At 66.8% G+C, this 54,523-nt stretch carries 61 protein-coding genes, 4 pseudogenes and 1 riboswitch (1 of these 66 cut by a window edge); of the genes and pseudogenes, 19 read left to right on the forward strand and 46 right to left on the reverse strand.

The window, feature by feature from the left end; genetic code table 11:
• Nucleotides 1-187 (reverse strand): annotated as a pseudogene (locus ACFU5F_RS04070) (hypothetical protein); the annotation flags it as partial.
• Nucleotides 188-356: 169 nt separating this feature from the next.
• On the opposite strand from ACFU5F_RS04070, the gene ACFU5F_RS04075 reads away from it, so the two are divergent.
• Both ACFU5F_RS04075 and ACFU5F_RS04080 read left to right on the forward strand, forming a co-directional pair.
• Nucleotides 357-872, forward strand: coding sequence for a MarR family winged helix-turn-helix transcriptional regulator (locus ACFU5F_RS04075; RefSeq protein WP_383881606.1), 516 nt, complete (start codon nt 357-359; stop codon nt 870-872).
• Nucleotides 873-1,283: 411 nt separating this feature from the next.
• Complete coding sequence (locus ACFU5F_RS04080) at nt 1,284-1,448, forward strand: hypothetical protein (RefSeq protein WP_383881609.1); 165 nt, start codon at nt 1,284-1,286, stop codon at nt 1,446-1,448.
• A gap of 255 nt (nt 1,449-1,703) precedes the next feature.
• Here ACFU5F_RS04080 and ACFU5F_RS04085 read toward each other — a convergent pair.
• From ACFU5F_RS04085 to ACFU5F_RS04095, 3 genes and pseudogenes are all read right to left on the reverse strand, one after another.
• Nucleotides 1,704-1,862, reverse strand: a pseudogene (locus ACFU5F_RS04085) (MFS transporter); the annotation flags it as partial.
• Nucleotides 1,859-3,229, reverse strand: a complete 1,371-nt coding sequence (locus ACFU5F_RS04090) for an FAD-dependent oxidoreductase (protein WP_383881611.1) — start codon at nt 3,227-3,229, stop codon at nt 1,859-1,861. The gene ACFU5F_RS04090 and the pseudogene ACFU5F_RS04085, both read right to left, overlap by 4 nt.
• Nucleotides 3,230-3,285: 56 nt before the next feature.
• On the reverse strand, nt 3,286-3,528 hold the full coding sequence (locus tag ACFU5F_RS04095; RefSeq protein ID WP_383881614.1) for a hypothetical protein: 243 nt from the start codon (nt 3,526-3,528) through the stop codon (nt 3,286-3,288).
• Between the two features lie 413 nt (nt 3,529-3,941).
• Between ACFU5F_RS04095 and ACFU5F_RS04100 the strand changes: the two genes are divergently transcribed.
• Both ACFU5F_RS04100 and ACFU5F_RS04105 read left to right on the forward strand, forming a co-directional pair.
• Nucleotides 3,942-4,103: a hypothetical protein gene (locus tag ACFU5F_RS04100; RefSeq protein ID WP_383882060.1), complete on the forward strand. Its 162-nt coding sequence runs from the start codon at nt 3,942-3,944 to the stop codon at nt 4,101-4,103.
• Nucleotides 4,104-4,621: 518 nt separating this feature from the next.
• Entirely contained in the window at nt 4,622-4,993 is a 372-nt protein-coding gene (locus ACFU5F_RS04105; protein ID WP_383881617.1) for an ArsR/SmtB family transcription factor, read from the forward strand.
• 262 nt (nt 4,994-5,255) lie between these two features.
• Here the strand turns inward: ACFU5F_RS04105 and ACFU5F_RS04110 are convergent, their stop codons facing one another.
• The 3 genes from ACFU5F_RS04110 to ACFU5F_RS04120 are packed head-to-tail and all read right to left on the reverse strand — an operon-like array spanning nt 5,256 to nt 7,455.
• Nucleotides 5,256-6,311, reverse strand: coding sequence for an ArsO family NAD(P)H-dependent flavin-containing monooxygenase (locus tag ACFU5F_RS04110; protein WP_383881620.1), 1,056 nt, complete (start codon nt 6,309-6,311; stop codon nt 5,256-5,258).
• On the reverse strand, nt 6,308-7,099 hold the full coding sequence (locus ACFU5F_RS04115; RefSeq protein ID WP_383881623.1) for an aquaporin: 792 nt from the start codon (nt 7,097-7,099) through the stop codon (nt 6,308-6,310). Before ACFU5F_RS04115 ends, ACFU5F_RS04110 begins: the two co-directional genes overlap by 4 nt.
• Before the next feature lie 41 nt (nt 7,100-7,140).
• Entirely contained in the window at nt 7,141-7,455 is a 315-nt protein-coding gene (locus ACFU5F_RS04120; protein ID WP_383881626.1) for an ArsR/SmtB family transcription factor, read from the reverse strand.
• A gap of 101 nt (nt 7,456-7,556) precedes the next feature.
• Here ACFU5F_RS04120 and ACFU5F_RS04125 point away from each other — a divergent pair, with 101 nt between their 5' ends.
• Together ACFU5F_RS04125 and ACFU5F_RS04130 are read left to right on the forward strand one after the other, a co-directional pair.
• Nucleotides 7,557-7,973 (forward strand): arsenate reductase ArsC, encoded by a 417-nt coding sequence (locus ACFU5F_RS04125; RefSeq protein ID WP_383881629.1) that lies wholly within the window; start codon nt 7,557-7,559, stop codon nt 7,971-7,973.
• Between the two features lie 165 nt (nt 7,974-8,138).
• Nucleotides 8,139-8,531, forward strand: a pseudogene (locus tag ACFU5F_RS04130) (CoA-transferase); the annotation flags it as partial.
• A gap of 67 nt (nt 8,532-8,598) precedes the next feature.
• Here the strand turns inward: ACFU5F_RS04130 and ACFU5F_RS04135 are convergent.
• A complete protein-coding gene (locus ACFU5F_RS04135) occupies nt 8,599-9,285 on the reverse strand; it encodes a hypothetical protein (protein ID WP_383881632.1) in 687 nt (228 codons plus the stop codon).
• A 324-nt stretch (nt 9,286-9,609) separates the two neighbouring features.
• On the opposite strand from ACFU5F_RS04135, the gene ACFU5F_RS04140 reads away from it, so the two are divergent.
• From ACFU5F_RS04140 to ACFU5F_RS04160, 5 genes are all read left to right on the forward strand, one after another.
• Entirely contained in the window at nt 9,610-10,923 is a 1,314-nt protein-coding gene (locus ACFU5F_RS04140) for an ABC transporter substrate-binding protein (protein ID WP_383881634.1), read from the forward strand.
• A gap of 100 nt (nt 10,924-11,023) precedes the next feature.
• Nucleotides 11,024-13,051: a branched-chain amino acid ABC transporter permease gene (locus tag ACFU5F_RS04145; RefSeq protein WP_383881636.1), complete on the forward strand. Its 2,028-nt coding sequence runs from the start codon at nt 11,024-11,026 to the stop codon at nt 13,049-13,051.
• Nucleotides 13,048-13,863 (forward strand): ABC transporter ATP-binding protein, encoded by an 816-nt coding sequence (locus ACFU5F_RS04150; RefSeq protein WP_383881639.1) that lies wholly within the window; start codon nt 13,048-13,050, stop codon nt 13,861-13,863. Before ACFU5F_RS04145 ends, ACFU5F_RS04150 begins: the two co-directional genes overlap by 4 nt.
• On the forward strand, nt 13,860-14,573 hold the full coding sequence (locus ACFU5F_RS04155) for an ABC transporter ATP-binding protein (protein ID WP_383881642.1): 714 nt from the start codon (nt 13,860-13,862) through the stop codon (nt 14,571-14,573). Before ACFU5F_RS04150 ends, ACFU5F_RS04155 begins: the two co-directional genes overlap by 4 nt.
• A 136-nt stretch (nt 14,574-14,709) precedes the next feature.
• Nucleotides 14,710-15,588: an alpha/beta hydrolase gene (locus ACFU5F_RS04160; protein ID WP_383881645.1), complete on the forward strand. Its 879-nt coding sequence runs from the start codon at nt 14,710-14,712 to the stop codon at nt 15,586-15,588.
• Between the two features lie 16 nt (nt 15,589-15,604).
• Here the strand turns inward: ACFU5F_RS04160 and ACFU5F_RS04165 are convergent, their stop codons facing one another.
• Nucleotides 15,605-15,829 carry a hypothetical protein gene (locus ACFU5F_RS04165; RefSeq protein ID WP_383881647.1) on the reverse strand — a complete coding sequence of 75 codons (225 nt, stop codon included), beginning with the start codon at nt 15,827-15,829 and terminating at the stop codon, nt 15,605-15,607.
• 125 nt (nt 15,830-15,954) lie between these two features.
• Here ACFU5F_RS04165 and ACFU5F_RS04170 point away from each other — a divergent pair.
• The 4 genes and pseudogenes from ACFU5F_RS04170 to ACFU5F_RS04185 all read left to right on the forward strand — a co-directional run.
• A pseudogene (locus tag ACFU5F_RS04170) lies at nt 15,955-16,310 on the forward strand (DUF418 domain-containing protein); the annotation flags it as partial.
• Between the two features lie 226 nt (nt 16,311-16,536).
• Nucleotides 16,537-16,791, forward strand: coding sequence for a type II toxin-antitoxin system VapB family antitoxin (locus ACFU5F_RS04175; RefSeq protein WP_383881650.1), 255 nt, complete (start codon nt 16,537-16,539; stop codon nt 16,789-16,791).
• The gene (locus tag ACFU5F_RS04180) at nt 16,792-17,205 is read left to right on the forward strand and encodes a PIN domain nuclease (protein WP_328482038.1); all 414 of its coding nucleotides are present in this window, start codon (nt 16,792-16,794) and stop codon (nt 17,203-17,205) included. It begins immediately after the preceding gene.
• Between the two features lie 1,187 nt (nt 17,206-18,392).
• Entirely contained in the window at nt 18,393-19,445 is a 1,053-nt protein-coding gene (locus tag ACFU5F_RS04185) for a hypothetical protein (protein ID WP_383881653.1), read from the forward strand.
• 287 nt (nt 19,446-19,732) lie between these two features.
• Here the strand turns inward: ACFU5F_RS04185 and ACFU5F_RS04190 are convergent, their stop codons facing one another.
• Together ACFU5F_RS04190 and ACFU5F_RS04195 are read right to left on the reverse strand one after the other, a co-directional pair.
• Nucleotides 19,733-20,689 (reverse strand): HNH endonuclease, encoded by a 957-nt coding sequence (locus ACFU5F_RS04190; RefSeq protein WP_383882063.1) that lies wholly within the window; start codon nt 20,687-20,689, stop codon nt 19,733-19,735.
• A complete protein-coding gene (locus ACFU5F_RS04195; RefSeq protein WP_383869660.1) occupies nt 20,689-22,401 on the reverse strand; it encodes a hypothetical protein in 1,713 nt (570 codons plus the stop codon). The genes ACFU5F_RS04190 and ACFU5F_RS04195 overlap by 1 nt, the downstream gene beginning before the upstream one ends.
• A 339-nt stretch (nt 22,402-22,740) precedes the next feature.
• Here ACFU5F_RS04195 and ACFU5F_RS04200 point away from each other — a divergent pair, with 339 nt between their 5' ends.
• A complete protein-coding gene (locus ACFU5F_RS04200) occupies nt 22,741-23,274 on the forward strand; it encodes a hypothetical protein (protein ID WP_383881656.1) in 534 nt (177 codons plus the stop codon).
• Between the two features lie 457 nt (nt 23,275-23,731).
• Nucleotides 23,732-25,471, forward strand: a complete 1,740-nt coding sequence (locus ACFU5F_RS04205) for an ATP-binding protein (protein WP_383869653.1) — start codon at nt 23,732-23,734, stop codon at nt 25,469-25,471.
• Nucleotides 25,472-25,549: 78 nt separating this feature from the next.
• On the opposite strand, the gene dndE is transcribed toward ACFU5F_RS04205, so the two are convergent.
• The 4 genes from dndE to dndB are packed head-to-tail and all read right to left on the reverse strand — an operon-like array spanning nt 25,550 to nt 30,536.
• Entirely contained in the window at nt 25,550-25,927 is a 378-nt protein-coding gene (gene dndE / locus ACFU5F_RS04210) for a DNA sulfur modification protein DndE (protein WP_383869650.1), read from the reverse strand.
• Nucleotides 25,917-27,911, reverse strand: a complete 1,995-nt coding sequence (dndD, locus tag ACFU5F_RS04215; RefSeq protein ID WP_383869648.1) for a DNA sulfur modification protein DndD — start codon at nt 27,909-27,911, stop codon at nt 25,917-25,919. Before dndD ends, dndE begins: the two co-directional genes overlap by 11 nt.
• Nucleotides 27,898-29,409, reverse strand: coding sequence for a DNA phosphorothioation system sulfurtransferase DndC (dndC, locus tag ACFU5F_RS04220; RefSeq protein ID WP_383869646.1), 1,512 nt, complete (start codon nt 29,407-29,409; stop codon nt 27,898-27,900). The genes dndD and dndC overlap by 14 nt, the downstream gene beginning before the upstream one ends.
• Nucleotides 29,406-30,536 (reverse strand): DNA sulfur modification protein DndB, encoded by a 1,131-nt coding sequence (gene dndB / locus ACFU5F_RS04225; RefSeq protein ID WP_383869643.1) that lies wholly within the window; start codon nt 30,534-30,536, stop codon nt 29,406-29,408. Before dndB ends, dndC begins: the two co-directional genes overlap by 4 nt.
• A 77-nt stretch (nt 30,537-30,613) precedes the next feature.
• Between dndB and dndA the strand changes: the two genes are divergently transcribed.
• Complete coding sequence (dndA, locus tag ACFU5F_RS04230; protein ID WP_383881662.1) at nt 30,614-31,756, forward strand: cysteine desulfurase DndA; 1,143 nt, start codon at nt 30,614-30,616, stop codon at nt 31,754-31,756.
• A gap of 4 nt (nt 31,757-31,760) precedes the next feature.
• On the opposite strand, the gene ACFU5F_RS04235 is transcribed toward dndA, so the two are convergent.
• The 30 genes from ACFU5F_RS04235 to ACFU5F_RS04380 all read right to left on the reverse strand — a co-directional run bounded on the left by ACFU5F_RS04235 (nt 31,761) and on the right by ACFU5F_RS04380 (nt 51,812).
• Entirely contained in the window at nt 31,761-33,200 is a 1,440-nt protein-coding gene (locus tag ACFU5F_RS04235; RefSeq protein WP_383869671.1) for a DNA phosphorothioation-associated putative methyltransferase, read from the reverse strand.
• Between the two features lie 219 nt (nt 33,201-33,419).
• A complete protein-coding gene (locus ACFU5F_RS04240; protein WP_383869639.1) occupies nt 33,420-33,791 on the reverse strand; it encodes a hypothetical protein in 372 nt (123 codons plus the stop codon).
• A gap of 198 nt (nt 33,792-33,989) precedes the next feature.
• Complete coding sequence (locus ACFU5F_RS04245) at nt 33,990-34,808, reverse strand: hypothetical protein (RefSeq protein ID WP_383869636.1); 819 nt, start codon at nt 34,806-34,808, stop codon at nt 33,990-33,992.
• 66 nt (nt 34,809-34,874) lie between these two features.
• Nucleotides 34,875-35,063, reverse strand: coding sequence for a DUF4314 domain-containing protein (locus tag ACFU5F_RS04250; RefSeq protein WP_383869634.1), 189 nt, complete (start codon nt 35,061-35,063; stop codon nt 34,875-34,877).
• Nucleotides 35,064-35,367: 304 nt separating this feature from the next.
• Nucleotides 35,368-36,429, reverse strand: a complete 1,062-nt coding sequence (locus tag ACFU5F_RS04255) for an N-6 DNA methylase (protein WP_383881667.1) — start codon at nt 36,427-36,429, stop codon at nt 35,368-35,370.
• Nucleotides 36,430-36,507: 78 nt separating this feature from the next.
• Nucleotides 36,508-37,104: a hypothetical protein gene (locus tag ACFU5F_RS04260; RefSeq protein ID WP_383881670.1), complete on the reverse strand. Its 597-nt coding sequence runs from the start codon at nt 37,102-37,104 to the stop codon at nt 36,508-36,510.
• Between the two features lie 15 nt (nt 37,105-37,119).
• Nucleotides 37,120-37,407 carry a hypothetical protein gene (locus ACFU5F_RS04265; protein ID WP_383881673.1) on the reverse strand — a complete coding sequence of 96 codons (288 nt, stop codon included), beginning with the start codon at nt 37,405-37,407 and terminating at the stop codon, nt 37,120-37,122.
• 15 nt (nt 37,408-37,422) lie between these two features.
• Nucleotides 37,423-37,785 (reverse strand): hypothetical protein, encoded by a 363-nt coding sequence (locus ACFU5F_RS04270; protein WP_383881676.1) that lies wholly within the window; start codon nt 37,783-37,785, stop codon nt 37,423-37,425.
• A 160-nt stretch (nt 37,786-37,945) separates the two neighbouring features.
• Nucleotides 37,946-38,344 carry a hypothetical protein gene (locus tag ACFU5F_RS04275; RefSeq protein WP_383881679.1) on the reverse strand — a complete coding sequence of 133 codons (399 nt, stop codon included), beginning with the start codon at nt 38,342-38,344 and terminating at the stop codon, nt 37,946-37,948.
• A gap of 82 nt (nt 38,345-38,426) precedes the next feature.
• A complete protein-coding gene (locus ACFU5F_RS04280; RefSeq protein WP_383881682.1) occupies nt 38,427-38,729 on the reverse strand; it encodes a hypothetical protein in 303 nt (100 codons plus the stop codon).
• 116 nt (nt 38,730-38,845) lie between these two features.
• Nucleotides 38,846-39,529, reverse strand: coding sequence for a hypothetical protein (locus tag ACFU5F_RS04285; protein WP_383881685.1), 684 nt, complete (start codon nt 39,527-39,529; stop codon nt 38,846-38,848).
• Complete coding sequence (locus ACFU5F_RS04290; protein ID WP_383869615.1) at nt 39,526-39,750, reverse strand: hypothetical protein; 225 nt, start codon at nt 39,748-39,750, stop codon at nt 39,526-39,528. The genes ACFU5F_RS04285 and ACFU5F_RS04290 overlap by 4 nt, the downstream gene beginning before the upstream one ends.
• Nucleotides 39,747-40,094, reverse strand: a complete 348-nt coding sequence (locus tag ACFU5F_RS04295; RefSeq protein ID WP_383881690.1) for a hypothetical protein — start codon at nt 40,092-40,094, stop codon at nt 39,747-39,749. Before ACFU5F_RS04295 ends, ACFU5F_RS04290 begins: the two co-directional genes overlap by 4 nt.
• Nucleotides 40,091-40,792, reverse strand: a complete 702-nt coding sequence (locus ACFU5F_RS04300; protein ID WP_383881692.1) for a hypothetical protein — start codon at nt 40,790-40,792, stop codon at nt 40,091-40,093. The genes ACFU5F_RS04295 and ACFU5F_RS04300 overlap by 4 nt, the downstream gene beginning before the upstream one ends.
• A gap of 19 nt (nt 40,793-40,811) precedes the next feature.
• Nucleotides 40,812-41,264 carry a hypothetical protein gene (locus ACFU5F_RS04305; RefSeq protein WP_383881694.1) on the reverse strand — a complete coding sequence of 151 codons (453 nt, stop codon included), beginning with the start codon at nt 41,262-41,264 and terminating at the stop codon, nt 40,812-40,814.
• The gene (locus ACFU5F_RS04310; protein WP_383881697.1) at nt 41,261-42,766 is read right to left on the reverse strand and encodes a DNA cytosine methyltransferase; all 1,506 of its coding nucleotides are present in this window, start codon (nt 42,764-42,766) and stop codon (nt 41,261-41,263) included. The genes ACFU5F_RS04305 and ACFU5F_RS04310 overlap by 4 nt, the downstream gene beginning before the upstream one ends.
• A gap of 69 nt (nt 42,767-42,835) precedes the next feature.
• Nucleotides 42,836-43,318, reverse strand: a complete 483-nt coding sequence (locus ACFU5F_RS04315; protein ID WP_383869601.1) for a hypothetical protein — start codon at nt 43,316-43,318, stop codon at nt 42,836-42,838.
• A 58-nt stretch (nt 43,319-43,376) separates the two neighbouring features.
• Nucleotides 43,377-43,532: a hypothetical protein gene (locus ACFU5F_RS04320; RefSeq protein ID WP_383869598.1), complete on the reverse strand. Its 156-nt coding sequence runs from the start codon at nt 43,530-43,532 to the stop codon at nt 43,377-43,379.
• A complete protein-coding gene (locus ACFU5F_RS04325; protein WP_383869596.1) occupies nt 43,529-43,747 on the reverse strand; it encodes a hypothetical protein in 219 nt (72 codons plus the stop codon). Before ACFU5F_RS04325 ends, ACFU5F_RS04320 begins: the two co-directional genes overlap by 4 nt.
• Nucleotides 43,747-44,397: a hypothetical protein gene (locus tag ACFU5F_RS04330; RefSeq protein WP_383869594.1), complete on the reverse strand. Its 651-nt coding sequence runs from the start codon at nt 44,395-44,397 to the stop codon at nt 43,747-43,749. Before ACFU5F_RS04330 ends, ACFU5F_RS04325 begins: the two co-directional genes overlap by 1 nt.
• Before the next feature lie 82 nt (nt 44,398-44,479).
• Nucleotides 44,480-44,929 (reverse strand): hypothetical protein, encoded by a 450-nt coding sequence (locus ACFU5F_RS04335; protein ID WP_383881702.1) that lies wholly within the window; start codon nt 44,927-44,929, stop codon nt 44,480-44,482.
• 103 nt (nt 44,930-45,032) lie between these two features.
• The gene (locus ACFU5F_RS04340) at nt 45,033-46,013 is read right to left on the reverse strand and encodes a helix-turn-helix domain-containing protein (RefSeq protein WP_383881705.1); all 981 of its coding nucleotides are present in this window, start codon (nt 46,011-46,013) and stop codon (nt 45,033-45,035) included.
• An 89-nt stretch (nt 46,014-46,102) separates the two neighbouring features.
• On the reverse strand, nt 46,103-47,230 hold the full coding sequence (locus ACFU5F_RS04345; protein ID WP_383881708.1) for a PD-(D/E)XK nuclease family protein: 1,128 nt from the start codon (nt 47,228-47,230) through the stop codon (nt 46,103-46,105).
• Nucleotides 47,231-47,262: 32 nt separating this feature from the next.
• Nucleotides 47,263-48,354, reverse strand: coding sequence for an AAA family ATPase (locus ACFU5F_RS04350; protein WP_383881711.1), 1,092 nt, complete (start codon nt 48,352-48,354; stop codon nt 47,263-47,265).
• A gap of 23 nt (nt 48,355-48,377) precedes the next feature.
• Nucleotides 48,378-48,722, reverse strand: coding sequence for a hypothetical protein (locus ACFU5F_RS04355; RefSeq protein WP_220649003.1), 345 nt, complete (start codon nt 48,720-48,722; stop codon nt 48,378-48,380).
• 218 nt (nt 48,723-48,940) lie between these two features.
• Nucleotides 48,941-49,528 (reverse strand): hypothetical protein, encoded by a 588-nt coding sequence (locus tag ACFU5F_RS04360; protein ID WP_383881714.1) that lies wholly within the window; start codon nt 49,526-49,528, stop codon nt 48,941-48,943.
• A gap of 179 nt (nt 49,529-49,707) precedes the next feature.
• Complete coding sequence (locus ACFU5F_RS04365) at nt 49,708-49,962, reverse strand: hypothetical protein (RefSeq protein WP_383881717.1); 255 nt, start codon at nt 49,960-49,962, stop codon at nt 49,708-49,710.
• A 31-nt stretch (nt 49,963-49,993) separates the two neighbouring features.
• Complete coding sequence (locus ACFU5F_RS04370) at nt 49,994-50,842, reverse strand: peptidoglycan-binding protein (protein WP_383881720.1); 849 nt, start codon at nt 50,840-50,842, stop codon at nt 49,994-49,996.
• A gap of 40 nt (nt 50,843-50,882) precedes the next feature.
• On the reverse strand, nt 50,883-51,206 hold the full coding sequence (locus tag ACFU5F_RS04375; protein ID WP_383881723.1) for a hypothetical protein: 324 nt from the start codon (nt 51,204-51,206) through the stop codon (nt 50,883-50,885).
• 72 nt (nt 51,207-51,278) lie between these two features.
• Nucleotides 51,279-51,812 (reverse strand): hypothetical protein, encoded by a 534-nt coding sequence (locus ACFU5F_RS04380; RefSeq protein WP_383881726.1) that lies wholly within the window; start codon nt 51,810-51,812, stop codon nt 51,279-51,281.
• 413 nt (nt 51,813-52,225) lie between these two features.
• Nucleotides 52,226-52,437: riboswitch (cyclic di-AMP (ydaO/yuaA leader) on the forward strand.
• A 7-nt stretch (nt 52,438-52,444) separates the two neighbouring features.
• Between ACFU5F_RS04380 and ACFU5F_RS04385 the strand changes: the two genes are divergently transcribed.
• A complete protein-coding gene (locus tag ACFU5F_RS04385; RefSeq protein ID WP_383881729.1) occupies nt 52,445-52,702 on the forward strand; it encodes a hypothetical protein in 258 nt (85 codons plus the stop codon).
• Nucleotides 52,703-52,868: 166 nt separating this feature from the next.
• Here ACFU5F_RS04385 and ACFU5F_RS04390 read toward each other — a convergent pair whose 3' ends face one another.
• Nucleotides 52,869-54,523, reverse strand: the 3' portion of a protein-coding gene (locus ACFU5F_RS04390; RefSeq protein ID WP_383881732.1) for a hypothetical protein. 1,495 nt of this gene lie beyond the right edge of the window; the window shows 1,655 of its 3,150 coding nt (coding positions 1,496-3,150); the start codon falls outside the window, past its right edge; its stop codon occupies nt 52,869-52,871.

A 54,523-nucleotide genomic window follows, 5' to 3' on the forward strand; every position in this document is an offset into this window, starting at 1 on the left:
CCCCCGAAGTCAGCCGCCGGTGGCAGCCCGGGCAACCGCCTCGGCGAGTGAAGGCGCGCATGCCCTGCCAGTTGAGACGCCCGACCGCCTCGGCGGTCAGGACGGGGTCGACTCCGCTGAAGAGGGACCGCTCCGCGTCCCCCGCCTTGACCGCGAGTTCGTCGGGGAATGCGGGGTCGTCGCACAAGCAGAGGAGGCGGACGGGACGACGGGTGCTGCCCCTGGACGACTGCCCGTCGGTACCGAACCCGCAACCAGGTCGGGCCGCACGAGGTACTCACTCCAGCCCACTGGACGGGGACGGCGGTAGCCTACGATCAGCAGTCCATGGAAGATAATTCTTCGGAAGGCGACTGATGGCCGACGCCGACCTGAAGCTGCTGTACCGGGAACTGGTCTCGCTGGAGATCGAGCTGTGGGATGGCATCGAGGGGCGATTGAGGGCGGAGTACGATCTGCCGCTGACCTCGTTCGAGGTGCTGCACCTGCTGCACCAGCAGCCCGGGCGGCGGGTCCAGGACATTGCCGAGAAGTTCTCGATCACGGTGGGCGGCACGAGCAAGGTGGTCGATCGCCTTGAGGCGGCGGGCCTGTGCGGGCGGCGGGCCAATCCGAACGACCGCCGTTCCTCGATCGTCGAACTGACTCCCGAAGGGCGGAAGCTGGTCGGCGGTGCGCTGAAGGTCTTCGAGGAGGAGCTGGAACTGCGTATCGGGTCGGTGATTCCCGAGCAGTCCGTACGCGAGGTGACCGCGGTCCTCAGTACGCTGCGGGCGGCCGGACGTGCCCTGGACGCGGAGCGGAAGGCCGCCGCGCAGACGCCGGTGCCGGCCGTGCGGGCGCCGAGGCAGCCGGGCCGACCGGCTTCGTGAGCCGCGCCGGCTCGGCGGTGCCCATGGGCTGATGACCCGGGCCCGCTGAACACGGCCCGGCCCATCAGTCCACGATTCAGTCGGCGATACCGGCGGAGGCGATGACTTTGTCGATGCGTTGCCGGCCGTGTCCCGCAGCCGGGCGAAGCTGAAGCCCGCAGAGTCGGAGACCGGCTCCTTGAACACCGCGGCCCCGGTTCGCCGGCGCGCCCGACGGTCGCGGTGACGTCCTGAAGGCGGGAACGGTCATGACACTCACTCCTTGACAGTCCCGTATCGGGACGAACACAACCCTCCAGGGCGCACTCGCCCCGGACTGCGATCGCCGCGCTCCGCCGACCCGGCTCGCGGAGCCCACCTGCCGGAGACAGGGCGGGCAGGGCCCCGGGGCAGCCGCCCATCCAGCAAACGGTGCGCGAGGCATACGTACAGGCTGGCACCAAGGAACACCGCGAACAGCTCGACGTGATCGTGGCCGGCCTACTGGCCAAGCACGGGCTGCGGCTGCGCTTCGACGAGGTCGTCCATCACGATGACAACGACGCCCTGCGACAGAGGCTGGCCGGACCAGCGTGAGTGCGGCGCACCGGCGCCGGCGTCAGGTGGCGGCGTCGGGCTCGGGCTCGGGGTCGGGGACCGCCTGAGCCCGCGCGCCCATGGCGTCGAGGACGTCGCGCACCCCCTCAGTGAGGGGGTGCGTCCGTATTCGACGCGTGGGGATCTCCGCGTAGGCGGTGCGGATGACGATGGCGTGGGTCTCGAACTGACGCAGCCTGCTGGTCAGAGTGTTGAGGACTGATGCCGGACGGGGCGTCGCGCAGCCGTGATACCGCTATCGGTGATGGCGAGGTTGAGGACGGGGAAGGCGTAGGAGAGGACGCCCCAGCTGGTGATCCGCGTGGCGCAGAGGGTGGGCAGCACGGCGCGTGGCCGCGGCCGGACCCCCGTCCCGGTCGCGGCCACGCCGGCCTTGGGGTTCGGTACCGTCAGCAGCCGCCGGAGGAGACTGCGGCAGCGGGAGCGCCGACGGTGAGGGTGGCCGGTGCCGCGCAGCATCCGCCGCCGCTCTGCTCGGCGGTCTCCGGCTGGTCGAAGAGGCCGGCGCCGCCGCAGACGCCGGTTTCGGGGAGGGTGAGTTCGACGCGCTCGGCGGCCTCACGGTCACCGGCGAGGTGGGCGGCGATCGAGCGGACCTGCTCATAGCCGGTCATGGCCAGGAAGGTCGGGGCGCGGCCGTAGGACTTCATGCCGACGAGGTAGACGTCCTTCTCCGGGTGGGAGAGCTCGGCCTGGCCGTGGGGGTAGACGGTGCCGCAGGAGTGCTGGTTGGGGTCGATCAGCGGCGCGAGGTCGAGCGGGGCCTGCAGGCGCTCGTCCAGGCCGAGGCGGAGTTCGCCGAGGAAGGTCAGGTCGGGGCGGAAGCCGGTCAGCACGATGACCTCGTCCACCGCGTCCAGGCGGCGGCCGTCCTCGCCGACCAGGACCAGGCGGCCGTCACCGTCCCGCTCGAAGGCGTCGGTGCGGAAGCCGGTGACCGCGTCGGCGTAGCCGCCATCCACCGCGGCCTTGGCCGCGAGTCCCAGTGCGCCGCGGGCGGGCAACTGGTCGGCGTCGCCGCCGCCGAAGGTGGAGCCGGAGATCCCTCGGCGCAGGATCCAGGTGGCGTGCGTGCCGGTGCCGTCGTCTGTCCTGGCCAGATCGGCGAGATAGGCGAGGGCGGTGAAGGCGGAGGCGCCGGAGCCGATCACGGCCGTGCGCTTGCCCGCGTACCGGGCACGGACGGCCGGGTCCCTCAGGTCGGGGACGCGGTAGGTGACCCGGTCCGCGGCAGCCTTCTCCCCCAGGGCTGCGAGGCCCCCGGCGCCGGCGGGGCCGGGGGTGGACCAGGTGCCGGAGGCGTCGATGACCGCGCGGGCGAACAGGCGCTCCTCGCGGCCGCCGGTGGTCTCCAAGTGGACGGTGAAGGGCTGGGTATCGCGGTCGGCGTCGACGATCCGGTCCCGGCCCGCACGGGAGACGCCGGTGACGCGGGCCTGGTAGCGGACGCGGTCGCCGAGAGTGTCGGCGAGGGGCTGGAGGTAGAGGGCGGCCCAGTCCCCGCCGGTGGGGTAGGTGGCAGGGTCGGGCCGGGTCCAGCCGGCCTGTGCGAGGAGCTTCTCGGCGGCCGGGTCGACGACTTCACCCCAGGTGGAGAACAGACGCACGTGCGACCACTCACGCGTGGCCGTTCCGGGGTGGGGGCCGGCTTCGAGGACGAGGAAGTCCAGGCCGCGCTCGTGGAGGTGGGCGGCGGCGGCCAGGCCGGCGGGGCCGGCCCCGATCACGACGACGGGCAGCTCGGTGGTGGTCTCGCTCATGACGTGTCTCCGGGATCTTCGTGCAGCAGGCGGATGGGCGGGGTGGGCTCGGGTGATCAGCAGCAGCCGGCGCCGGTGGCGACGGCTTCGCGCTTCGCCTCCGGCGCGCAGCAGGATCCGGCCGCCTCCGTGTCCTTGTCGGTGCCGCAGCACGGCGAGGACCGGGTGGGGACCGTCTCGGCGACGGGCCGTGCGGGGGCGGTGCCGCAACAGGAGGCCGCGGTCTCGGCGGTGGCGGGGGTGACCTGCTCGGCCATGACGACTCCCTCGGTGTTTCGATGACTGTCGATGTCTCGCATGTCAGCATGGCATCTGATTCGACAAACGTCAACATAGACATTTGTCGAATTCAAGGGACTGTTCAGGGCTGTTCAGGGCTGTTCATGGAGCACGCCGACATGGCGGCCATCGGTGGCGACCAGGCCGACCCTGCGGCCGCACACACCCTGCTCCGGGCGGGACTGAAGCCGGCGGCACTGGAGGCGTCGGACCGGACGGCCGGGTCGCGACGAGGCCGTCGCCCACCTGGACCACTACGCCGCCCGCCCGGATGCGGAGATCCGCACCGCCTGCCGCGTGGCCCGCGTCGCGGCCGAGGCACACGGCCGGTTCCGGAACGAGGTGGAAGGCAGGGCCGCCCTGACAGCCCGGGCCGGCCGTCATCGCGGCGTCGGGGAGCTTCAGCAATCCCTGCCGGCCGGCGCCGCTGGGGCTGGAGTCCTCCACGGGCCGCCTCCCGCATGGAGCGGACCACCGCGGACCCGGGGCGTTCGCGGGGCAACGGGTCGTGGTGATGGGGGCGGGAAACCCGGCGGTCCAGGTCGCCACCGAACTCGCCCGCACCAGCCGGACCGCACCGGCCGGGCGCCGGTGACGTCGGCCCGGCAGCGCCCGCCGGGCCAGGACCTGCACTTCCGGCTGACGCGTACGGGTCTGGACACCGCCCTGCCCGGCCGCGTCCCGCGCACCCCGCCCGCCCAGCCCGTCCCGGGACGACGGCCGCCACCGCGCCGCTCCCGCCGCGGACCCGCCCGAGCGTCGCCCGGTGTCCATGCGCATCGACGGCGACAAGGTCACCTGGGCGGACGGGACGATGAAGGAGGCGGACGCGGTGATCCTTGCGACCGGCTACCGGGACCCACCTGCCCTACCTCGCCGGCCTTGACGGCACCCTGGATGCGGCCGGGCGCCCCCTGCACCGCGACGGCACCTCCGTCACCCACCGGGGTCTCGCGTACGCCGGGCCGGAGTGGCAGCGCAGCCCGTCCTCGAACACCCTGCGCGGCGCCGGCCGGGACGCAGGCCGGACAGCGCACCGCCTGGCCGGGCATCCGGCCCGCCGGTGGTTTTCCCGCCCTACCGGCCTGATTCGACATGTGTCAACATAGACGTATGTCGAATGCGAAGGTTCTGCCGCTCCTGGAGCCCGAGGCCGTCGCCCCGTGCTGCCCTCCGTTGAACGAGCGCCCCATGTCCGCAGGCGAGGCCGAGGTCGCGGCGAAGATGTTCAAGGCCCTCGGCGACCCCGTCCGGCTGCGTCTGTTCTCCGCCGTCGCCTCCCACGAGGGTGGTGAAGCCTGCGTGTGCGACATCTCCGACGTCGGCGTCTCCCAGCCCACCGTCTCCCATCACCTCAAGAAACTGAAGGAGGCCGGGCTGTTGTCCTCCGAGCGGCGCGGAACGTGGGTGTACTACCGGGTCGAGCCGGCCGTCCTCGCCGCCATGGGCGCTCTCCTGTCCGGCGCCGCCAGGGCGACCGCGTGAGCGGGGTGCGGACAGCCGCGACGCGACCCGGGCACGCCGAGCAGGTCCTGGCGATCCATCAGGTCGGGATCGACGAGGGCAACGCCACCGTCGAGACGCGGGCCTCCTGGTGAACGGCGTTCGACAAGGCAGAACTGCCGTACCGGTTCGTTCCTGGTGGGCCTCACTCCGGTCCGGTGCGGCGCGGTGTGGTTGAGGCATCCGCGGCGCCTTCCTGCCGCCCGGCCATCGGTACTCCACCGTAGGGGCGGTCGCCGGGCTGTCAGGCGAGCAGGTCTCGGATCTCGCGGGCGGCTTCGCGGGCCGTCCGGCCGACGCCGATCAGGGTGGCGGAGGCGGGTCCGGTCCAGTCGCCGTAGCCGAGGAAGTGCAGGCGCGGATCGTCGGTGGCGCGGGTGCCGTCGGTGGCGATGTGGCCGCGGGCCGCGCGCAGACGCAGTCCGGCGAGGTGGGCAAGGGCAGGGCGGAAGCCGGTGCACCAGATGACCGCGTCGACGTCCTGCTGGCTGCCGTCTGCCCACTGGGCGCCGGTCGCGGTGAGCCGGGTGAACATCGGGCGTGCGGCCAGGAGGCCGGCGTCGCGGGCGGCGCGCACCGGGGGGACGGCGACGATGTCGCCGAGGAAGGCCACGCCTCCCGTGTCGGTACGGCCTTCGTCCAGGGCGCGGCGGCGGGCGGTCGCGGTGTCGAAGAGGACCCGACCGTCGATGTCGTCGGCGAGGTAGCGCGGCGGCCGCCGCGTCGCCCACGTCACCTGCGCATGGCCGGTGAGGTCGGCGGCGATCTGGGCGCCGGAGTTGCCTCCGCCCACCACGACCACCCGCTGCCCGGCAAACGCGGCCGGGTCCTTGTACTGGACGGTGTGGAGCTGGCGGCCGGCGAACTCGCGGCGCCCCTCGACCGCGGGAACGAAGGGCCGCGTCCAGGTGCCGGTCGCACTGACGACGGTGCGCGCCCGCCAGGTACCGCTGTCCGTCCCGACCCGCAGCAGAGTCCCCTCGTCGTGGACCGCGTCCACCCGGACCCCGTGCTGGACGGGCAGTCCGTACCGCTTCTCGTAGTCGACAAGGTAGGCGACCACGTGCGCGGCGTCCGGACAGGTCTGGCCCTCCTGGGCGGGCATGAGCCGGCCGGGCAGGGAGGAGTACGCCGCTGGTGAGAACAGCCGAAGCGAGTCCCAGGTGTGCTGCCAGGCACCGCCGGGTGCCGGCCGCGCGTCGAGGACGACGAAATCGATGCCCAGTCGGCGCAGGTGGTAGCCGGCAGCGAGCCCGGCCTGCCCGCCGCCGATCACCACCACGTCCGCGCGCCGCGTCATCCCGCGGACGCCCCCTCGGCGCCCTTGTCGCGCTTGGCCTCCATGAAGATCAGGGCGACCAGTGCCAGGCCCACCACGACACCGATCAGCTGCGTGCCGATGAACGCGGCCACCGAGGAGGGGGCGATGCCGGCGAAGGTGTCGGTGAACGCGCGGCCGATGGTGACCGCCGGATTGGCGAAGGAGGTGGAGGACGTGAACCAGTACGCGGCGCCGATGTAGGAGGCGACCGCGACGGGCGCGAACCGTAGCCGGTCCGTACGCGCCAGCCCGAAGATCAGCAGGATCAGGCCCGCCGTCGCCACCACCTCGCCGAGGAGCAGGTTGCCCGCGGAGCGGTCGTGGGTGGACCACTTCACCAGCGGCTTGCCGAACATCGCATCGGCCAGGATCGCGCCCGCGATCGCACCGGCGATCTGGGCGGGCACGTACACGGCCAGCTCGCGCGGGGTGACCCCGGCGTCGCCGCGGCGGGCGGTCCACCACTCGGCGAGGCTGACGGCCGGGTTGAAGTGGGCGCCGGAGACCGGGCCGAGGAGGGCGATCAGGACGCCGAGGCCGAAGACGGTGGCGGTGGAGTTGGCCAGCAGTTGCAGGGCGACATCGTCGGTCAGCTCGGTGGCCTGGATGCCGGAGCCGACCACGATCGCCACCAAGGCGGCGGTCCCGACCAGCTCCGCGGCCGCGCGGGCGGCCAAGGGCCTACGGGGCGGGGTCGCGCCGGGTGCGGGCTGCGGCGACGGGTCGGCGGCTACGGCGTCACTCGCTGCGGTTTCGGTGGCGGTCAAGACGGGGTTCTCCTCGGGCAGGTGAGGCAACGCGCGGAAGGCTAGGGACAGGGCCGCTTGAGGTTCGCGTCGGCGGTGGCGCGCGCGGTTCGGGCGAGACCGGCGAATTGACCGGCGAGCGTTTCGATGACTTCCGGGCGCAGGCGGTAGTAGATGTACCTCCCGCACGGCTCCGTCTCGACGACCCCGGCCTCGCGCAGCACCTTCAGATGGTTGGACAGGTTCGTCTGCTTCGCCCTCGTCTCCTCCACGAGGTGGGTGGTGCACAGCGTCTCGCGCGCGAGGAGGGTCACGATCCGGAGCCTGAGCGGGTCGGCCAGAACCCGGATCAGATCAGTGTCGACTGACGTCATCATGGACTGATACTGTCACATCACCCAGGACTGATACCAGCTTGGACTGAATCATGCCGCAGGCCGATGGCGTGCCGCAGCCCGCCCGCCCCGAAGGAAGAACGATGTCTGCCAGTCCGCTCGCATCCGTGCTGTTCGTCTGCATCCACAATGCCGGCCGCTCCCAGATGGCCGCCGGGTTCCTGCGCCACCTCGCCGGCGACCGCGTCGAGGTCCGCTCCGCCGGCTCCCTGCCCGGCGACAAGATCAACCCATCCGCCGTGGCGGCGATGGCCGAACTCGGCATCGACATCTCCGACCAGACCCCGAAGGTCCTCACCCCCGAGGCCGCCCAGGCATCCGACTACATCATCACCATGGGATGCGGCGACGCCTGCCCGTACTTCCCCGGCAAGACCTACCTCGACTGGCAGCTCGAAGACCCCGCCGGCCAGGGCGTCGAAGCCGTCCGCCCCATCCGCGACGAGATCAAGGCCCTCATCGAGGGCCTCCTCTCCGAGATCGACGCCAAGAAGTCGTGACCCGCATGACCGGCACCCACCAGAGCGACGACGAACAGGCCCCTCCCGCAACGCCCGTCGGCCCTCTCCGGGCTGTTTCCAGTACGGGCCGTTCCGCGTCCCCCTTCGGACCTCACCCCCTTCGGGCAGCCCCCTACCCGCCCGCCGGCCCCGGCCGCCGATGAGCTGCATATCGCGCAGCCGGTGCTCAGCCGGCAGATCCGCGCGCTCGAGCAGGATCTCGGCGCCTCGCCGTTCATCAGAGACCGCCACGGCGTGGCGCTGACCTCGCAGGGCACCCTCGCCGAACGGCTGCGCGCCGGCGGCACCGGCATCCCCGCCTTCCACACCCCGGCCGGGGTCGGCACCCAGGTCGCCGATGGCGGACTGCCCTGGCGCTACGGCCCCGACGGCAGCATCGCCTCGGCCTCCCCGCCCAAGGAGACGCGGGAGTTCCACGGCCGGACATACGTCCTGGACGAGGCCATCACCACCGACTTCGCCCTCGTGCGGGCCGCCCGCGGCGACCGGCACGGCAACCTCGACCACGCCGGCTCGAAGGCGGGTTTCGAACCCGTCCGCAGCAGTCTGCCGATCCCCTGCGCAGACGCTCCGCGCTCATCGACGCATGGATGTACGCACCCACCTACGCCGGTTCGGTGAACTGGTCGAACACCATCACCGCGGCCCGGGTGGCGAGGGACCAGCGGTCCCGTCCTTCCGGGTCCCCCAGGTGGGGATGTCCGGCGATCCAGCGCATGTGGAAGCCGTCGAGCAGGGCGGCGATGGTGGTGGCGAGGTGTTCGATCCTGTAGGGCGCACGCATGCGCAGCCCGTAGGCGTCCAGCAGCGCCTGGTACGCCTCGCAGGCGACCTCGGTGAACGACTCGCCGTAGTGCCCCAGGGCGTCGCGGACGCGTGGGTTGGCGGCGCTGGCATAGAAGCCGAGCAACACGCGATAGATCGGGTCCACACGGTGGTTCTCGTGGTTGTCCGTCAGGACGTCGTTGAGGGCCTCCTGCCAGGTCTTGCCGGTGTCGACCGCCTCCTTGAAACGGCGGATGCTCTCCGGCAGCCCGGGGACCAGTTCGGCCTGTCGGCTGGTGAGATGGAAGAGGAGATCTGCCTGGAAGTCGGCCTGGGCGGGCCAGATCTGGTAGATGGATCCGGTCGTGATCGCCGGTGCGGTGTCGTCGCCCAGTCTCTCCCGCATGATGCGGGTGGCTTCCTCGGTGACCCGCTTGACGCGGATATGAGCAAGGGCTGCGGAGACGGCAGCCTCGCTCGTGTCGGAGGTGCCGGCACAGACGAGCTGGGTTGCCGCTTCCAGCATGAGGGCCCGGGTCTCTTCGGGTGAGCGCCGAGGGAGCCTGCGTCTCACGGCGTGCTCCGTCATGTCCTTCCCTCCCATTGCATGATCGTTAATTCGGTGTGAACCGGGGCGTTGACAGGGCGCCAGCGTACACCTAGATTCCCGATCCGTAAGAAAGTTACGAAACTCGAAAGCGCCGATCACCTGGTCTTTCGAAGTTCCTCGGGCTGGACCGAGGCACCGGTCACCCCGGTGCGCACTCCTGCCCCTCCTCCGCCTTCCGCGCTCTCCCCGCATGCCGTGCCGGGCACCGCCCTGCCGTTTTCCGATCCTGGAGGATCCCGCATGCCCGCAATCTCACGCCCCCTCAGACTCGGCCTCGTCTCCGCCGCCATGGCGCCCCTGCTGGGCGTCGCCGCTTGCGGCGGATCGGGCACCGACGCACCCTCGTCGTCCGGCGCCTCCGGGGGTGGCTCCTCCGCGACGTCGGACTCCCGCCCGGCGAGTGACGTCGTGACCGACTACCTCGGCTACGTCGGCGGAAAGGCGGGCAAGGCCGACGCCGGCCTCGACCCGGTCACCCTGGGCTGGGTGAACGTCGAAGGCGGCCCCGGCGGCAACCCCGAAGCCACCCTCGGTGCCCGTGCCGCGGTGAAGTACGTCAACGACAGGCTGGGCGGCATCGGCGGGCACCCGCTGAAGCTGAACGTCTGCACGGTGGTGTCCGCCGAGGAGGAGGGACAGAAGTGCGGCCAGCAACTGCTGGGCGCCAAGGAGGTCTCCGCCATCGGCGTCGGCAATCTCTACCTCGGTGACGCCTCCTTCAACTCCGTGATCGCGGGCAAGAAGCCCGTGCTGGTCGCAGTGGCGACGGGCCCGACCATGCCCACCGCGAAGAACACCTTCAGCACGTTCGGCGACCTGCCCCACATCTTCGGCACCTGGGGCACGTACGCCCGTGACGTGCTGAAGGCGAAGACCGCGGCGGTGATCCACACGAGCACGCCCGGCGACAAGATCGCCTCAGGGGCAGCGGTGAAGGGCCTGAAAGCCGCCGGTCTGAAGGTGAAGTCCGTCGGATTCGACGCGCAGTCGACCGATCTGATCGGCCCGGTCACCGCGGCCGGGGCGAACACCGCGGATGTCGTGGTCCCCATCTCCATCGGTGGCGGATGCGTCGGAATCGCCAAGGCACTGAAGCAGCTCAATGTCACCAAGCCGGTGGTCTCCACGCCGCTGTGCATGTCCCCCGATGTCGCCCAGGGGCTCGGAGGGGACCTGCCCACCTGGACGTACGGCGTCGCCCAGACGCTGCCGATGGACTCCTCGGCCGCCGACTCCAAGGCGTTCCTGAAGGCCTCGGCCCAGGCCGGGCTGGGCAAGGACGACCAGTCCAAGGTCTTCGCGCCGCTGGGCTGGAGCACGATCCTGACGTACGCGAAGGTGCTCAACGCCATCGGCCCGGACAAGATCACCCCCGCGTCCGTGAGCGAGCAGCTCAAGAAGTTCCCCGGGCCGGTCATCATGGGCGCCGCAGAGGTCAAGTGCGGCAAGTACCCGGACGCCCCCGCCGTCTGCAACGACCAGGCGAGGTTCTACCAGTACGAAGGCAAGGGCCGGTTCAAGCCCCTGACCGACTGGATCCGCCCGCCCCAGTGAGCCCCGCCCGCCCCACCGCCGCTGAGGTTGCGGCCCTCGCAGGACGCAGCCTCAGCAGCGCGGACTCGCGGACCTGCGGACTCATGACAGGAGTCATGAATTGGAACAGATCCTGCTCTTCGCCGTCCTCGGCCTCGGCCAGGGGGCACTGATCGCCGGCATCGCGCTCGGCGTGGTGGTCACCTACCGGGGCTCGGGCATCATCAACCTGTCCACCGGCGCGGTCGCCATGGCCTCGGCCTATGCCTTCTGGGCCCTGACCACCGGTTTCTTCGGGTTCACCCTGCCCGTGGGACCCGCTCTCGCCGGGGCGCTCGCAGTCGCGTCGGCCGTCGGAGTCCTGACAGAGGTGGCGGTCTTCAAGCCGCTGCGCACCGTCTCGCCCCTGGCCAAGCTCGCGGCCTCCCTCGGCATCCTGCTCACCCTGCAGGCCACCGTGCTCCTGGTCTTCGGGGTGCAGCCGCAGCAGGCACCGAGCATCCTTCCGACCGGCACCGTCACCATGCTGGGCATCACCACACCCTCCGACCGCTTCGTCCTGGCCGGACTGGTCGTCGTGATCGCCCTGGTCCTCGGGGCCCTGTACCGGTGGAGCCGCTTCGGCCTGGCCACCCGCGCGGCCTCGGAGAACGAACAGGCCGCTCTTCTGGCAGGCCTGTCACCCAACAGCGTCTCGATGGCCAACACGCTCCTGGCCGCCCTGGTCGCCGGGCTCCTCGGTGTCCTGGCCGCGCCCATCGTCCAGGTCGACTCCATGACGCTTCCCCTGCAGGTGGTCCCGGCCCTGGCCGCCGCCCTCTTCGCCGGGTTCACCTCGCTGTGGATCGCCTGCACCGCGGGCATCCTCATCGGAGTGCTCCAGTCGATCGTGTACTACCTGTCCACGCAGAGCTGGTTCCCGACCGACAACGGCAACGCCATGCCCGGCCTCCAGCAGCTCCTCGTCTTCGCCCTGATGGTCGTCGCCCTGTACGTGCGGGGTGCCGGTCTGCCGCGCCGCGGTGAACTCGTCGAACAGCGGCTGCCCGCGGTGCCCTTGCCGGAGCGGCTGCTGCGTCCCGCTCTGATATCCGCCACGGTCGCCGCCGTCGCACTGGTGGTGCTCCCCTTCGACTTCCGCCAGGCGCTCACGAACTCGTTGATCGGCATGGTCATCGTCCTGTCCTACGTCGTCATCACCGGCTACGTGGGACAGATCTCCGTGATGCAGCTCGCGCTCTCCGGAACCGCGGGATTCGTCCTCTCCCACCTCTCGGTCGGGTGGGGGATCCCGTTCCCGTTCTCCGCCATCGGCGCGATGGTGCTGGCCACCCTGCTCGGAGTGGCCGCGGGCGTCTCGGCCCTGCGGGTGCGGGGGGTGAGCCTGGCCGTCGTCACCCTGGCCGCTGCTCTGGCCATGGAACAGGCGCTGTTCAACAACACCTCGTTCGGCGGAACGGCCGGAGTGTCCGTACCCCCGCCGCGCTTGTTCGGGATCGACCTCGGCCCGAAAGCGGACTTCCGCGGCCTGGACGGCAACGAACCCAGCCCCATGTTCGGCTTCCTCGTCCTGACCGTCACCGTCGCCCTCGGACTGTACGTCGCCCATCTCAGGCGCACCGGACTCGGCCGGCGGATGCTCGCCGTCCGCTCCAACGAGCGCGCCGCCGCGGCAGCCGGTGTCGACGTGCGGGCCGTGAAGATCGCCGCGTTCACGATCAGTTCCTTCATCGCCAGCGCCGCCGGCACCCTCTATGGCTACAACTTCGGTTCGGTCAGCGCCGCCCGGTTCACCGCACTGGCCGCCCTCGGCCTGATCGGTTTCGCCTACATCGGCGGCATCACCATGGTGTCCGGAGCCGTGATCGCGGGGCTGATGTCCACCGAAGCGCTGCTGCCCCACGCGCTGGACAAGTGGTTCGGGATCAAGGGGACGTGGGCCCTGCTCTTCGGCGGCGTCTCCCTGATCGTGACGCTGATCGCCAACCCCGACGGCATCGCGGGCGCCGCCCACCGCCGGAGGACGGCGAAGAGGGCGAGACGCGCGTCGGCCACGACCGGACCACCGGCCGACCACGCGTCGGCCGTCGGCTCCCCGGAGATCCACCTCGGCCGTACCACTGCCGACGCCAAGGAGGTCGCACCGTGAACGTTCTCTCGGTCCAGCAGTTGGGCGTCAGCTACGGCGGCGTCCACGCACTCAGCGATGTCTCCCTGGAGGTCGGCGAGGGCCGACTCGTGGGGCTCATCGGCCCCAACGGGGCCGGCAAGACCACCTTCGTGGACGCGGTCACCGGCCTCGTCGGCGCCCGGGGAAAGGTGGAACTGGACGGCAAGGACCTGACGGGACGGCCGCCCCATGTACGAGCCCGCCGAGGACTCGCCCGCACCTTCCAGAGCAGCGAACTCTTCGAAGACCTCACGGTCGCGGAGAACCTCCAGGTCACGGCGGACCCTTCGACATGGTGGACCACGCTCGGCGAGACCTTCGGCCGCCGCCCGTCCCCGAACCTCGCTGTCCCTCAGGCCCTCGCGGCCCTGGGACTCGAGGACCTGGCCGACGCCTCGGCACACGAACTGTCCCAGGGCAGACGCAAACTCGTCGGCGTGGCACGGGCCTTGGCAGCCCGCCCCCGCATCATCTGTCTCGACGAACCCGCGGCCGGCCTGGACACGACGGAGAGCGCCGAACTCGGACGCAGACTGCGCGCGGTCGCCGAGGCCGGAACGGCGCTGCTCCTCATCGACCACGACATGAGCCTCGTGATGGGTATCTGCGACCACGTCGTCGTCCTGGAGTTCGGCAAGGTGATCGCCTCCGGGACACCGGCACAGGTCCGAACCGACCCCGCCGTCGTGACCGCCTACCTCGGGGCATCCGCCGTCCAGCCTGCCACCGCGTCCGGCACGTCGACCGCCGGCTCCGCCAAGGCCCTCACCAGCACATCGGAGACACCATGAGTACCCCCGTCCTGGAGGTGGCCGGCCTCACTGCCGGATACGACGGAGCCCCCGTCATCCGCGGGATCGACCTCGAAGTGGGCGCGGGAGAGGTCGTCGCCCTCCTCGGGGCCAACGGAGCGGGGAAGACCACCACGCTCAAGACCGTCTCCGCGCTGCTGCGCCCCCTTGCCGGCACGATCACTTTCAACGGAACGGACCTCGGCAGGAGCCCGGCAGCGACCCGCGCCCGCCTCGGCATCGCCCACGTTCCGGAAGGACGAGGCATCTTCTCCGGCCTCACGGTGGCGGAACACCTACGCCTCGGTCACCGGGGCGAGCGCCTCGACCATGCGGCCGCCCAGCGATACTTCCCCGCCCTGTCCCGCCTCCAGGACCGCAAGGCAGGACTGCTCTCCGGCGGCGAGCAGCAGATGCTCGCCATGGGACGGGCCCTGGCCCGCAGCCCCAAGCTGCTCCTGCTCGACGAGCTCAGCCTCGGTCTGGCACCCCTCATCGTCGAGGAGTTGCTGCCCATCGTCAGGCGCTATGCCGACGACACCGGCTGCGGGGTGCTGCTCGTCGAACAGCACGTCGGCCTCGCCCTCGACATGGCCGACCGCGGCTACGTCCTCTCCCACGGCGAGATCACCGCGCACGCCGCGGCCCGGGAACTCCGGGCCGACCAGTCCCGGATCATCGCCGGCTACCTCGGCGAGCAGCACGTCTGACCCGGGCGGCCGCGACCGTCGTACACGCCAACCACCGTGAGCCTGAACCGCTCGGGCCGGCCCACCCCGTACAACTCGGCCCGTACAACTCGGCCGGACGCTCAGGGCTGCCCGCGTACCCAAGACAAGGAACCCGATGTTCACCTTCGAAAGCGAAGACGGCGTCCAGATCCACGTGCACGAGTGGAGGCAGAAGACCCCCCCGCGAGCCGTCGTCCAGATCGCCCACGGCATGGGAGAGCACGCCGGCCGTTATGCCCCACTCGCGGCAGCACTGACCGCTGAGGGCTACGCCGTCTATGCCAACGATCACCGCGGACACGGACTGAGCAGGCACGCCGAGCCCGGTCATCTCGGGGACGACGGCTGGAACCGACTCGTCAGTGACATGGTCACCCTGTCGGAGACCGTCCGCGAGCAGCACCCCGGCCTGCCCCTGGTGCTGCTCGGACACAGCCTCGGTTCCTTCGCCGCGCAGCAGTACGTCCTGGGCCACGCCCACCTGATCGACGCACTCGCCCTCGCCGGTACTACCGCGGTCGACGTCATGCTCGCGGCACAGGCGCGGGAGGCCGCGGAGGGAGGAGACCCGTTGCTCGCGCTCAACGAGGCGTTCCAGCCCAGCCGCACGCCGTTCGACTGGCTCAGCCGGGACGAACCGGCCGTCGACGCCTACCTCGCCGACCCCATGTGCGGCTTCAGCCTCGACGCCCAGGGCATGGCTGACATCACCATCGCCTCGGCGTCACTTGCCCAGCCCGAGGGCATCCCGGCGGATCTGCCCGTCTGCGTCCTGGTCGGGGATCACGATCCGCTGAACGCCGATCTCGCACTCAGCGACCTGCTTGTCGAACGCTACGGCGAGGCCGGCCTCATCGACGTGACCTGTCTCAGTTATCCCGAAGCCCGCCACGAGCTGTTCCACGAGACCAACAAACAGGAGATCGTCAGCGACCTGCTGGCCTGGCTGAACCGCGTCCTCGCCCGCCCGGCGCTGGAGACAGTGTCCCGCTGAGCCGGCGGGGAGGGGCTCAGGTCGCGGGCCGGCCGTCAGCGGGGCATGACCCTTCCCCGGCTGTTCGCGAGCCTTGGTCGGTCACTGCTTTCCTGGCGAAGCTGCCGGTGTCGATCTCGGTGAGGATGCCGAGCTTGACGGAGCGTTGCAGCTTGGCGCGGGTGCCTTCGATGTTCCTGGGCAGCAGTTCGCGGTCGAGGGCTTCGCAGGCATCACGGGCCCGCAGCGGACCGGTTCTCATTGAGGACAGCGGATGGGGGTAGCGGTCGGACGAGGCGGGCTGGGCGGGAAGCCTGTACGAGTAGATTCCGCCCGTGCCCGGCCCGGTCGCTGAGCCCCATTTTCCGGCCTCGTCGCTCTTTCACGGCCGGGCCGCACAGCGGCACCACGTTCGACATCATCGGCAGCGTGGGAGTGGCGATCCTCATGATCGTGGGCGCGACGGTGGCGATGGACCGCCTCCCGCGACTGAGCCGCCTGGCCAAACCGGTCGTCGCCGTGGGCACCATGTCCCTGACCGCCTACGTGGGCCACTTCGTCGTACAGTCCTGGTTGTCCGAGCTCGGGGTCGGGCGGGGCCCGGCACCGAGCAGTGCTGGGTGCCGCTGCTCATGTTCGTCCTCGGGGCGATCGTGTTCGCCGCGATCTGGTCCCGCTTCTTCCGCCGCGGGCCCCTGGAGTACCTGCTCAACGCCGCCACCAAGCCGGCGAAGTACATCCGATGGGGCCCGACCGGGGTGGGACCCCTCCACGCCCCACCCCGGCGGACGGCTCACAGACGTCGGCAGCGGATTGACCTTCCAACCGGCTGAGGCTCGCCCCGCTGTCGAGGGGGCCTCAATAGCAGTTTTGACAGGCCAGGACATCTGCTGCCTTCCCACGACGGACCTATATACAAAAGATCTTGTACCTTGGTATACTCCGGTTGATATACACAGGAGGGCACCCATGAGTCGCACCGTGATCGACCTCGACGACGAGGCCTTGGAAGAAGCGGCCAAGGAACTCGGCACCACCACCAAGCGCGAGACCATCAACACCGCCCTGCGGGAAGTCACGGCCCGTTACCGGCGTCTGCGCGCGCTCGACGAAGCCCGCGAGCTGGTGACCGACGGTGCGCTCGACATGGAACTCCTCCTGGACAAGAGCAAGTACCGGCCCACGAGCACAGCCGACGCCGCCTCCGACACCCGGAGCGCATGAGTGACCGTCGCCGACTACCTCATCGACACCTCCGCGCTCGCCCGCGTCCTGCTCCGCCAGAACACGGCCGACTGGGATGACAGGATCGGCGCCGGCCTCGTCGCGATCTGCGACATCACCGAACTCGAGGTCCTCTACTCAGCCCGTTCGGCCGCAGACCGTACGCGTGTGAAGGCGGCGCTCGACGCCCACTACGTCTGGTGCCCCATGCCGGACGGCGTCTACCGCCGCTCCCGCGTCGTCCAGGAACAGCTGACCGCCAAGGGTGAGCACCGCAGCGCGGGCCCCGTCGACCTCCTCGTGGCTGCCGCCGCCGAGGAAGCGGGGCTCACACTGCTCCACTGCGACCACGACTTCGACACCATCGCCCGCACCACGGGACAGCCGGTCCGCACGATCGACCTCAGGCAGTAGAGCCTCCACAGCCGCACAGTCGGCGATGAGGAACGGGGTGGCCCGTGGCAACGGCCTGCGAGGACTCAATCGAAGCCCGGGCCTTGAGCTCTTCCCCCACCACGCTGTGGCGCATTAACGCAGGTCAGCGCAATGCCTACCGCCACCCGTCGCTCGCCGTCGAACTCGCGAGCAGCAGATTCGGTCCGCTGAGCGGTAGTTGACGCTCCGACACCTCACGAGGAACGTTTCCGCAGGTCAGAGACCTGCTGAAGTGGGGCGGGTGGGACTCGAACCCACGGCCGACGGATTATGAGTCCATTGGGAATCTTGGCGGTCCTTGCCGATCCATGCCGATTCATGGCGTTCTTGCAGGTCAGAAGCGTGCACCTGTGTCGGCCTTGCGCGGTCCTAGTCGGTTGATTCCTGTCCTTGCGGTCCCTCGCTGGTCCCTGCCGCTCCATGAGAGACCTGCCGACACGGAATCCCGGACGTCACTCCAGCTCAGCGGACGCAGTCGAACCATGGCGCAGCGGATTTCACTTCCAACGCGCAGAGGCTCCACCCCGACACTCGGGGCGGAGCTTCTGTGGCCGTTATCAGGCCAGAACATCTACGAACAGACTACAGACCAAAGGCAGTGGACTGCTCCCGGCCACGGCACCGTCGAGCACCGCTGGGCGCGTTTCGGAGCAGCTCTGGCATCCCTGGTCACAGCCAGCCGTCAACCACCGTTGTGCCCCGTCACGATTCATTGTGAACTTGTAACCATGTATCGGTGGGAAGCTCTCAATGATCGCCAACTCACACTACTCAGGCGTATTGCCACCGATGAAGATCCATGTGGACAGGACCCGACCATGCGGCGGTCAACCTACGCTCTACGCGACCGCGGTCTGGTGACGATCAGCCGCCGGCGGGGGGAGTTTCGGACGCAAGTTACCGAGGCCGGTCAGTTCTATCTCGAGCACGGCCATCATCCAGAGCATCCGACACTGGGCGTCTCTTCAGCTGATCAGTCAACAGCGTCGGTGGTCACGGGGACAGCCAGGAGCCAAGTCCGCAAGACAACTTCGGCGACGACCGGTGCGAGTAAGCGAACAGCCCCCCACAAGAAGCCACGGACGCCATACAGTGACCGGCCCATCCCCGTAGCGCGCCGGGCAAAAGCCACCAAGCTCGTGGAGCGGTTGGTTACTGAACGCCACGTGATCATCTCGAAGCCTGACGAGAATGAGATCACCGAATGGCGACGTGTCATCGACTTTGCCAAGCGGCACGGTCTGATTCCGCAGGGCAAGCGCATCGAGAAACAGCGGCTATGGAACGCTGCCCGCGACCTGCAGATCTCGTTAGTAGATGGTCCACATGCCAACTCTGGGCGGACGCCCCTGGAAGACACTCCGCGAGTTCCGGTACCGACGCAGTTGCGCTCACCGCACCGCATCGTGGCCGGGTTGCGAGACAGTGAGCGCCGGCTTCTTATGCCGCCCGCCCTGCGTCGCCGCGCTCTGCTGCTACTCCAGGGGCTCGCTGTGGAGGCTGAACGGCGAAAATACAAGGTGCACCAGCCCTCGGTGCCTGACAGCGATCGCCGTTCAGCGCACTACTACAACGGCAGATACTTCCCAGCGAGCTGTCGGGAGGGGGCTCTGGAGATCGTCATTGGCGGATTCACCTACACCGCCACCATCAAGCAGGAGTTTCCCCAATCCACTGACCCTAATCGCTCTCAGCAGCTCGCTCTGGACATCGGGTATAGCCGATCCAAGCGGCGGCATCAATGGGGCGACCGAAAGCGGTCGAAACTGGAGGACGTCCTCGGGTTTGCTCTCGAGGAACTGGAAATCCGTGCAGTCGAAGATCGACAGCGGCAGTTGGACGAGGAATGCGCGAAAGAACAACGTCGGATCCGCTGGGAAGCAGCCATGGATTCCGCCAAGGAAAAGGCCAATGAGGCTCACCTCGGAACGATTCTCCGCAAGCAAGCAAAACAGTGGCAGGAAGCGCACGCGCTCCGCCAGTACTGCGACGCTCTAGAACGCAGACTCAATGTTGCGACGAGAGAAGATTCCGAGGTCGACTCGGCACGTGCCTGGCTCCGATGGGCACGCGACTACGCCGAGTCTATCGACCCGCTGACGCAGCTACCGACTATGCCGTCTGGGCTGACGTTCGAGGCTGACGATCTCAAGCCCTACCTCAACGGGTGGAGTCCGTACGGGCCGGAGGTTCACCGGTCCGCTTGGGATTCCTTCTGAGGGGCAATCACCTCCAGCTAATGGGGCGAAGCGTCAATTTAGCCACTGCTGGAGACTTGTGCGTACCCGAAACACTTCCAGGCGGTGCGCGCAACGAGAGAGCCTAGGAGCGCGACTGCGCAGCTCATTGCCGCATGAGGATGCCCGTTAAGGGGTACGAGCAGACCGATTTCCTTACAGACTGCGGACCCGCTTTTGGTAGCGGGTGAGGCACGCCGCTCTTCCGCAATCAGCTGTGAATCCTCCCCGTAGGCAGTGGACCTCCCTCCCAGCTCAATCATTTCGGGCTAGTTTGCCAATCCGGCAGCCAAGCGTTTGGGGCCAATCCACCTGTCGAGGTGCCATGGGTCGTGCTGCTCACAGTAAACTGCGACATTGACCGGAGTCAGAGCGCCGCCCTGATTTCTCGGCCCAGCGAAGAGTTCGGCGCCTTCAATCCGTGCCGTGCACCCTGCTGCGAATTCGCAGCGTCTGCGTGTTGCGACCGTGCGTAGAACCCACAGCGGCTGAGGTCGAGTTACAGGGCCTAGTGCCGGATGGGAAAGTATTCCCGCAGACCAGGGAATCGTGTCGTAGATATTCGTGTACCGGTTTTTCACTGAGTTGCACCAGCCGCAAGCGAGACGAAGGTTGTCAACAGCCGTCGCGCCGCCCTCCGCGACAGGGACCACATGGTCCACCTCGACACAAAGCTGAGCGGCACGCATCCCCCGCGGGCGTGTGAAGTCGACCAGCGGAGGAGCAGGCGGCATTTCCGTAGCCCCTACAAGAAATCTGTCCCGTGCGTGATCACCAAACTGATAGCCACAGAGGTAGCAGCGCGGTTCCGGTTGCGCCACGGCCCACAGTTCCTCACGCAGGGCCAAGCCTATCGCGGAACGCTTGCGCCCTCTTCTGGCGGTTACTAGCTGCCAAGCAAATCTCGTTAGCACCCGCGCGTACTTTTGTCGCTCGTCCAGAGGGACTTGCGGGCTCACGGAATTGAAGTAGGCGAGTATGGGTACGTGTAGGTGCCCAATGCTGAGTTCGGTGTTCAGCTCGTATGGCGCTAGGTCCACCAGACTCTCGATGAACCATCTCCCCCACATCGTTGACAGGTCTCCGCGCAGAAGCCAGCCATGATTTCCGGACACGACCTCTGGCACGGTGTGTTTCGAGAGGGATTTCAGAGCCTCGTCCGACCAGTTACTGTCCAAGGCGTTTTTGATCTCGGCGAAGAAGTCGCCGACCTCCTGCGGTTGCATCACGCCCCAGTGGTGGGGTTGTATTCGCCCTCCTTGGGCAGGGACTCAGGGTTTTTCCGGTACTCGTTCCAGAGACGGGCCCAAGTTCTGCGGATGAGTGGCGTGTCTTTCTTCTCAACCTTCCAGTTCCGGTTGAAGTAGGCAGTATTCACGCCTTCGAGCCAGTCCTCCATGGTGGAGTCCACATCTGCGACGCTGTGCAGAGTTTTTTTCTGCATACGCAGGAATTCGAAGTAGTCGGCCGCCAAGATCGTGAGGCTGACCTTATTGTAGAGGTTACTGCGGGTCGTGCCCCAGGCATTGGATGCCTCGGGGTCGTCAGCTCCGAACTTTTCCCGGATGTTCGAGTAGAACCTGATGAAGACTTCCCGCCACGGCCCATCCGGACGGGCCCACTCCGCCAACTTCTCTTCGTGGGTGTCAAAGGCCGCAACGAAGGCGCTGTCGTCGAGGTGGTTCTTACCCCAGACTCGTGCCCAGTCGGTCTTCTGCCCGTAGATCTTGCCTCCAGAGAGCTCGCGGAAGACTCCCACGAGCCCCTTGAGGACTGGCCACTGCAGCGAGGTGGTTCGGTCTCCGGTGGCGCCCGTGATGCCCGTCTGTACAAAGTTCTTGAACGGGCTCTCCTCCGCGCGCGTGAGGTAGGCGATGGCCTGAGAGTCGTCGAGCTTGATGCCGGCGTTCTTGAGCCGTTGCGCGACGGGCTCCAGTTCGTCCTTACTCAAACTGGTGGACACGATCGTTCCCAGCAGTGCCTTGCCCATCGGGGTGGCCTTCTGGTTCACCACTACAAACTGGAAGACGTGCTCGCTCGGGCTCGGGTCCAACAGGAGGGAAACGGGCAGACGCCGGGCGTGGAGTGCGATGAACTCCGCCTTGGCCTCTGCTGGGTCTTTCCCGCTCTCCGCCGCTTCGAGCAAAAACGCTTCGCCCTCCCCGCCCTTCGCGAAGGTCTGGGCTGCCAACACAGCGCCCTTCAGGCGATGCTGACCGTCGACAAGCATGATCGGCTTGAGGTAACTGATCATCGCGTTGCGGTCGAAGCCGAGGATCCTCTGGGGCTTCACGTCCGGGTCCAGGGCTTCGAGGACCTTGATGCGGCCCTTCAACTCGGTGTAGAAGTCGATCAGGTGGGTTTCATCGGTGAGCAGTACGCTGGCGGCGTCGGCGTCGTCACCGTTCCCGCCGTTCTCTTCTGCTCCGTCTTCGTCCTCATCGTCCTCATCCACTACGACGTCGAGCCCGTGTTCCTTGCGCCCCCTGTCCATGATCGACGAGAGGCGCTCCTGGTCTAGCGGCGCGTCCTTGAGGTCGGGGACCCTGGACTCGAGACCGGCTACAACCTGGTTCATCAGCTCCAGCAGCGAGGTGTCGCTGAAGTCCTCGCTCACGATCTCGATCGTGCCGAAGTCGGGGTTTCCGTCGAGCGCCTTGAAGGTCACGGAGGTCGCGCTCTGGGGTGCCGCCAGGAGCGGGTTCTGCACGATGTTGCGTTCGTCGTGGTAAAAGCTCGACAGTTCCCGGATACGGGTCTTGTTCTCCTGCCGTTGGAAGCCGATCGTCTCCTCGTCGTCGAGACGGCTGCGCTGAGGTACCCCGACCCACTGGTCGATCTGCGTAGCCGGCGCCGCGAAGAAGACCAGCGGCTTGCCTGACGGCGTCTGCTGCGTGATGTGTGCTGGGTACGTGTAGGTGATCGACTTCGCATTCACGCAGGGGCCTCCAGAGCGGCATGATCCAAGATGCGCCCAACGCTACCTGGTGGGAACAGCAGTGAGGCAGCCTTCGAGCACGTTTCACTACCTCGTGCAGTCCGGCCTGCGCTGATACCGATCGGACGAGTAACTCCGCGGCATGCGTGAGGGGTTGTGCCGCAAACCTGTCCCCTAAGAGATGTGAGCCTTCTGCCACGGACTGTCGGTGGCGGGCTCTACAGTTTAGAAACCTGCTCATGCCGAAGTCGACCGCATGGCGACGACGGCCAAAGGGCGAGCGGGTCACAACTGAGTGGGTCCGGCCTACAGCAGCCGGGCACCCGGGAAGGGGCTTTGATGCTCCAGCTCAACGACGTGCGCTTTGAGACGATGCGCCGTCTGCACGAGAGGAACAAGAAGAGGGCGTGGGACAGCGAGTTCCTCGACGTCATCGACACCGCGCTGAATCTCACTCTCGGCCACAAGCGTGCAGCCGAGACCCCTGATCTTCTGTGCCGGAACGTCATCAGGGACGCACGTCGCACCATCCGCCGCTCGCAGGCCACCGCCCGTCAGAATGCCGCCTGTCGGCCCCTTCCTGACGCTGCCCGTCGCCGCGTGTGCACCACCGCTGCAGACGGCGCGCTGGCGGCTGAGATGGTCACCCATGACACCCCTGAGGCACGGGTCATCGCCGCAGAAATGCTGCAGGAGCTGCGAGGCTTTGCCTCCACGCTCGGGGCTCATGGCCTTGCTTGCCTCCAGGGCATGCTCGACACGATGACCGTCTCCGACTCCGCGAAGCAGACGGGGGTGTCCGTGGCGACCGTTGAGCGAACCCGGCGTGCGCTGCGGGAACACGCGAAGACCCTGATCAGCGCCACGGCGTGACCGGGCGCCCTCAGGGGGTTTCAGTAAGTCTCGGTGAGCCGTACGAGGGCAACGGAAGCGTTGCCCTCCGGTTCACCCGGAGCATCGTGAACCTGCAGATCCCCGCAGGAACGATCGGCGCATACCTCCTTCTGCGTCACGAGCAGGGGCAAACCACACCCCTGTACGTCGGCCGATCGGACACCTGCCTCCGCCGACGGCTCACCCGCCATCCACTCCGCGGCCGTGCCACGCACTTTGTAGCTGCACCGACCGCCAACTGCCAACAGGCCTACTCCATTGAGTCCGCCTGGTACCACCGGTGCCTCTCTACGAGCACCCCGATCACGAACCAGATCCATCCCGCAAGCCCCACAGGAACGGGCCGACGCTGCCCCTTCTGCCCCGAAACCGAAATCGAGCGCGCGCTGCGCCGGGCTCTTCCCTCACCCAGCACCCCGCAGACCAGGAGATCACCATGAACGATATCGTCGAGGGCGCCATCCCGGTCGTCCTCTCCGGCCAGGCCCTGCTCAGCCTCCGTGAGTCCGGCCACAACTTCCCCTCCGCAGTGGGCGAAGTGATCGACAACAGCATTGAGGCCCGCGCGAACCACATCCAGATTCTGACCGAGGAGTTCATGAAGGGTCGCAAGAAGGCGATCAGTCAGATCTCCTTCATCGATGACGGCGAGGGCATGGACGACAAGACCCTCCACCACTACTTGCAACTCGGCTTCTCCACGCGCTTCATGTCCGACAAGACGATCGGCAAGTTCGGCGTCGGAGCCAAGCTCGCCGGCCTCAGCGTGGGCACCTGCATCGAGGCGTGGTCGCGTGTGTCGGGCAGCGACGCGATCAGGCATGTGAAGTTCGACCTGGACGACGCCCTTGAGGCAGAGAAGCGGGGCGAGAAAATCGGCATCAACCCGCCGGATGACGAGCCCCTGCCAGCCCATCTGGTGCCGTACTTCCCGGAAGGCACGGGCACGCTCGTTCTGTGGTCGAAGATCGACCGGGTTTCCGATGGGCATGGCCGAAGCACGCCGGACCACATCCGCAACGAGATGAACAAGGAACTGTCCCGGATCTTCCGTGACTTCCTCTGCGGCGGCATCAAGATCACGGTCGATCACACGGACCTCGTGCCGCACGACCCGACCTTCCTGCGCAAGGGCACCTGGGTGGACCAGGTCCTGACCGAGGAAGTGGCCCGCAGCGAGGGCACGCCGCGGAAGGCGGGGACGGAGGCCACTCACTTTCCCGGCCAGGTCTTCTTCAATGGCGATGTGAAGGTGCAGGGAACCACTCACAAGATTCGGGTCGTCATCACCCTTGCCCCGCGTGAGGTGCTGCGGGCCAAGGGGCTGGGTGGTGACGCCCTGGCCAAGAAGCTGCGGCTGCCTGAGAACGAAGGCGCAATCAGCTTCATGCGGCTGGACCGCGAGATCAGCTATACCCCTGTCGCGCGTCTCTTTCCCGAGGGGATCCTGACGCCGGACAGGTTCATCGGATTCGAGGTGTACTTCACCCCCGAGCTTGACCGCCTGATGGGCGTCCGCAACGTGAAGCGCGGAGCGGTCCCTGCGGATGAACTTCGCAAGACTCTGCGCGACTTGGCTCGCACCGTCATCCCCAAGGCGCGTGAAGAGCTCCACCGCGTGTGGGGCGAAGACGACCGGAAGGAGGCAGTGAAGTCCGGCGAACACGCCCCCCTCGCCAAGGCGGTGAAGGACGTAGATCGCACGATGCCCAAGGGCCGGGTCAAGGCCGTACCCACGCCCGCCGAGCGCGACAGGGAGTACGCCGACCTTGCGCAGGACGCGGGTCGGAACTCGACCGAAGAGGAGGAGGCCGCGTACGTCCAGGAGATCAAGGACCTGCCGTTCGTGATCGAGACTGTCAGCTTCCCCGGCGATCAGCTCATCGAGCTCACCCACCTCGGGGATCAGACGATCATCCGGCTGAACCAGCGGCATGCCTTCTACCGGGAGATGTACGAGCCGCTCCACGCGCTGTCCAAGGACGCCAGCACGGCGAGCGCGCCGTCCCTGCAGTCAACTGCTCGTCGCGCGATCGAAGCGATCACACTGCTGCTCGTCGCCTACGCCAAGGCCGAGTCGATGCACGACACCCCGAATGATCAGTACGGGCAGCTGAGGAAGCAGTGGGGCGGCTTCGCGGAGCTCTACCTCAACAAGATCAAGGACGTTCTCTGAGCGTCAGGTAGTCGACTAGCTGATGCAGATGCCCCGGTGGAGACGATCAACGTCGTCTCCACCGGGGCATCTTGCAAATCAGGCCACAGCCAACTTGACGAAGTCGCTGATGCTCTTGAGCTCCCGTCGGCCATGAAGGTAGCCAACGCCGCGGTGGATGTGAACGATGAGCGTTCGGGACACGGCTTCGTCGGACGGTTCTTCACCATCGGCGATGCATCGCTGCTTGAGCAGCGCGAGGTAGATGTCACCGTAGGAGCCTGCGAAGGTCCGCCAGCTCATCTCCACGTTGGAATCGGTGACGATTTCCTTGACGAGCGGTGTCGAATCATCTTGCAGAGAGAGCGCAAGCGCCCAACGGCACAGGACGTTCCAATGAGCGATTCCTGTATTGCGCTTGAGCCACACAAGTTGATCTCTAGCCGTCTGCGAGAGGCGGATGGTCTCAAGCGACATGCGCTGCTCCTGCGGTCCACCAGTAACCGGGTTCAACGGTGGTGGTGAACGTCTTGTCGTCGTGAACGAGGGTGTAGGTGTGGGCGAGGTACGGCTTCAGGCGGCCCAGAAGGTTCTCATCGATCTCCTCGTCCGTGGACAGGAGCAAGACCTGGCGACCAGCTTGAGGGAAGTAGCGGTCGACGAGGTGCTGACGGTGCCGGCTGTCCAGACGCCCGAGAGGAGTGTCGATAATGCTCGGCAGTCGGTTACCCGCGGACGTAGCAAGGCCCCAGAGGAGAGAGACGGCCAGGAGTTGCCTCTCGCCGGCGCTCAGCCTCCCGGGGTCTACGGGTTCGCCCTCGGAGTCGGTCAGCTGGAGTGTGAACTTGTCTGTGTCGATCCGGATGTCACGGATGAGGCCCTGCTTCCGCATGAGCTTGTTGAAGCTCTTGAGGACTGCGACTTCCACGCTCTTGATATGCCGGGCCAGAAGTACAGCGCCGAACTTCTCAAGAGTGTGGCGAGCCTTGTCGGAGTACTTGTCGACTCGCTTAAGTACCTCTGACTGCCACTCAACTTCGGTACGGCCGCGCTGTGCCCTCTTCAACTCGGCAGCGAGGCGTGCCTCACGGCTAGTCGCCTCTGCAACGAGGGCTTCCCCACGCTGCACCTGGGCTTGCGCGACCGCGACTTTGTCCATCGCCGCCTTGCGCTGGACCATGAGGTGCTCGATGAGTTGCTCTTCGGGGACAGCGCCGAGTTGCTGATCTGCCGATTCCAGTCGCTCAGCGATATCAGCGGCTTCTCGCAGCAGGTCACGGGCTCGGGCGGAGTCGCTGACAAGGGCCTGATCCAGTGCCGACAACTGCATCAGGGCGTCGTGCGGAAGACCCAGCGCCTGGTCGAGATCGGCTGCAGCTGCCCGCTTCCGGCGATCATTCATCAACTTCTTCTTGAGGGCCGTGCGGGCGGCGGCTGGCAGCGACTCGGTGAGCTGCTGGATGAGCCACTCGTCTCGCTCCTCGAGAACGCCGACGACACGAGAGGCATCGTCAGCTTCCCGCTCCAACCGCGCCTGCTCCTTGACGCCAGCGAGTTGTTTCTGGAGCAGCAGGAGCGGCAAGGGCCCTTCTGCCACGGCGACTAGCGCCTTGTCCGTCGCCTTAGCCAGCTCATCAATGCGGGCACGCTCGGCTTCGAGTTCCTTTCTCTGTTCGAAGGCCTTACCGCCGGCCCGCGCAAAGTCTTGCTCGGCCGTGCGCAGATCCTTCTTGCACACGTCGAGTTGCGAAGTGAAGCCTGCCAACTTCTGGGCACTGTCCGAGACGACCTGGCTGGCCTGGGCCAGCTCCTGTTGCAGCGAGTGGATCTTATCGAGGAACTCTTGCTGTTGCCCGGAAAGTTGCTGCCGATTCTGGAGAGCTTTGAGGTCGTTTCGGAGACGTTCCACCGTGCCAACGCCCATCAGCGACTGGACGGCCGACTCAATCACCTTGGCGGCCCGCTCCGGATCTGCAAGCTGCTCTACTCGTTCTCCGTCAAAGAAGAACAGCGAGGCAACGTCGATAGGGAGGATGGTCTCGACATGGTCAGGCCAGCTCTCCGTTACTGTACGACTGAACTGTCCGTCCACCTTGACGGTGAGGAATTCCTTGAGCGTCTTACTTCCGGTGAAGTACCAGTTCCTGACCACCTTGTAGTGGCGTTCTTCCGCCTCCACGCTGATGGTGAACTCCAGAGTGATGGCGGCTCCGGAGGATCGGTCAGCCTTCCGATTGATGCACTGCTCGAGATAGTCGTTGTAGCCGCGGGTTCCGCGTCCGCTGCACTCTGCCTTTGGGCCGTAGAGAACCAGTTGGATGGCGTCAAGGAGTGTGGTCTTGCCGCAGCCATTCAAGCCGCCGATCAGGACGATTGGCCGCCCCGGCTGCGTGCGCAAGTCCAACTGCTGCTCGCCTTGGTATGCGCCAAAATCTTGCAGGGTGATCTTATGCAGTAGCATCGTTCGTCTTTTCGTCCAGCGTCATGGCCTGAGGCTCAGGGTCGTTCAGAGTGCCGTTCTCGCGAAGTTCCCTCTTCCGCATGGCGAAGTCGAGTGCGTCGTCCGCGTTCTCGTAGAACCCCTTCTTGACCACCGCCTCAAGAGACTCGAAGAGCCCCTTGCGGCGTGCCTTGGTCCGATACTGCCGCTCAACAGCCAGCAACTCTCGGATCATGTTGAAGTGGATCTCGTCGTCTCCGCAGACTTCCCGCAGTAGGCCAATCTCGTCAGCACGGATGACAAGCTGTTCATCCAGAGGCGCACCCGGGAACGGCTCGCCTGTGGCTGCCTCGTAGATGCGGGGCAGCGAGTCCTCGACCTCATGCTTCTCGAAGACCCAGAGGCGGCGGATCTCGTGTAGTTCTTCCATCGTGATCAGCTCGATATTGCTCATGTCGGCCGGTGCGTTCTTCCGCACGTGCGCCTGAGCATCGAGCAACTTACGCAGCCACGCCTCACGCGCGCTCTGGGTGTACGGCCCCGGAATGACTCGGTCGTTGAACAGGTCGACCCGACCGTTCATCCGCCGGAAGTCGCGGGTGTCCTTTTCCTTCGAGACATCGTCGAGCTCGTTACGGAGGGCAAGGAGCGGTCGCATCCACTTCTTCTCCCCGTCGTTCTGGATCATGGCAGTCATCGACTTGTCTTGATCCACAAGGGTGCAGGTCCAGCAGCCGAAGCGGCTGTCGCCACAAGACGGCGTGGTGTCGTCAACGACCAAAGGGCACTCTGAATCGCTGGAGGCCCCCTGGTACATGGTCAGCAAGTCCTTGTTCTTGTGTCCCCAAGGGTTGGACTGCTGCATGAGGAACATCCAGACCTCGTCGTTGGTCCATGCCTCGACGGGGCTGTAGACAAGCGAGTTGGGCAGGTTGCCGTTCGGCGAGAGACGGTCCCGTACGCGGCCCTTCTCGTGCTTGGCCATGGCTCGTGCGCGTGCCTGGCTCTCGGCCTTGCGGATGCCGAGTACGAGGATGGCTTCACCGTGCCGGCGGACCACGTTGCGAATGAACTTATTGGACGGCTTGATCTTCATCCGCTCCGTGCACCAGCGGAACTTCGGGCGAGGGGCCGGGTAGCCGCGACCGATCAGGTTCACCCAGAAGGTGTCTTCGACCTTCGGGATGAGCCGATGCGGTTCGATCGGGAGGCTCTGCTCTTCGGCAGCCTTGCGCATAGTGTCGAGCGACTGGCTGACCCACGCAGCAACCACCGGGTTCTCAACCAGCGTGTCCGTACTGATGACGTGAACCGGCTTGGTGCGCTGCTCAACTGGCAGGCCCTTCAGAGCGAGCCAGACGAGCTGGAGCACCGCGGTGGAGTCTTTGCCACCGCTGTATCCGATGACCCAGGGCACCTCGTCCGCGGTGTAGAGCTCGCGGATCTCCTCCGTCAGCTCGTTCACGACTTCGGAGAGGGTCCTCCCCTGGAACGGGGCGGACCGTGTCGGGGTGCTCATGCGTCTCCTCGCAGGTAGGCGTCTTCTACACGCTGCTCTTCGGGGCTCAGCCGGAGCTTCATGTGCTGACGGAGATAGTTCACGGTCAAAGTCAGGTTCTGGTGACTCTTCGACACACGTCCGCCAATGAGCGCGCGCCCCTCCCAGTCGGAGTTGGTCCGTGTCCAGTCCACCGACCGCAACCGGACGAGCTTCGGCTTCCACACCTTGGGAGCATCCGAGCTTCGCAGAAGGGTGTTGCCGATCCGACCGATGGCATGAAGGGCGATGCCATGGCTGTGGAGGTAGTCGCGGCGTACCTCGGAGGCTGCCAGCTCGCGACGACGCACCATGTCCCACTCTGGGATGACTTCGTCGACCGCTTCCCAATACTCTTCGGCCAGCTCCTGCGCTTTCTCCTTCTTGATCTCCAGTCCTTGGAGGAGGGACTGAGTCGCGTAGTAGACAGAGCTGAGCGTGAAGAGCTTCCGGGACCGCTGAGAGAGGGTGCTGTTCTCCATCTCTACGTGCCCCTTGAACGTGGGGCACTTCATGGCCAGGAGCCGAGCGATGATCGCCAAGTCGTCGCGGTGGTCGTAGAGCACTCCGATGGAGCGTGGCGGCCGCACGGCATGTCGGTTGAGGTCGGCGAACATCTGCTGGCACCGAGCGAGCCCCGAGTCGTGGAAGAACACCACGGCGATGGTTTCCTCGCCGAGGTCGGGGTTCTCCTTGAGGGCAGCCTCGATGGCTGCCCGGCGGTGCTGTCCGTCGTTGATGAGGAAGCGGGCAGCCATCGGGATGCGGATCTTGCCGGCGCGCATTCCAACCCCGGTGTCGGAGATGCTCTCGAACTGCATGTCGCCATCTACGGAGGCGGTGAGCGCACTGAAGACGTAATCGTCCGGATTGTCCACGATGTACCGGGTAAGGGCTGGGAGGCGCCCCTTGTTCAAGACTCGTTGAGCCCGGACTTCAGGCGCCAGCTCATCTTCGTCGAAGAGGAAGATCTTCGGGATGAGGCGGAGCGGACACATGGACACGTAGAACTCGCGTCCCGCCTGGATGCCCCGGATGGCTGGAAAGATGTACTCAAAGCCGGAGGACGTGGCGGTGTCAACGAGTTGCGAAGATGACGGTGATCCCACCTACGCAACGGTATCGTACGTCAGGTATAAGACGTACAGGGTGTGCTGGATTAACGCACAGAGGTGTGGTGGGGCTAGTGGTGACGTATCTCGATGCGGCAGCGACGACGCGTGTCGACCCGCGTGTGGCGGAGGTCGTCCTGCACTGGATGACCGAAGACTTCGGGAACGCAGGGAGTCGAACGCACGAGTACGGCAGCCGTGCGAAGCGCGGCGTGCAGCAGTCGCGCCAGTATCTGGCCAGCACTTTCGGCGCCGAACCAGATGAGTTGATCTTCACGAGTGGTGCTACTGAGAGCAACAACATCGCGCTGCTCGGTCTTGCTCCCCACGGCGCGCAGAGTGGCCAGCGTCACATCATCACTTCGGCGATTGAACACAAGGCGGTCATCGAGCCGTTGGAGCACCTGCAGTCTCGCGGCTTCGAGGTGGATTTCATCGAGCCGGGTTTGTCCGGGCGTGTCTCTGTAGACGCGGTGTTGGAACGGCTGCGCCCGGACACCCTCCTCGTCTCGCTCATGCACGTCAACAACGAGACAGGCGTCGTCCAGCCGGTGGTCGAGCTCGCTGAGCGGCTCCGCGACACCCCGACGTACCTCCATGTGGATGCGGCCCAGGGGTACGGGAAGCTGTCACAGGACCTCACCGCGCCGATCGACTTGATCAGTGTCAGTGGCCACAAGATCGGCGCTCCCAAGGGGGTCGGGATGCTGGTGGCCCGGCATCAGGGCTGGGATGAGCTGCCTCTCCAGCCGATCATGTTCGGTGGTGGTCAAGAGCGGGGGCTGAGGCCAGGAACGTTGCCTGTGCCCTTGATCATGGGGCTGGCCGAGGCGGCGCGGATCTTCCAGAAAGAACACGCGCAGTGGAACAAGAGCGCGGCGGAACTCCGTAGCCGTCTCCTGGACGCGCTTGCGAAGACTCGGTTCCGCATCAACGGCGACCAGGATCATGTGGTCCCGCACATTCTCAACCTGTCATTCGACGGCGTGGACGCCGAGGCTCTCATCGTCCTCCTGAAGGAACAGGTTGCCGTAGCGACCGGCTCCGCGTGCACGAGCGCCTCTTATACGCCCAGCCACGTTCTAACCGCCATGGGCCTGCCGGAAGAGTCGGCATCAAACGGTCTCCGGCTGTCCTGGTTCCCAGACCAAGCATCAGACCTGGATGTCGATGCGTTGGCGGCCTTGGTCGCGCACATGCAGTCCGACGCTTCGTGATCGGTCAGTCTGTCGGGCGGCGCACCAACCGGTGACCACGGAGTGCGCGCCCGCAGCGGACCAGTTCAGCCTCCCAGCCATTCTCCGTGCCGATGAGGTGAGGGTGCTCGTACAGACCTGCCTTCGCCTCCGCTGCCGTGAGCCGCTTGTACCGATCGGCATCCGGATCATCTGCAGCCAGGAACTCGTGCTTGCGGTGGAGTAGAGGCCGGTTCAAGGAGTCCGCGTATGAGGTGAAGGACGTCTCCAGCGTCTTCAGGTCCACGTGGTAGGAGGACAGCGTCCGTGGATGTGGGTCGGTGTCAAAGTCCGGGTAGTCCAGCCAGCTCACCGCCCGGCCCTGGTGACGAAGCTTGGCCAGGGTCCATTCCTGCGGGCGGCCGGCGGCAATCGAGGCGCAGTGCTCGTAGAGGCGCAGCACTGTGGGCATCCGCTCGAGGGCTCGCTGGTGGACGTAGAGAGCGGTCGGGGTCAGCTTTCCCACCGCGGAGGCGCTCATAGCTCCGCGGATGTACGTGTCGTCACGCAGCTTGAGCAGGAGCCGGTCGGATCGCTGGCAGGCTTCCTTGTAGGAGGAGAAGAAGGTACGGACGTCGAGTTGGACGCTCAGTGGGAGACTACTGAAGGGGCCGCGGCCGTTGAAGAGTTCGACGGCAAGGAAGAGCAGGGTGTTGAGCGTGGTTCGCTTTCCGCCTTCCTCGACCTTGCTGGAGTCGGCAGAGTCCCGTGCGAGCCGACGCACTTCGTTGGGGCGCAGGTGGCTGAGCAACTCGGACATCGGCTCGGGAACTTCTTCGATGCGGGGCAGCCGCCCGCGACGTTCGACGTAATCAACGACCGATGCGATCGCTGAGGTCGTGTCCTCAGATGCAAGCCACTCCGCATCAGGAACGATCCGTCGAGCAAGGTAACTGAGCCGTGCTCTCTCATCTTTGAAGGCATAAACAATGCCTGGTGCTGCGGAGACTGTCCGTACGCCCGTCACTTGTTCGACGTACGCTCGCAGCTCGTTTGCCCCGAAGAGGTGTTGGAACGTCTGTCGGCTGGTGAGCAGGCCGTCACCAAATGCCTCTCCCCTGACCTTCGACTTCTCCCAGGTCAGTCGTGCGGAGGCGACGAGGACGGTACCGGCGAGGTCCCATGCCTCCTTGAGTGTTTTGCGGCGCTCTTGCAAGTCTTCGATGACGTTGAGGACGTAAGTGAGGAGCACGACGTCCGCTGGCTCCAGCCTCGTGTCGGCTTGATAGAACGGATCCCAGCCGACTGCTTGGCAATCCAGCTGCTGGAGAGCGCGCACATCGCCCCCACGGCCACAGCCGTAGTCAAGAACGGTGAGCCCGGGACGCACCTGCTTATCAACCACGGCCTGTCGCGCCGGGACGGAGAGATTTGCTCTGCTGATCGCGGTCAGTCTGCGATCGCTGCTCCATGTCCGCTGCACCATGATCACGCCCTCACACAACCGAACGACAAGCGGAGGGTAGCGGCGGAAGCCTCCGCGATAGGCACGAAGGGAAAACGCCGACCGAACTAATTGGGTTCTGTCGGCCCACGGCCTACCACGAAGCGCCTCCGCCCGCTGTTGTCGATCACGGTTAGCGTTTGGCTTTCGACGTACCCGGGACGGCTACTGTGGCGGCCGTCCCGGGCGCGGATCCTCTGGCTAGTGGCGGTTACAAACCCAGGACCTTGGCTCTCCCTGAGCGACAAGGTCGAGGTCTGTCATAGCGTCCGTGTCGCACAGCTGGCACGTGACCTGGATGGTACGCGGCATGTACATGGGGTGTACGGCCTCGTCAACGTGCAACGTGAACTGGGCCGTCTTGTCGGTGGAAGTGATGATCAACCGTGAGCTCAGTTCCGGATGGGGCGCAATGGCCGCAATCTTCAACTGCTCGTTGGGGTTATCTGGGAGTGCGAAGACGTCACCTCGGCGGAGGCGAGCTGCTGTGACCAGGGACGGCAGGCTGACGGTGACGAGGAAGCCGTTGGACTGACGGGGGTTGGGAATCGGCGGGTTGGAGGCGGCGCTCATGGCTGATCTTTCATGTCTGGTGTGGGCTCTCAAGGCGGCTGACTGCGGCGGCCTCGGAGGCGAGACCTCGCGGACTTTGACGGCGTCGTGGAGCAAGTCGGTCATTGCGCACTGGGCATCAGTGGCCACTGCCTCTCGAGCTCATGGCGGATGGCGCTCGGGGAAGGGCGCGACGTATGGCCGCGCCCCTCGATCGAGTCACGACGTTGACTCGGTGGCGCTGGCCGTCGTGCGGTGCTTCGGATTTCGCTTGCGGGGACGACGGCTGGTGGCGGGGTTCGGCTCTGAAACGGGCTGGTCAGTCGTGTCGTTGCGGTTGCTGGTGTCGTCGGACGTCGGTTCTGGGGCGGCTTCGGGCTCGGTCTGCGGTTCGGGGCTCGGAGCCTCCTCGAATGCCTGCTTCAGCACCGCCGGCTCATCGGCCGGCGCCTCTTCGCCGCCCCCGGCCGGCTCCGGGTAGACGTGCGACTCAGCCTTGGCGTTGGGCTCGACGCCTTCCTGCGGGGGCGGCTCGACCTTGATCTCGTGGTCATGGCCGTGATCATCGACGACTGACGGGGCTTCCCGTTCGGCGGTCGCTGCGGCGAGGGCGTTGTCGAAGAGGTCTATCCACGGCCGGTGGCCGACGTAGCGGGGTTTGTATTCGAAGGCGGGGAGAAGGGTGTCTTCGAGGGTGCGCAGGATGATGCGTTCGGGGTCCTCATCCGCCTCGGTGACGAGGGTGGTCGACTGGTTGTAGCGGTGCCCCTCAGGAAGGCGCGCAGCGACGTGCGCTTCGTGGAGGGCCTGGTCGGCCAGGGTGGCGCCCTCGGGGAGCGGAGAGACGGCGCTGCCGGTGATCCAGAGTTGGACGGTGGTGCCGCCGAAGATGGGGCGGAAGCTGATGCCTCGTCCGTCGCTGTAGACGAGGTGGGCTGCGCCGTCGGCGGGCGCTGCGGTGTCGATCGCCCAGTCGCCGCCGAGGCTTTGGGCGAGGTTGGCCGCGGCTTCTCGGACTGCGGCGTCGGTAATGAGCATGTGTCGTTCTCCAAGAGGTCTGCGGGTGAAGCGGGGCCCGCCCCTGCCGGGGCGGGCCCGGTGTAGCTACGCGGGACGTACTTCGTCGCCGTCGTCGAGGAGCATCGAGAGGGTGGAGCCGCTGTCCCAGTTCACCGAGAGGATGGAGAGGTTGGCGTCGAACCGGTGGACGGTGCCTTCGTCGTCGAGCTTGAGGTCGGTGTGCGAGTCGGTGGTGTGTACGAGGGCGATGCGGTCGCCCTTCTTGTAGGTCATCTGCGCTCCAGTCGTGATGTGTTGTGGAAGTCGTGGTGGGCCGCCGGCTGGCCCCGCCGAGTGACGGGGCCGTTGGTGGCCGCCTGCTAGGAGTCGTGGTCGCATGCCTCGGTAGGGCAGGCTCCGCAGTCGAAGCAGTGGTCGCAGGCGCATGCGCCGCAGCCCGGCTCCGGGCACCGGACGTCGTGGCTGCGGCAGTACGGGAATGTGAACGGTGGCTCTTCCATGACTCCCCTCCCCTTCCGGTTCTATTCTATATGCATTCAAGGGAGAGTTCAAGATCGCCTAAGAAGATTTCCGCAGGTCAGGCCGCTACATCGCGTACCAGAGCTTCGACCTTCTGGATGGCCGCGAGGAAGACGGCCTGCGAGTGCAGTCGATCGCGCCGTTCGAGGGACTCCAATGCCTCCCGAGCGGCTCTGGCGGGCACGTTGCCTTCGTGCAGGGTGTCGCCGCACCTGATGAGTACGTGCGGGCCGAGGTCCCAGAGGATCGCGTTGACGGCGGCGCCCGCTGCCGCGAGGGGGTCGATGTCCGTCAGCGACCATCCGAACTGGTGCGGGTCGATGCCGCGTTCGCGCATGACCTGTACGGCGGCGCGGTACATGCCACCGGTTCCGCCGGCGGGCTCATCGAACTTCATGCCGGGCTCAAGCGGCATATCGTCGAGCAGCATCCTGGCCATCAGGTAGGCGACGTCCGGCGGCGTGTGTATCTCCGCGAGTGCATCGTGAGCGCCCTCGGAGCGCATGACGGCGAGCAGGGTTCCGATCACGTCGGTGGTGGAGCGGAGATCGGGGTCATCGCTTGCGGTCAGGTGCAGGAGCCCGTTGGTGAGCGCGGCCTCGACGACGGCTCGTACGGCAGCGGCTCGCCGAGCGTCGGGCTTATCGTCGTCGACCCACTTGTGGAGGGGTGTGGCTCGGTCGATGAGGTCGGGTCGCATGATCCACCAGCGGGCCCAGCACTCGCGGAACGCGGCCAGCAGCTCGGTGTCGTCGAGGCTGAGCCACCAGTCGGCGGCAAGGTGGGCGTCCGGACCGCGCAGGGGCCACAGGGCGAGCGCGGCGACCGTGCCGATGGGGATTTCGATGCTGCTCCCCCCGTGCGCGTGATGCCAGGCGTAGCTGACGGCTTCCGCGATCTCAAACGCGTGCGCGTGCGGGTTGCTCTGCGCCGGGCGGTAGTGACCCAGCTTGGGCTTGACGACCGCCAGGGAAGGGCGAGGCGCGGCGGCGGGCATGGTCACGGGCGCGGGGGCCGGCGGTAGGTCGGTGAGGTACTTGCGGGTCGGGGCGGCAGGGGTGGGCGGCGCGGGTGGCTGGTCTGGCTCATCAGGGGCTGCGAACAGATCGAGTTGGCTCATGCTGGTCCTCCTGGCTCGTAGGTCTGAGTGCGGCGTCACGTGTCGGCCTGCGGGGGTGCAGGCCGACACGCGTCACCGTCAGGGGGCGTGCTGGATGCGGCGCAGCAGGACGGCGGCTTCCTCGGCGCGTCCGGCGTCGACGAGCGCGGCGTGCTGGAGCAGTTCCGTCAGGTCCTCTGCGGTGAGCTGTGCGAGGACGTCGGTGAGGCTGAGGTGCCGCATGTCTGCGGAGCGGTAGGGGTAGCCGGTCGCGATGGTGAAGACCAGTCCGGGTATGAGCCGGTCGGTGTGCTCGTCGGTGAGGCCGAGTTGGCGGCCGACGCTGTGGATGGCGTCCGGGTCGCCGAGGATGGCGTTCGCCGGTACGGCCTGATGGGCGAGCCTGGTGGTCTCCATCTCCCGGTCGAGATAGGCAGTCCAGGTGAGGCGGGCGTCGACGTCCCGGCCAGCGGCAGTCAAGGTGGCGGCGATGAGCAAGGCCTTGAATCGATCGCTCTTGAGCGCCAGGCCGAGGTATTCGGCGGGCGCGATGCCGGCGTTGACGATCGCGGGGTGGTGGGCCTGGGCGCGGAAGAGGCCGAGGGCGGCGCGCAGCGCGCGAGCGGCGGCGTCCGGGTGAACACCCAGTTCCTCGGCGACGCGGACGGACATGGTGTGCAGAGTGGTCGGACCCATGTGATCTCCAGAGATCTAGTCGGTGGGCTGGTTGAGGGAGGCGAGGTAGGCGTCTGCAGCCGCCAGCCGTGTCGGGCTGTTGACGAGTTCTTCCGACCAGACCCGCAGAGCGATGTCGCCTGCCACGTCCTCGTCGGGTGCGGTGACGACGTAGGCGGCCTGGCCGGATGCCTCCAGTTCGGCGCACCGTTTGTCATGGGCGGCGTCGTCCTCGGGAGGGGTTTCGACGGCAACGACGTCTATCTGTGCGGGGTTCGGCTCCCGGTAGATGACCCACCACTGCCGTGCGGGTGGACTGGTCATAGCTCTCCTTGGCGCTCAGGGGCGGGCATCAGACCTGGGGGTCTGGCGCGCGGAGTAGTGGGTGAGGAGTTCCGCGATCTCTCGGCCGATGTGGTCCATGAGCGTGCGGATGTGCTTCCTGTCGCCGCGCAGGTAGAGGGCGAGGTCGAGGACTTCGGGAGCGGCGGCGTAGGTGAGCAACTCCCGGTACTGCTCGACGGTGAGGGGTTCGAGGTCGTCCGGGCGCAGCGCCCAGGAAGCGACCACCGCGCTGTCGGCGAGGCGCGTGGCGGCGCTGAGCGTGGCGGTGTCGGGCGCGCGGGAGAGAAGGATGAGGAACATCGCAGCGAAGTGGTGGTCCGGCGTGTGGATGACCGGTACCGAGGGGCGAGCGGGCACGGTGCCTCCTTGAGGATGGAAGGGACCCCGGATGCTTCTTTTCTATATGCATTCAGGGGATGTTGCGGCCCTGCCGTCAGCGAGCACGGAGGGGGGCAGTCCGGACTGATGCCGACCACGAGCGCCGCACCGTTGGCGGAGCGGCCACCCTGGCCAACGGCTACCACCGAAGGGGGCCGATCTCGCGAGGAGGGAGGCCGCGGGGATTGGCGGGGAGAGCGACGGCGATGTCGCGCTCATCGGCCAACGGGTGGACGAAGTAGTAGCCGGGCGGGTGCGTGCGCAGGTCCGCGAGCCGAGCGAGGAAGCACAGATCTGCGGTGAGCTTGCCCCAGATCGGGTCCGGCTCTTTTTGCAGATCGAACCGGAGAAGAAGTCGTCCGTCGTCGCCGTGCAGACTCCACAGGGCATAGCTGGGGTCGTCGCGGGTGGCGACGAGAGTCCTGATGCGCGGCTCGATCGCTATCGCCGTCACGGCCATGCGCCTCAGTACGGCGCGAGCGAGGTTGCGGGTGGCCTCACACACCCGCCGGTCCGCGAGCGGGCAGGGATCTTGCACTTTCGCGCGCCTCCTTGGCATAAGGCCGCCCGGCGGCCGGGATGCGATGGTCACCGGTCGCCGGACGGAGTCGTTGACGGCGTCAGCCGACGGGGATGGGACGGTTCTGCAGATCCAGGAAGATGCAGGTGGCTGCGGCGGTGGGCCTGTAGTCGGCCACGATTTGACCGTCCTCGCCCCAGGTGAGGAGTTGAACCAGGACGTCGAGCAGCGGTTCGGGGAGCATCTGCCGCCAGTTGTCGTAGTCGGTGCCGGGGAACCACTCCTTGCAGGTCCGCTGGAGGGATTCCGCGACGGCCTCGGCCAGCCGGTCCGCCTGGGCGGGACTGATCTGCTCGACGCTCAGGCGCTGGCGGATGCGCTCGGGACTGAAGGGGTCTGTCACGGTCTCTCCTGACGGTTCAAGAAGGGGGCCACTCCCCCCTTCTTTCTAGTTCTATTCTATATGCATTTGGGAGGGGGGCAAGATTTCCGGTGGATTTTCTTGATCACCGGAGGGCTTTATTTCCGCAGGTCAGCAGCCATGTCCGCAGGGGTGAGGTCGCGTACGTGCAGGACGAGCCGCGCGCCCTCGACCACGTGCCCCATGCGCATGTCCGGGCCGACGACGCGCGTGTGGTCGTCGTCGTCCAGGACGCCTTGGTCCACCAGCCCGTCAACGCACGCCTTGAAGCTGGGGTACCAGTTGGCCGGGTCTCTCCTCTGCCTGTCCTCGGGGTGCAGGACGCCGATGATGTGGACCCGTTCCAGGTGTGGCACTGCGCGTGAGGCGGCCCAGGCCGCGCGCCGCAGCACCCTGGTGATCTCCGCGCGCTTGTGGTGGTGGAGCCGCTGGTTGGCGTTCAGGAGCGTCAACCGGGGTGGCAACGCGACCCTGAACTGGCGGCCGGGCATCCCCTCGAACCAGTCCGGTTCCCCCTCGCCCGGAACTCCGACCGGGGTAACTGCTTTGGGCGTTGCCAACTCCGTTGTTTCGGGGGCGTATCCGCGCCGACGCGGCACGCCGGCGTTGGTGAAGGCCGACGCGTGCAAGGCCGAGATCAGCATGAGGCGACGCCTGCGGCCAGTCGCGGCGTCCGCGACCAAGGCGCGCATGTCCCCCGGCTTGTACTGCTCGATCCGTATGCGGATGCTGTCCCGCGGGTCGCAGGCCACGAAGATCCGTCCCGGCTTGATATGGGTCACCTGCGGCCCCGGTCGAAGAGATCCGACAGAGCTTTCGCCGCCGCGGCCGCCGGCCACGCGACGATGACCACCGCGAGGTACAAGGCGACAGCGGCCGGCCGCAGTTGGCACACCAGTCGCAGGATCGGGTCGTGGGCGAGCAGCCTCCGGAAGGTGCCCGCCAGGACCACGGCACCCGCTGCCCACGCGAGGAGGACAAGCAGGGCGAGCACGCTGGTCACGACTCCACCTTTCTGGTGTCGACGTGAACCCAGACGGTACGAAGGACGCGGGCTCGGGCCAGGCGCAGGGCGAGGGAAGCGGCACGGCCGTTCCGGTGCGCGGCGAAGCCCGCGCAGATGGCGGGGGCATCGGTGGCGAGCGTGGCGTGGCAGACGATGTGCCCCTCCTCGGCGATGGCGTTGGCGATCATCTCTGCCACGCGCCCCTCTTCCAGGCGCATCAGGTTGCCCGGCCGGAAGATGCACGTGCCGCATCGGCCCGCGCAGATCCGGACGCTCCATGTCGCCGGGTCGGCAACGTCGTGGCGCAGTCCGTCGGACGAGTAGGTGGCAGAGCTGGTCATCGATCAGCCCCCGGAGTGGCGGCGCGCACTGCCTCACCGGTCGCTGCCAGCAGCATCTCCAGGCAGTGGGAGAACAGTTCGGGGTCCGGCGCGGTGAAAGCGGCCCCGTAGAGGGCGAGCGTGGTCGCGGTGTCCCCGTTGGCGAACGCGGTGATGAAGCGTGCTGCGAAGAAATGCGGCTGCGGGACGATGTCCTCGGGACGGCTGCCGTCGGAAGTCAGAATGATCCAGGACGCCGTGTCGGCATCGAGTCCCTGCATCTTCGCCAAGGCTGCCTTCGCCATAACGGCGAGCCCCGTCGCGACTCCGTACATCAGCGAGGGTGTCCCGTTCCGCGCGAGGTCCGCCAGGATCTCCTGGGCCTCGTCGTGGCGCCCTTCCGTCCAGTGGGTGACCGCCTCGACGAGGCGCTCGCTGACTATCGGGTGCGTCACTGGGTCGCCCCCGTTCGTCGGCATGACCGGCACGGACCAGGTTCCGGGCTGGTCCGGAACCTCTCTCCAGCCGTTCACCGCCTCCGGAGTTCGGGCGTCGGGTCGAATCATGTAGCCGTGCTCGATCAGCCGGTGCCCGGCGCTGGCCGGGCGGAAGCTGTCCCAGTCGACGACGAGGTCCACCAAGTCGTCGTGGTCCTCGGCCAGAACTCGAATCCGGTAGCCGTCCGGCGTTCCGGTGCACATTGCGGTCAGGGGCTTCACTGCGATTCCTCTCGGTTGGTCAGGGAGCGTCGGGGAGTTCGAGCTGCTGCGCGGCCTGCTCCTCCGCGTCCAGTGGGTTCGGTCCGGGGCGGTAGTAGGGCAGGCACCGGGGGCATTGCTGCTCTACGGCCCGGCGGTGAGCGCGCGATCCGGCGGGCGTGCCGCACGATTTGCGGATGACCGGGATTGGCAGCTCGCTGGGGTCGGCGTTGGGCAGCTCGTGGATGATCACGCCGTTGAGCCAGATCCGGCCGCCGCAGATGCCGGTGAACAGGCTTTTGGCTGGGAGGACTTGCCGGATGCAGGCGGCCCGGAAGGGGCATCCTCCGCAGACGTAGAGGACGGGTTCGCAGATGGCGACCAGTTCGATGCCGTTCTTCCATCTGTCGTCGGCAACGGCGAAGTCCTCGTCGCCGAAGCATGGGGCGTGGGAGGTGACGTGGGTGCCAATCAGGGTTCGTGATCCGGTCACAGGACGGGCTCCAATCGCTGGCCTATCCACCGGGCAACATTGACCGAGACCGCGTTGCCTGCCTGCGCGGTCTGCTCGGCCTGGTTGCCGTAGACGACGTACTTCTTGGGGAACCGCTGCCCTTCGAGCTGTTCGCGGGGCTTGAGCATCCGGAAGTAGCAGTCGTTGATGTCCGGGGCGTTTTGCACCAGGGCGGCTGAGTCGCGGGTGGAGAGGGTGTGGACGGGTTCGGCGGCCGTCTTCACCGCGGCCTTGCGGTACGGCACGACGAGGGTGTTGCGCGCATGCTCGGGGGTGGTGCCGGCGTGCGTGACGAGGCCGTGGTGGTTGCCCTGGGCGGTGACGACGCTGAGCGGGTCGCTCGCGGGGCTGGCGGTGGCGTGGTTGCGGTACTCGATGATGAACGGGTCCATCGTCAGCAGGGCTTCGCTCTCGCGGGTGGTGCGAGTACGCATCGGCACGTCGAGGGGGACGGCGTCGGTGTTCCACGAGCCGCCGGTCGGCACCAGGAGCGCGTCTCCCTGCTTCACCGTCCGGGCGGGCATCGGCCGGTCCTCGACGGCGTACGCCCTGTCCCCGCCGTCCTTGCCGTGGGTGAGCGAGATCGAGTACGGGCGCCAGGGGAACTTGCGGCGCCCTGCGCGGATTCGGTCCATGGTGGTATCGGCGAGCGGTTTCTTGCGGTCGCCGATCCGCTTCCCGAGGTCGCTGAAGTCGATGATGTCGCTGGCCGGGCGAACGTACGGCTCGACCATGGCGTGGCGGCAACGGGTGTTGGGGCAGCGATAGATGTAGTCGCGCCGGTACTTACCGATACGCAGGCCATCGGTCTTGGTCCACGACTGGACGGCGTGCACGTCTTCACCGCAGTCGACGCAGGGAGCGAGCGGCCTGGGCTCCAGGTCGGGCTTGCGCATGGTCTTGAGGGTGAAGACCACGTACATCCGGTCACGCCACTGCGGGGCGCGCAGGTTGACGTCATCACCAACGTGGGCGCTGCTGACGCACACGATCTGGTACTGGTATCCGAGCAATTCCATGGCTTGGAGCCAGGTCGCGAACAGGATCCAGTCCAGGCCGAATTCGACGACGTTCTCTACGACGATGGCCTTGAACCGCTTCGCTTCAGCGGCTCGCACCACGCACCACGCGGTAACCCGGGTCGCCTCGAAGGCGTCCTTAGTCAGGGACTCCCACTCGTCGCGTTCCTCTTCGAGCAGGTCGAGGAGATCAAGTTGGTTGGTTTCCCGGGGCTTGCCGCCCGCGGGGCTGATCTCGGTGCAGATGACGGATGCCCACAGTCCATCGGCCTTGGGCAGCATGCGCATGGGGAAGCCGTCGCTGAGCGTCATGACGGCGTGCTCACAGTTGGGATGGTTCGCGGCGTGCGTCTCGATTGCGAGCCGCCAGTGGTTGATGCCGAGCAACAGCTCGTGCCCGGCTTCGACAAGTCCGGTGCTACTGCCGCCCGCGCCACACAAAAGGTCAATCCAGGTGGCCATGCTGGTAGTTGTTCTCCAAGAGGTCTTGCGTGCCCGGCACCGCGACGCGGGGCCGGGCGACGGCCGAGATCAGTGAGTGCGGAGACCGCCGTGCGCCTGCGCATGGCGCAGGAAGGAGATCCAGATCCCCCATGTCGGGTCACCCACGGGCATCTCTGCGATGGCCACGCCCGGGTGGGCGTCATAGGTGGCCAGGGCGGCGCTGATCTCGGCGACCGTCACGAGGAAGCCGTCGTTCGAGTCGATCTTGTACCTGGGTATGCCGGTCGGCACCGTCTCGGAAGCGTCCTTGACAGCCTGGTAGGCGGTCCGAAATGCGGCGACGCGGTTCGCCGTGCTCTCGTCGTACTTGGTGCCGGGCCGGAGATCCACGCCCGCCAGCCCGTAGGCGGACAGCTCCGGGTAGGACGGGACGGGCAGCTCGACGAGCATCCCGAAGTTCTTCATCGCGTCGAGAGTGCGCGGCAGTGCGGTGAAGGCGAACCGGAAGTAGTTCCCGGCCCCTTCGGCTCTCTTGCCGTCAGTGGTCTGGATGTAGATGTCGTTTCCCACGGGGTGTTCTCCAAGAGGTCTGCGGCTGCCCGGCCCGGAGTCGGGCCGGGCAGCGCGATCAGCGACGGGCGGCGTGACGGTGGTGGACTTCGCCGTAGGTCATGCGGCGCGGGGCCTGGCTGCGGGCCTCCCAGCGGCGCTCTTCGATGACGAGCACGGTGAGGCCGGCCCCGACACCGAGGGCGAGCACGAGCAGCGCGTACAGGACGGTCATCGCGCCACCACCTCGTAGCGAGCCGGGCAGGGCTGAAGGAGCTGCATGCAGGCGACGAACACCCCGTGGGCGTCGTTGGTCGCGAGTCCGTTGTCCAACGCGGCCTGGGCTCGGGCTCGTTCGTCTTCGCTCTGTGGATGGGCGATGACGCAGGCGCAGCGGCGCTTGCCGGTCTCCTCCGCCAGATTCGGCTGGGCTGCTTCGGTGCCCGCCATCAGACGATCACCTGCCCGGCGGACGCGAGGTAGATGGTGGCGACCTCGTCGTTCAGCACCCACACGGTGAGCGGCCAGTCCGTGCCGCCTTGCGCGTGGACGCACGTCCAGCCGTCCCCCGCCATGGCGCGCACGGCGTTGCCGTACTCCTTGATGGCCGCGTCGTTGTCGGCGAGGGGGCCGTGCAGCAACTTGGACAGCGGCCGACGCTGCGCTGTCACGCCCTGAAATCGGACGGAGACCAGGTGGGTGACGCGTGGCGCGAGGCGCCGCTCGGTGACGAAGGCCGTGATGGCCTGGATGAGCGGGACGACGTTGTTGCCGTGCTCCGACTGCTCTCCGCTCTCGGTGGAGTCGTAGAACACCTCGTCGATGTTCGGGTTGTCGTCGTGGAGGCGCTTGACCTGGAAGCCCTCGAGCGCGGCCGGGTCCATGGGCAGGTCCTCGACCGAGGAGATCCACAGGTACGAGCCGTCGGTGAGCTCGGCGGTGATGGCGAACATGTTCCCGGACTCGACGTTGGTCACGAGCGGGATGCGGCGCAGCGCGGTGATGACCGGCTCGTACGCGCCCCACAGGGCCAGCCACAGCGGGTCTTCGGTGTTGTTGTGTACGGGCATCGGGGCCAGCGGCGCCAGGTCGTTGCTCACAGTTCCTTCTCCAAGAGGTCGTGTGCCAGCCAACAGTACAGAGTTGGGATCTATCTCAGCCCCAAGATGAACGTGGACGCGTTCACCACAGGCGGGTGACGAACACCAGGCACGGGGCCTTGCGCCGCTCCTCTCGCGCCTGGCGGGCGAGGGCGGTCGAAGCCTCCAGCTCATCGGCACGCTGGATGGCCACATCGGCGATGTCCAGCGCCTGGTGGGCGAGGTCACGGGCCTGCATGAGCGCCCGGTGGTTCTCGCGGTGGTCGAGGTGGATTTCAGCGCCGCCGACGTCGTCGAGGAGTTCGCCGACGACCTCGTCCCGCACCAGCTTGGCGCGGCCGAGCCCGCCGAGGTGGCGCTCACAGTCGACCACGTCCTTGAGGTCGGCGATCTGGATGAGCATGTCGCCGACACCCTCGGGGTCTTGGCGGTAGAGGTCGGCGATTCCGTGGATCTGCTCGCGGACGGCAGCGCCGTTGTCGAGCACGAGCGCGCCCTTGTGGCAGCGACGAAGGATGGGCAGGTAGTTCATGTCTTCCTTCCGATCAAGAGGGGGCTTCTCCCCCTCTTCTGGTTCTATTCTATATGCATTGCCAGGGATGTCCATATTTCTGGTGCAATTTCCTTTCGGGTGCCTAAGTTTTTCGCTGACTGTCGCCCTTCCGTGCTCGTACGGCCTCGCGCACAGCTCTCCGCGCCACTTCGGTCGCTTCCGGGTGCTCCTCGATCCGTCGGCGGCGCCTGGCGGCGTCCTCGTGCCACTCATCCCAGAAGCGCCCGTGCTCCCGGTGCTCCTCGTCCTTGGCCTCCTCCTGCTCCCTTCGGCGCCCTGCGCGCGGGTTGGTGCCGCACCCACGACAGGAGGCGGCAGGGCGCCCCCGGTGCTTCGTGCAGCCTCTTGGCGGCTGCCCGCGCTCCGAGGCGGAGCTGTCTGATGGAGCGGATGCGGGCTCCCCTGCGGCGTCAGCCGTGGGGGTGAGGGGGGAAGGAAGGACAGAGGAAGAACCAGGAAAGGAAGGGGTTCCACCGCTGGAACCCAGTGGGTTCCCCCCGTGAAACTCACCGGGTTCCACGGGTGGAACCCGGCTGTCCTGCCCGTCTGGGTTCCCTCCGTGGAACCCTGCCTCCTCGCCTGGGTTCCCCGAGTGGAACCCAGCCTCGACCTGCGACGATTCGACCTTCTCTCGGCGCGCGGCCTCGCGGTCTTCGACGTCCTGATAGGTCATCGCAGGCTTTGCGGGGGCCGAACGCGCGACTCCGGAGCGGGCCTTGTTGGCGTTCTTCGGAGCAGCCTTGCGAGCCTCCAGGCGCTCCTTGAGCTCCGGCGTGGTCGGTGTGGGCGGCACCCCGAGGGGGAAGACCCGGTAGACCGCTGCGCGTCCCGCCTTGCCGACCTCCATGCGCTCGACAAGTCCTTTGGCTATCAGCTCCGTGACGATGGTGATGGCGCGTTTGTCGGTCACGCCGACCCATGCCGCGAGGCGGGTGAGGCCGGGGCGCGCGAGGCGCGTCTCGTCGTCGGCGCTGTCCGCGATCTTCATGAGGGCGAGTTTCTGGCTCTGGCTGAGCACGTCAGGCGGCAAGTAGGCCGCAGCGATCATCAGTTGGATGGACACGGTTCCCCTTGGGCTGTACAGGCACGGCGGCAGGACTGGGTGCCCCGCCCGGTCGCTCCCGGGCGGGGCTGAGACTCATCGGAGTCGGGTCAGGCCGGCGCGATGTTGATGACCGCGGGCGTCTTCTTGCCGGTCTTCCGCCGAGGGATCGCCAGTCCTGCGTCCTTGAGGTTCTTGACCATGCGGTTGACGTCCGGTGTCATCGGGACCGGGATTCCGGCGACCTCATGCAGGTCGACCATCGCCTCCACGTCGTCCTTCTCCTCGTCGTTGCCTCCGCGCCAGGACAGCCTGTTAGGGCCATAGATCCCCTCCGGGGATTGGTCGAGCTTCTTGCGTGCGAACTTCTTGACCCTGTCGCCCTCGCTGGCGAGCTCGTGTCCCTTCACGTAGTCGATGAGCGCCTGTTCGCGGTCGGCGTCGTTGCGGATGAGCGCGGCCTGCTCGGGCACGCCCGGAGCTGTCCCCGGCCAGCACAGGGAGCGGAACGGGCAGTAGTCGCAGATGGCGTCCAGACCGGGGCCGTTGAAGTCGCGGGGCATCTCCTCGGGGTTGCCGGTCTCGCGCACACGTTCCACCCACCACTGGGCCTCCGCCGCGCGCTGCGGGTCGAAGTCGATCTCCTGGACATGCTCCGCGCCGGAGTCCCGGTTGATGAACCGGAAGCGAATACGACCGATGTCCAGTGGCCCCAGGCGGGAGAGGTACCGCTGGCCGGGAACGTCCTCGAACCCGACCTCGAACAGCGCGCCCGCGTACAGATGGACCTGGCGCAGCTCGGCGGCCGTGGCTCCGTAGCGAAGAACGCGGTCCCACAGGTATGTGGACTTGGTCTTCACGTCCTCGACGGTGAGGACGTCGGCGGGTATCGCTGGCCGGTGACGTGCGGGCAGGCGAGCGGCGGTCGCCGCGTCGAGCTGTACGACGTCGACATGCCCTCGGATCATGTTGTCCTGGACCCTGCGTTCAACCAGCCATCTGTACTCGGTGCGCGCGGACTCAAGCAGCCCGTGGTGAATGAACGTTCCGAGGATCGCCGCTCGCTTGTCGGGGTGATCGGTCGCTGTGGTGCCGTGCAGGATGTAGGCGGCGCGTCGGCCGCACACGGTGTCGGACGCGCCGAGCTGTGTCTGACGAGAGCGCGGGCGGCGGGCGTCCACGTCGTGTGCGGCATCCCAGATGGAAGGTGCGATGCCGTCAACGGTGGCTACGGACATAGAGGGGTTCTCCAAGAGGTCAGCGTGGGCGGTCACTGCTCGGCGTCCGCGTCCTGCTCGTCGGCCTTGCGCTGGGCGGCGGCACGGAGCTTGTCGGCGTCGGACAGTGGGCCCTCCCCCATCTCCCGCCGGGGGCTGTCGAGTTCGGCGGCGCGCTGCTCGGCGGCGGCCCGGATGGTGAGGATCTCTTCGTGGCTCAGGCGGTTCACCGGATCTGGGACGGCCCGCCACAGCGCCTCAAGGAGCTTCTTGTCCGTCAGGCCGGCGATGCGGGCGAGCCAGGGCTGTACGAGATCGCCGACGAGCGCGGGCATGATGCGCGGCTGGGATTCGACGGAGCAGCCCAGCTTGTTGAAGACCAGGTCCTCGATGCTGAAGTCCCGCAGCGGCAGTGGCTTGTTCCGCTCGACGCGCATCCGGAGCGATCGGACCTTGATGACCTGCGGGTCGGCGTTGCGCTTCATGCGCACCCAGCACGACGAGTCGAAGCCAAGGTCTTTCTGAGCCGAGACCTTCCACTCGCTCTTGTTCTGGATCGGCTGGCCGTTGTCGTCCGTGGCGCTGACCTGCTTGCCGCGGGCCAGCACGATGGCGATGCCGGGCAGTGTGCGCAGCAGGTAGATGATCCTGTTCCACCGCTCCGTGGCGTCGTTCCACAGATTCCGGCCGATGTCGAACGCGGCGTCCGGGTCCTCCTGGAGCAGCGCACGGTTCTTGCGTGTCCGGCGACCGCGTTCGTAGGTCCAGTTGGTGAGCATCCGCCACAGCGCGGATCCCGAGTCGATAGTCAGGACGACCGGGGGCTCTCCGGCCGCCGCCGCGCGCCTGGCCTCGGCGTGCACGGCCTCAACCTGTTCGAGAATGTCGCGGTAGGTGCCGTCGTGCTCGATGATCAGATAGTTGGCGCCCTCGATGGCCGCGTACTCGTCGGCCGATCCCTCGTCGAGATCGATCCAGTACATCTGGCCGATGCGGTCGCTGCTGGAGAATTGTGCGGCCGAGTAGGTCTTGCCCGCGCCCTCTTCGCCCTCGATGAGGAGGAGGGGCCAGGGGACGATCCCCGTCGGCTTGCGTGTTTTCAGTTGGACTGCGGGCGGCTTTGCGGTGCCCGCCGGTGCGTTCACGATCTGGCTCCAAGAGGTCGTGGTCAGTCCGTGCGCAGGGCCCGGACTTCGAAGAGGGCTGACCACTCCGGGTGTTCGGCCAGCAGGAGCCGTACGTACCGGGAGCGGTAGTCGTTGTTCAGCGCGAACTCGTCGCCTCGGGTCGCCGCGCCGTACTGGTAGCGCAGGAGCTCGAAGAGCATCCCGATTCCGATGCGGCCGAACCCCTTCTCCGCGCAGTCGGCGGTCATCCGGATCAGCGCCCTGAGAACCCAGGGGTTGAGCGCGTGGAACGCCTCGAATCGCTGCTGGATGGTCAGGCTGCCGACATCGGCGGGGTGGCGAACGGGCTGGATGGTGCCGAACAACGGCGGCTGTTCGATCAGCAAGGCTCCCCCCTCAGATATGGACCTAACACGCTGGAGTGTTGGAATCTATCTCTGGGCAGAGAGATTGTCGATCGACAACACCATCGAGACCACCCTCGGTGGCCCCCTGGATCGGCACATGACCCCCCCTAGCTGAACGAAGCACACCCCCTCGGATGTGCTTCTATTCTATATGCAATCGAGGGAGGAATCAAGAATCGCAAGCCTCTGACCTGCGATTATCCGGCGGCCTTGTTCGCCGCTTTGCCGCGCGGCACGATCCTGGATCCGGGCCCGTCGTAGCTACCCGTACGCAGGGCAGCCAAGACCTTGTCGTCGATCGCCCAGTCCACTGCACGCGCTCCCGCCTGTAGCGCGGGTGCATCTGCAACGACGGGTTCCAAGAGCCAGATCGGCGATCCGGACAGGCTGTAGTCGGCGGGCCGGAACCGGCCGGTGCTGATCGCCTTGCGCAGGAGCTCGCCGGACGGCAGCTGGAACAGGGCCACCAACTCGGCCTGGCCCACCAGCGGGGGGAGTTGCTCAACTTCGCGCACCCAGTAGCCCGGGTCCTGCTCCTTGGTCAGCCGCTCAAGCTCCGTCTGATTGAGGTGCTTTGGGCGGGGGGTCGTCTCTCCGAAGCCCTTGACGAACTGGAGCAGCCAGTACGGCGATCCGCTGATGATCTTGGCGTGACGGTAATCGAGGGTGTGATCCCGGCTGATCCACTGGCTGACCTGAAGTGGCTTCACGTCGTACAGCGCGGCGAACTCGACCCTGCCGGCCAGGTACGGCTTCCTTCCCGCCGGCGCCTTGTCCTCTGCCATTCCATCGCCTCCAGCTCACGTCACGTCTGCATATAGATTGTAACCACGTGGAAGCAGAGTCCGGCCCCGCCAAAGAGACGATAGGGTGGAGTCTCCAAGAGGTCGAAGACCCCCGTCGCGAGACGGGGGTCTTCTTCCATGCTTGGCCCTCTGGCTGCTCGACGTCACCTCATCGTGGGTCAGGTACGCGGCAGGGCGAGCGACGTGTTCTCGTACTTCGGCGGACGGGCGTAGCCGAGCAGCCAGCCGAACCGAGGCGACAGGTGCTCCTCGGCGAACCGGAAGACGCCGTAGTAGGAGAAGGTGGCGACCGGGGTCAGGACTCCTGTGACGGCCGTGGCCTCGAGATCGAGTCCGTGGCGGAGAGCCACCGCGACGAGCCAGCCGACCGCGGCCGGAACTCCCGTGCGCAGCAGCGAAGCGTAGAGGTTCATGGGGATGTGCTCCTTGTGCTGGTCAGAGGGATCAGGCGAAGAGTCGGCGCCAGGTCTCGGGGCCGGGGTAGCCGTCGGCGTCGGAGCCGGTCCACTTCTGGGCGTGCTGGAAGTCGACGACGTTGAGACGGTCAGCCTCACCCCACTCGCGGGACGGGCCGACGCGGTAGTGCTTGCCATAGCCCTTGCGCACGAGCTGCTGGCCCAGCAAGAGAATCGAAGCGTTCGACTTGCCGGGTCCGAAGGCGCTTCGGCCGGGGAACGCCGGTGGGCCCGGCTTGGGCGACGTCGACGTGCTGGTCGGCCACTTCGGCATAGGGCCCGGGTCCGTGTGCGTGTTCTCAGGCGTCTGGCCGTGGCCGTAGTGCCCGCCCTCCGTCTCCCAGATGTGCTCGCTGCGATTCGCGTTCCAGGTCGGGGCGCCCATCGGCCAGACGTCCGGCACCCCCCAACTCCGGGCCCAGGCCAGGATCTTGTCGAGACCCTTGGCCCGGGTGTCCCGGACGGTCGCGTACGACTTCCCGTTCACCCGGCAGTACGGGAAGAACAGCGTCTCGACTTGGAGACACACCTTCCCGGTGCGGTTGGTACGGGTGCCGCCGGCGAGGTCGACGACCGACTTGGCCCGGCTGTTCGCCGGATAGAACTGGGCGGTCCTGCCCGTGAAGGGATCCCAGAGCAGATGCGGCGCGACTCCCTTGCCGCCGCCGGTGAAGTACTGCACGAGCTTGTCGAACGCCACGAGATCGGCAGGCTTGGCCGCCGTGGCGTTCTTGTCCCACGTGATGTGCCAGATGACGCGTGGGTCGTACTGCGTGTCGGTGGGTGCAGTGTCGCTGAGCGGATGCCGCTCAGCTCCAGGCAGCCAGAGATCAGGCATGGCGCGTTCCTTGTTCTCCCCCGCGCCTGCTGTTCCGAGCCTACAATCCGAGCTTGCCGGTCACGATCGCGACGATCACTCCCACCACGACCGGCGCCACGAGGGCAGTAAGAGCCAACCGCCTTACGCCGCGGGCCTCTTGCCGCTCCGTCTCGCGCTCTCGCCGCATCTGGGCGACGTCGTCCTCGACGGCTTTGATCCGTACCTCGTCAGTCCGCCGGTCGGCCTCGTACTGGATCTTCGTCACCATCTCGGCGAGCCGCGCGCTGAAGGCAGCGAAGTCGGCGCGCAGGTCGTCACGCATCTGCTGCATGGCCCGCAGCAGTTCCCACGGCGTGGGGTCCTGTCCCGGCGGCGCGCTCACGGTGCTCCCTTCGGCAGCCCCGCGCCGCTGAAGATCAGTCTATGAGTCTTTTCCCTTGCGCTTACATCAGTCCTACTGGGATTCCTCGGAACCGTCTTCGCTCGCTCCAGCGACTCTGCCGCCGACGAACGCCACGCTCAGCGCGAGGGCGGCTACACCGGTGGCTGCCACCAGCTTCATCCCCGCCCCCTGGAACTGCTTGCTCTCGCTGTCCTTCTCGGATACCCGCCCCACGTTTCGTTCGAGGCGGTCGTGGAGGGACTCCCACTGTGCCTCGCTGAGGTCGTCCCGACCGAGGTCGGCCTGCAGAGCGTCCCGCTGGTCCTGTGCAGCCTTGTAGAAGTGGTTCTGACTGTTCTCGTTGGCTGCGAGAGTGGACCTGTGGGCCTCTGCGACTGCATCGATGTTGGCCTTACCCAGGTCCTTGAAGGCCGGGAACTGCTCGATGAGCTTGAGCCGCGCCTCGGTGGCCATCTCGGGCATCGCTGCCGCGAACTTGAGCACCTTGTCCTTGGACAAGTTCCGCCAGGTCTGGATACCCAACTTCCGCTTGACCGCTGAATCGTTCACGTTACCCATTCCCTGACTCCCCTCGTCGCCCCCCATGAGGCATCCCGGATAGTAGCGGTGCCCACCGACAGCCGTGGATCGTGTCGGTTGAGCTGTGCGATCACTTGGAACCGCTGCTACCGCAGCGCCAGCGGCTCGGGAGTGTCTGCCGTGCGGACCCCGGTACAGCTCGGGCATGACGTGGTGGCGCCGACAGCGCGTGTCGTAGCCAGCACCCCTGACGCTCCCTCAACTCGTACGAAAGAGGGTCCCTCAGATGACGTAGGCGCGGTCCCATTTCCTGACCCGCTGTTGCACCTCGATGCTGCCTGACCTGGGAAATTCACATACGTCCACCCAAACGGGTGAGTGGTGCGAAAGAACACAAATCCCCAGTTCCCCTGGGACTTTCGACCGTGAGTAGGCCAAGATCCTGCTGACGACAAGCCCTCGCCACAGTGGTGGGGCGATCCGGGCGGACGCCGAGTCCTGCCGCCGCCCGGATGACCGGTCGACAGAAGTGGATCGGCAGGAGTGGAGGACCCAGCACGACGGGTCGTTGGGACGGTCACGCCATGACCGGGCCGAGCAGCCCTTGGGGTGAAGCTGCGTCAGCGGCCGGGCAACTTCGCCAGCCCGAATCCGACAGGTCATCCTTCACAGGCGGCTGACGCGAAGGTGCAGCCGTCATGCCAACGACGCAGAACAACCCCCAGCCCTCTGGAACCAGCTCCGACGGGGACGGGGGTGATGGGTCCAAGATCCGCAAGTTTGAAGCCGCAGTCATTGTCCTTGTGGGGATCATCGGTGGTTTCACCGCGGCGACAGGGCGACGGATCATGGACCATGTCTCGTATTTCGAGGCGATTTACACAGGCTGCCTAGCAGCCGCCGGCCTGTGTGGCTTCATCATCCTGATGTTGAGGTTCATCCGGGGGCAGTCCTGACCCGGTAGCACGGCAGGAGGGGCCTTGGTATCTGACCAAGGCCCCTTTCCTGTGCTCTCCTTGTTATGAGCCCCATAGCACTGACTTCAAGCGGTTAGGGCTGATTCGGGACATCGCGGGCGTTGCTTGAGAGCGGGACAGATCTGAGTTGCCATGATCGGGCTAGTCAGGTAATCGCCTGGCCGATGTAGTCGTCGGCCGAGCCGCAGTCCTCCACCAGCAGATAGGCGACGTTGCTGCTGCTGGCGGCGAGCGTCCACGTCTGTGCGACACCGCCTTGAGTTCCGGTCCAGCACAGTGCGGCTGTGACGTCGCTGCCCGTGGTGTTGGTCAGGATAGTCTGGACGGAAACGGCGGCGTTCGCTGTGGAGGCTTGCAGATTGTTGACGCGTATCTGATCCTTGTAAATCGTCCCGGAAACGGTGTTCTTGCGGATTCGGTATAGCGCGTAGCTGTCGCTGGCCGCACTGTGCAGTGCCCAGAGTGAAACGCGGTAGGCGCGGCCGACCTTGAACGTGATACTGCCGGTGGTGATGAGGGCCGTCTCCGTGCTGGAGAAGGTGACGTTCGCGGTCAGAGTCTTCTGTGCGACAAATCCGCGCCCCTGGGATTTGCCGTACACGCTGAGGTCTCGGTCGATCGCGAAGCCGCCGGATGTGAGCTTGGCAGTGGACTGGGCCGATGCGGACTGCGCGTCGCGGACGTGCAGCTCGATGGACGAGCCGGCGGCCGATGTATCAGCGCCGTACCCGTTGATGTAGGCAACTCCGTTGCCGCTCAGATCGTTTGCGTAGAGGTTGAACACTCCTCCCGAATAGCCCGGCACGTGGCTTTGCAGGAACACCCCTGTTTCCTGGCTCGAACCAGTCACCTTCGGGGCGCTGAGTGAAACGCTGGGAACTTCGTAGGTGCCGGAGGAATCTGAAGCGTAGGCGATGGCGGTATTGAGTTCTGCCGGTGCTGACTCATCGGCGCTGCCGGAATAGAACTCAATCGATCCGGTCTCCGGATTGGTGTTTCCGGGGCTGATGACAACTCGCTGTCCGCTCGCGGCAGTTTGGAGGGTGCTGCCGGTGAGGACGGCTCCGTTGATCGTCTTACCGTTGATGGCGTCCGCGTCGAGTTTGTCCGCCGTGATTGCCCCGGCCTTGATATGGGTCGCTTCGATCGCGCCCGCCGAGATCTTCGTTGCCGTCACAGCGTTGGCCGCGATCTTGTCCGCCGTGACGGACAACGCGTTCAGCTTGTCCGTGGTGACGGACAACGCCGCGATCTTCTCGGCCGTGATGGCCAAGGACGCAATCTTCTCTGCCGTCACCGCTCCCGCGAGGATCTTGGGCGCGGTGACTGCGCCGTCGGCGATCTGCACGCCCGGCACCACCGGGCGGACGACTGCGTTGTCCCACAGCACGGCTCCGGCGGTCGACTGGTACGTCTCCACCCAGACCGTGGCCGCGGTGGTGTTCGCCGGCGCCGTGACCGTGGCGGCAAGGCGCTGCCACGAGCCGCGAGCTGGGACGTCCACCTGGGCGACACCGAAGCCGACGGTCGCGCCTGTGCCGTCCAACCACCGGGCGTAGAACTTGAGCGCGCCTCCCGCCCAGTCGGCGGACGCGTTGGCGTCGATGGCGAGGTAGAGCTGCTCTCCGCTCAGGATCGGCATCGACGTGACGTTCAGGGACCGTGTCGTGGCGGCCGTCGCCGTGGCGTCGACGCGGAGCGCCTTCGCGGAGCCGTTGCCGCCAGAGACGACGGACCATACGGTCGTGGCGATCGCCGCGGTGTAGGCGCCCTCGAACGAGGGGTCGCTGAGCACGTTCG

Source organism: Streptomyces sp. NPDC057438 (genome assembly GCF_042802995.1).
Classification (GTDB): Bacteria; Actinomycetota; Actinomycetes; order Streptomycetales; family Streptomycetaceae; genus Streptomyces.

Excerpts from the sequence above, each read along its gene's own strand:
- dndD (WP_383869648.1), bottom strand. The coding sequence starts at position 27,911 with ATGCTACTGCATAAGATCACCCTGCAAGATTTTGGCGCATACCAAGGC.
- ACFU5F_RS04250 (WP_383869634.1), bottom strand. The coding sequence starts at position 35,063 with ATGACCTACAAGAAGGGCGACCGCATCGCCCTCGTACACACCACCGAC.
- ACFU5F_RS04175 (WP_383881650.1), top strand. The coding sequence starts at position 16,537 with ATGAGTCGCACCGTGATCGACCTCGACGACGAGGCCTTGGAAGAAGCG.
- ACFU5F_RS04245 (WP_383869636.1), bottom strand. The coding sequence starts at position 34,808 with ATGCTCATTACCGACGCCGCAGTCCGAGAAGCCGCGGCCAACCTCGCC.
- ACFU5F_RS04125 (WP_383881629.1), top strand. The coding sequence starts at position 7,557 with ATGTCTGCCAGTCCGCTCGCATCCGTGCTGTTCGTCTGCATCCACAAT.
- ACFU5F_RS04200 (WP_383881656.1), top strand. The coding sequence starts at position 22,741 with ATGCTCCAGCTCAACGACGTGCGCTTTGAGACGATGCGCCGTCTGCAC.
- ACFU5F_RS04345 (WP_383881708.1), bottom strand. The coding sequence starts at position 47,230 with ATGTCCGTAGCCACCGTTGACGGCATCGCACCTTCCATCTGGGATGCC.
- ACFU5F_RS04365 (WP_383881717.1), bottom strand. The coding sequence starts at position 49,962 with ATGAACCTCTACGCTTCGCTGCTGCGCACGGGAGTTCCGGCCGCGGTC.
- ACFU5F_RS04310 (WP_383881697.1), bottom strand. The coding sequence starts at position 42,766 with ATGGCCACCTGGATTGACCTTTTGTGTGGCGCGGGCGGCAGTAGCACC.
- ACFU5F_RS04075 (WP_383881606.1), top strand. The coding sequence starts at position 357 with ATGGCCGACGCCGACCTGAAGCTGCTGTACCGGGAACTGGTCTCGCTG.
- ACFU5F_RS04135 (WP_383881632.1), bottom strand. The coding sequence starts at position 9,285 with ATGCTGGAAGCGGCAACCCAGCTCGTCTGTGCCGGCACCTCCGACACG.
- ACFU5F_RS04090 (WP_383881611.1), bottom strand. The coding sequence starts at position 3,229 with ATGAGCGAGACCACCACCGAGCTGCCCGTCGTCGTGATCGGGGCCGGC.
- ACFU5F_RS04295 (WP_383881690.1), bottom strand. The coding sequence starts at position 40,094 with ATGACCAGCTCTGCCACCTACTCGTCCGACGGACTGCGCCACGACGTT.
- ACFU5F_RS04265 (WP_383881673.1), bottom strand. The coding sequence starts at position 37,407 with ATGACCAGTCCACCCGCACGGCAGTGGTGGGTCATCTACCGGGAGCCG.
- ACFU5F_RS04105 (WP_383881617.1), top strand. The coding sequence starts at position 4,622 with ATGTCGAATGCGAAGGTTCTGCCGCTCCTGGAGCCCGAGGCCGTCGCC.
- ACFU5F_RS04380 (WP_383881726.1), bottom strand. The coding sequence starts at position 51,812 with ATGGGGGGCGACGAGGGGAGTCAGGGAATGGGTAACGTGAACGATTCA.
- ACFU5F_RS04260 (WP_383881670.1), bottom strand. The coding sequence starts at position 37,104 with ATGGGTCCGACCACTCTGCACACCATGTCCGTCCGCGTCGCCGAGGAA.
- ACFU5F_RS04165 (WP_383881647.1), bottom strand. The coding sequence starts at position 15,829 with ATGAGAACCGGTCCGCTGCGGGCCCGTGATGCCTGCGAAGCCCTCGAC.
- ACFU5F_RS04255 (WP_383881667.1), bottom strand. The coding sequence starts at position 36,429 with ATGAGCCAACTCGATCTGTTCGCAGCCCCTGATGAGCCAGACCAGCCA.
- dndE (WP_383869650.1), bottom strand. The coding sequence starts at position 25,927 with ATGTCGCTTGAGACCATCCGCCTCTCGCAGACGGCTAGAGATCAACTT.
- ACFU5F_RS04160 (WP_383881645.1), top strand. The coding sequence starts at position 14,710 with ATGTTCACCTTCGAAAGCGAAGACGGCGTCCAGATCCACGTGCACGAG.
- ACFU5F_RS04235 (WP_383869671.1), bottom strand. The coding sequence starts at position 33,200 with ATGGTGCAGCGGACATGGAGCAGCGATCGCAGACTGACCGCGATCAGC.
- ACFU5F_RS04205 (WP_383869653.1), top strand. The coding sequence starts at position 23,732 with ATGAACGATATCGTCGAGGGCGCCATCCCGGTCGTCCTCTCCGGCCAG.
- ACFU5F_RS04120 (WP_383881626.1), bottom strand. The coding sequence starts at position 7,455 with ATGATGACGTCAGTCGACACTGATCTGATCCGGGTTCTGGCCGACCCG.
- ACFU5F_RS04370 (WP_383881720.1), bottom strand. The coding sequence starts at position 50,842 with ATGCCTGATCTCTGGCTGCCTGGAGCTGAGCGGCATCCGCTCAGCGAC.
- ACFU5F_RS04325 (WP_383869596.1), bottom strand. The coding sequence starts at position 43,747 with ATGGCGGGCACCGAAGCAGCCCAGCCGAATCTGGCGGAGGAGACCGGC.
- ACFU5F_RS04110 (WP_383881620.1), bottom strand. The coding sequence starts at position 6,311 with ATGACGCGGCGCGCGGACGTGGTGGTGATCGGCGGCGGGCAGGCCGGG.
- ACFU5F_RS04320 (WP_383869598.1), bottom strand. The coding sequence starts at position 43,532 with ATGACCGTCCTGTACGCGCTGCTCGTGCTCGCCCTCGGTGTCGGGGCC.
- ACFU5F_RS04240 (WP_383869639.1), bottom strand. The coding sequence starts at position 33,791 with ATGAGCGCCGCCTCCAACCCGCCGATTCCCAACCCCCGTCAGTCCAAC.
- ACFU5F_RS04140 (WP_383881634.1), top strand. The coding sequence starts at position 9,610 with ATGCCCGCAATCTCACGCCCCCTCAGACTCGGCCTCGTCTCCGCCGCC.
- ACFU5F_RS04335 (WP_383881702.1), bottom strand. The coding sequence starts at position 44,929 with ATGAACTACCTGCCCATCCTTCGTCGCTGCCACAAGGGCGCGCTCGTG.
- ACFU5F_RS04360 (WP_383881714.1), bottom strand. The coding sequence starts at position 49,528 with ATGGCAGAGGACAAGGCGCCGGCGGGAAGGAAGCCGTACCTGGCCGGC.
- dndC (WP_383869646.1), bottom strand. The coding sequence starts at position 29,409 with ATGAGCACCCCGACACGGTCCGCCCCGTTCCAGGGGAGGACCCTCTCC.
- ACFU5F_RS04385 (WP_383881729.1), top strand. The coding sequence starts at position 52,445 with ATGCCAACGACGCAGAACAACCCCCAGCCCTCTGGAACCAGCTCCGAC.
- ACFU5F_RS04190 (WP_383882063.1), bottom strand. The coding sequence starts at position 20,689 with ATGCAACCGCAGGAGGTCGGCGACTTCTTCGCCGAGATCAAAAACGCC.
- ACFU5F_RS04095 (WP_383881614.1), bottom strand. The coding sequence starts at position 3,528 with ATGCGAGACATCGACAGTCATCGAAACACCGAGGGAGTCGTCATGGCC.
- ACFU5F_RS04155 (WP_383881642.1), top strand. The coding sequence starts at position 13,860 with ATGAGTACCCCCGTCCTGGAGGTGGCCGGCCTCACTGCCGGATACGAC.